62 protein-coding genes, 4 tRNA genes and 1 pseudogene (1 of these 67 running past the window's edge) are annotated in these 57,671 nt (G+C 45.9%); 13 read left to right on the top strand and 54 right to left on the bottom strand.

All coding sequences use genetic code 11. From position 1 onward, the window contains the following. From ACXAH2_RS15690 to ACXAH2_RS15660, 7 genes are all read left to right on the top strand, one after another. A protein-coding gene (locus tag ACXAH2_RS15690) for an ABC transporter permease (protein ID WP_475079789.1) crosses the window boundary here: on the top strand, positions 1 to 598 show its 3' portion. It extends 221 nt beyond the left edge of the window; the window shows 598 of its 819 coding nt (coding positions 222–819); its start codon lies beyond the left edge, outside the window; the stop codon is at positions 596 to 598. Continuing rightward, entirely contained in the window at positions 595 to 1,374 is a 780-nt protein-coding gene (locus ACXAH2_RS15685) for an ABC transporter ATP-binding protein (protein ID WP_475079787.1), read from the top strand. Before ACXAH2_RS15690 ends, ACXAH2_RS15685 begins: the two co-directional genes overlap by 4 nt. 39 nt (positions 1,375 to 1,413) lie before the next feature. Continuing rightward, positions 1,414 to 2,130 (top strand): urea amidolyase associated protein UAAP1, encoded by a 717-nt coding sequence (locus ACXAH2_RS15680; protein WP_475079786.1) that lies wholly within the window; start codon positions 1,414 to 1,416, stop codon positions 2,128 to 2,130. Positions 2,131 to 2,132: 2 nt separating this feature from the next. Next, positions 2,133 to 2,780 (top strand): urea amidolyase associated protein UAAP2, encoded by a 648-nt coding sequence (locus ACXAH2_RS15675; RefSeq protein ID WP_475079784.1) that lies wholly within the window; start codon positions 2,133 to 2,135, stop codon positions 2,778 to 2,780. A gap of 78 nt (positions 2,781 to 2,858) precedes the next feature. After that, positions 2,859 to 6,485 carry an urea carboxylase gene (gene uca, locus ACXAH2_RS15670; protein WP_475079783.1) on the top strand — a complete coding sequence of 1,209 codons (3,627 nt, stop codon included), beginning with the start codon at positions 2,859 to 2,861 and terminating at the stop codon, positions 6,483 to 6,485. Next, positions 6,485 to 8,314 (top strand): allophanate hydrolase, encoded by a 1,830-nt coding sequence (atzF, locus tag ACXAH2_RS15665; protein WP_475079782.1) that lies wholly within the window; start codon positions 6,485 to 6,487, stop codon positions 8,312 to 8,314. Before uca ends, atzF begins: the two co-directional genes overlap by 1 nt. Positions 8,315 to 8,612: 298 nt before the next feature. Continuing rightward, a complete protein-coding gene (locus tag ACXAH2_RS15660) occupies positions 8,613 to 10,595 on the top strand; it encodes a methyl-accepting chemotaxis protein (RefSeq protein WP_475079780.1) in 1,983 nt (660 codons plus the stop codon). Between the two features lie 24 nt (positions 10,596 to 10,619). On the opposite strand, the gene ACXAH2_RS15655 is transcribed toward ACXAH2_RS15660, so the two are convergent. Then, complete coding sequence (locus tag ACXAH2_RS15655) at positions 10,620 to 10,769, bottom strand: hypothetical protein (RefSeq protein ID WP_475079779.1); 150 nt, start codon at positions 10,767 to 10,769, stop codon at positions 10,620 to 10,622. Between ACXAH2_RS15655 and ACXAH2_RS15650 the strand changes: the two genes are divergently transcribed. Next, positions 10,755 to 10,838 (top strand): hypothetical protein, encoded by an 84-nt coding sequence (locus tag ACXAH2_RS15650; RefSeq protein ID WP_475079817.1) that lies wholly within the window; start codon positions 10,755 to 10,757, stop codon positions 10,836 to 10,838. The two genes, ACXAH2_RS15655 and ACXAH2_RS15650, sit on opposite strands and share 15 nt — an antisense overlap. A 92-nt stretch (positions 10,839 to 10,930) precedes the next feature. Here the strand turns inward: ACXAH2_RS15650 and ACXAH2_RS15645 are convergent, their stop codons facing one another. Further along, positions 10,931 to 11,236, bottom strand: coding sequence for a helix-turn-helix domain-containing protein (locus ACXAH2_RS15645; RefSeq protein WP_475079778.1), 306 nt, complete (start codon positions 11,234 to 11,236; stop codon positions 10,931 to 10,933). 584 nt (positions 11,237 to 11,820) lie between these two features. Here ACXAH2_RS15645 and ACXAH2_RS15640 point away from each other — a divergent pair. Together ACXAH2_RS15640 and ACXAH2_RS15635 are read left to right on the top strand one after the other, a co-directional pair. Continuing rightward, complete coding sequence (locus ACXAH2_RS15640) at positions 11,821 to 13,170, top strand: SNIPE associated domain-containing protein (protein ID WP_475079776.1); 1,350 nt, start codon at positions 11,821 to 11,823, stop codon at positions 13,168 to 13,170. 9 nt (positions 13,171 to 13,179) lie between these two features. Beyond that, positions 13,180 to 14,421, top strand: coding sequence for a GIY-YIG nuclease family protein (locus tag ACXAH2_RS15635; RefSeq protein ID WP_475079774.1), 1,242 nt, complete (start codon positions 13,180 to 13,182; stop codon positions 14,419 to 14,421). Between the two features lie 197 nt (positions 14,422 to 14,618). Here the strand turns inward: ACXAH2_RS15635 and ssb are convergent, their stop codons facing one another. Continuing rightward, positions 14,619 to 15,344, bottom strand: a complete 726-nt coding sequence (gene ssb / locus ACXAH2_RS15630; RefSeq protein ID WP_475079772.1) for a single-stranded DNA-binding protein — start codon at positions 15,342 to 15,344, stop codon at positions 14,619 to 14,621. 30 nt (positions 15,345 to 15,374) lie between these two features. Continuing rightward, complete coding sequence (locus tag ACXAH2_RS15625) at positions 15,375 to 16,733, bottom strand: MFS transporter (protein ID WP_475079770.1); 1,359 nt, start codon at positions 16,731 to 16,733, stop codon at positions 15,375 to 15,377. Between the two features lie 155 nt (positions 16,734 to 16,888). Between ACXAH2_RS15625 and uvrA the strand changes: the two genes are divergently transcribed. After that, positions 16,889 to 19,708 carry an excinuclease ABC subunit UvrA gene (gene uvrA / locus ACXAH2_RS15620; protein WP_475079769.1) on the top strand — a complete coding sequence of 940 codons (2,820 nt, stop codon included), beginning with the start codon at positions 16,889 to 16,891 and terminating at the stop codon, positions 19,706 to 19,708. Positions 19,709 to 19,860: 152 nt separating this feature from the next. On the opposite strand, the gene rplQ is transcribed toward uvrA, so the two are convergent. From rplQ to ACXAH2_RS15375, 49 genes are all read right to left on the bottom strand, one after another. Continuing rightward, on the bottom strand, positions 19,861 to 20,238 hold the full coding sequence (gene rplQ / locus ACXAH2_RS15615; RefSeq protein WP_353666897.1) for a 50S ribosomal protein L17: 378 nt from the start codon (positions 20,236 to 20,238) through the stop codon (positions 19,861 to 19,863). 42 nt (positions 20,239 to 20,280) lie between these two features. Next, the gene (locus tag ACXAH2_RS15610; RefSeq protein WP_013797819.1) at positions 20,281 to 21,285 is read right to left on the bottom strand and encodes a DNA-directed RNA polymerase subunit alpha; all 1,005 of its coding nucleotides are present in this window, start codon (positions 21,283 to 21,285) and stop codon (positions 20,281 to 20,283) included. A 33-nt stretch (positions 21,286 to 21,318) separates the two neighbouring features. Beyond that, the gene (gene rpsD / locus ACXAH2_RS15605) at positions 21,319 to 21,939 is read right to left on the bottom strand and encodes a 30S ribosomal protein S4 (protein WP_475079767.1); all 621 of its coding nucleotides are present in this window, start codon (positions 21,937 to 21,939) and stop codon (positions 21,319 to 21,321) included. 16 nt (positions 21,940 to 21,955) lie between these two features. Next, positions 21,956 to 22,348 carry a 30S ribosomal protein S11 gene (rpsK, locus tag ACXAH2_RS15600; RefSeq protein WP_009836290.1) on the bottom strand — a complete coding sequence of 131 codons (393 nt, stop codon included), beginning with the start codon at positions 22,346 to 22,348 and terminating at the stop codon, positions 21,956 to 21,958. A 65-nt stretch (positions 22,349 to 22,413) separates the two neighbouring features. Next, on the bottom strand, positions 22,414 to 22,770 hold the full coding sequence (rpsM, locus tag ACXAH2_RS15595; RefSeq protein ID WP_353666894.1) for a 30S ribosomal protein S13: 357 nt from the start codon (positions 22,768 to 22,770) through the stop codon (positions 22,414 to 22,416). 121 nt (positions 22,771 to 22,891) lie between these two features. After that, entirely contained in the window at positions 22,892 to 23,005 is a 114-nt protein-coding gene (rpmJ, locus tag ACXAH2_RS15590; protein WP_012071915.1) for a 50S ribosomal protein L36, read from the bottom strand. A 19-nt stretch (positions 23,006 to 23,024) separates the two neighbouring features. Next, the gene (gene secY / locus ACXAH2_RS15585) at positions 23,025 to 24,356 is read right to left on the bottom strand and encodes a preprotein translocase subunit SecY (RefSeq protein WP_353666893.1); all 1,332 of its coding nucleotides are present in this window, start codon (positions 24,354 to 24,356) and stop codon (positions 23,025 to 23,027) included. After that, positions 24,357 to 24,791, bottom strand: coding sequence for a 50S ribosomal protein L15 (rplO, locus tag ACXAH2_RS15580; RefSeq protein ID WP_353666892.1), 435 nt, complete (start codon positions 24,789 to 24,791; stop codon positions 24,357 to 24,359). Position 24,792: 1 nt separating this feature from the next. After that, positions 24,793 to 24,978, bottom strand: a complete 186-nt coding sequence (gene rpmD / locus ACXAH2_RS15575; RefSeq protein ID WP_475079765.1) for a 50S ribosomal protein L30 — start codon at positions 24,976 to 24,978, stop codon at positions 24,793 to 24,795. 6 nt (positions 24,979 to 24,984) lie between these two features. Further along, positions 24,985 to 25,485 carry a 30S ribosomal protein S5 gene (rpsE, locus tag ACXAH2_RS15570; RefSeq protein WP_353666891.1) on the bottom strand — a complete coding sequence of 167 codons (501 nt, stop codon included), beginning with the start codon at positions 25,483 to 25,485 and terminating at the stop codon, positions 24,985 to 24,987. Between the two features lie 10 nt (positions 25,486 to 25,495). After that, positions 25,496 to 25,846, bottom strand: a complete 351-nt coding sequence (gene rplR / locus ACXAH2_RS15565) for a 50S ribosomal protein L18 (protein WP_475079764.1) — start codon at positions 25,844 to 25,846, stop codon at positions 25,496 to 25,498. 10 nt (positions 25,847 to 25,856) lie between these two features. Further along, complete coding sequence (gene rplF / locus ACXAH2_RS15560) at positions 25,857 to 26,390, bottom strand: 50S ribosomal protein L6 (protein ID WP_353666889.1); 534 nt, start codon at positions 26,388 to 26,390, stop codon at positions 25,857 to 25,859. Positions 26,391 to 26,398: 8 nt separating this feature from the next. Beyond that, positions 26,399 to 26,791, bottom strand: a complete 393-nt coding sequence (gene rpsH / locus ACXAH2_RS15555) for a 30S ribosomal protein S8 (protein WP_475079762.1) — start codon at positions 26,789 to 26,791, stop codon at positions 26,399 to 26,401. A gap of 130 nt (positions 26,792 to 26,921) precedes the next feature. Beyond that, on the bottom strand, positions 26,922 to 27,227 hold the full coding sequence (gene rpsN, locus ACXAH2_RS15550; RefSeq protein ID WP_353666887.1) for a 30S ribosomal protein S14: 306 nt from the start codon (positions 27,225 to 27,227) through the stop codon (positions 26,922 to 26,924). A 12-nt stretch (positions 27,228 to 27,239) separates the two neighbouring features. After that, positions 27,240 to 27,779: a 50S ribosomal protein L5 gene (gene rplE, locus ACXAH2_RS15545; protein ID WP_475079760.1), complete on the bottom strand. Its 540-nt coding sequence runs from the start codon at positions 27,777 to 27,779 to the stop codon at positions 27,240 to 27,242. 17 nt (positions 27,780 to 27,796) lie between these two features. Next, complete coding sequence (gene rplX / locus ACXAH2_RS15540; protein WP_475079758.1) at positions 27,797 to 28,114, bottom strand: 50S ribosomal protein L24; 318 nt, start codon at positions 28,112 to 28,114, stop codon at positions 27,797 to 27,799. Positions 28,115 to 28,130: 16 nt separating this feature from the next. Continuing rightward, positions 28,131 to 28,499, bottom strand: a complete 369-nt coding sequence (gene rplN / locus ACXAH2_RS15535; protein WP_113875592.1) for a 50S ribosomal protein L14 — start codon at positions 28,497 to 28,499, stop codon at positions 28,131 to 28,133. A gap of 51 nt (positions 28,500 to 28,550) precedes the next feature. Beyond that, the gene (rpsQ, locus tag ACXAH2_RS15530) at positions 28,551 to 28,811 is read right to left on the bottom strand and encodes a 30S ribosomal protein S17 (protein WP_013797833.1); all 261 of its coding nucleotides are present in this window, start codon (positions 28,809 to 28,811) and stop codon (positions 28,551 to 28,553) included. A 1-nt stretch (position 28,812) separates the two neighbouring features. Beyond that, a complete protein-coding gene (gene rpmC / locus ACXAH2_RS15525; RefSeq protein ID WP_110577370.1) occupies positions 28,813 to 29,004 on the bottom strand; it encodes a 50S ribosomal protein L29 in 192 nt (63 codons plus the stop codon). Then, complete coding sequence (gene rplP / locus ACXAH2_RS15520) at positions 29,005 to 29,418, bottom strand: 50S ribosomal protein L16 (protein WP_013797835.1); 414 nt, start codon at positions 29,416 to 29,418, stop codon at positions 29,005 to 29,007. A 10-nt stretch (positions 29,419 to 29,428) separates the two neighbouring features. Continuing rightward, on the bottom strand, positions 29,429 to 30,109 hold the full coding sequence (rpsC, locus tag ACXAH2_RS15515; protein ID WP_353666884.1) for a 30S ribosomal protein S3: 681 nt from the start codon (positions 30,107 to 30,109) through the stop codon (positions 29,429 to 29,431). 14 nt (positions 30,110 to 30,123) lie between these two features. Next, positions 30,124 to 30,456, bottom strand: coding sequence for a 50S ribosomal protein L22 (rplV, locus tag ACXAH2_RS15510; RefSeq protein WP_353666883.1), 333 nt, complete (start codon positions 30,454 to 30,456; stop codon positions 30,124 to 30,126). A 14-nt stretch (positions 30,457 to 30,470) separates the two neighbouring features. Further along, complete coding sequence (gene rpsS, locus ACXAH2_RS15505) at positions 30,471 to 30,746, bottom strand: 30S ribosomal protein S19 (RefSeq protein WP_012071932.1); 276 nt, start codon at positions 30,744 to 30,746, stop codon at positions 30,471 to 30,473. 15 nt (positions 30,747 to 30,761) lie between these two features. Further along, the gene (rplB, locus tag ACXAH2_RS15500; RefSeq protein ID WP_475079755.1) at positions 30,762 to 31,586 is read right to left on the bottom strand and encodes a 50S ribosomal protein L2; all 825 of its coding nucleotides are present in this window, start codon (positions 31,584 to 31,586) and stop codon (positions 30,762 to 30,764) included. Between the two features lie 14 nt (positions 31,587 to 31,600). Further along, positions 31,601 to 31,897, bottom strand: a complete 297-nt coding sequence (gene rplW, locus ACXAH2_RS15495) for a 50S ribosomal protein L23 (RefSeq protein ID WP_353666881.1) — start codon at positions 31,895 to 31,897, stop codon at positions 31,601 to 31,603. Further along, the gene (gene rplD / locus ACXAH2_RS15490) at positions 31,894 to 32,499 is read right to left on the bottom strand and encodes a 50S ribosomal protein L4 (RefSeq protein WP_475079753.1); all 606 of its coding nucleotides are present in this window, start codon (positions 32,497 to 32,499) and stop codon (positions 31,894 to 31,896) included. Before rplD ends, rplW begins: the two co-directional genes overlap by 4 nt. Before the next feature lie 12 nt (positions 32,500 to 32,511). Then, positions 32,512 to 33,150: a 50S ribosomal protein L3 gene (gene rplC / locus ACXAH2_RS15485; protein ID WP_353666879.1), complete on the bottom strand. Its 639-nt coding sequence runs from the start codon at positions 33,148 to 33,150 to the stop codon at positions 32,512 to 32,514. Positions 33,151 to 33,277: 127 nt separating this feature from the next. Next, positions 33,278 to 33,589 carry a 30S ribosomal protein S10 gene (gene rpsJ, locus ACXAH2_RS15480; RefSeq protein ID WP_012071937.1) on the bottom strand — a complete coding sequence of 104 codons (312 nt, stop codon included), beginning with the start codon at positions 33,587 to 33,589 and terminating at the stop codon, positions 33,278 to 33,280. Positions 33,590 to 33,797: 208 nt separating this feature from the next. Next, positions 33,798 to 35,021 carry an elongation factor Tu gene (tuf, locus tag ACXAH2_RS15475; RefSeq protein ID WP_475079751.1) on the bottom strand — a complete coding sequence of 408 codons (1,224 nt, stop codon included), beginning with the start codon at positions 35,019 to 35,021 and terminating at the stop codon, positions 33,798 to 33,800. Between the two features lie 35 nt (positions 35,022 to 35,056). Beyond that, the gene (gene fusA / locus ACXAH2_RS15470; RefSeq protein WP_475079749.1) at positions 35,057 to 37,150 is read right to left on the bottom strand and encodes an elongation factor G; all 2,094 of its coding nucleotides are present in this window, start codon (positions 37,148 to 37,150) and stop codon (positions 35,057 to 35,059) included. A gap of 21 nt (positions 37,151 to 37,171) precedes the next feature. Next, complete coding sequence (gene rpsG, locus ACXAH2_RS15465) at positions 37,172 to 37,645, bottom strand: 30S ribosomal protein S7 (protein ID WP_353666876.1); 474 nt, start codon at positions 37,643 to 37,645, stop codon at positions 37,172 to 37,174. A 94-nt stretch (positions 37,646 to 37,739) separates the two neighbouring features. Continuing rightward, positions 37,740 to 38,111: a 30S ribosomal protein S12 gene (gene rpsL, locus ACXAH2_RS15460; protein ID WP_013659444.1), complete on the bottom strand. Its 372-nt coding sequence runs from the start codon at positions 38,109 to 38,111 to the stop codon at positions 37,740 to 37,742. A 136-nt stretch (positions 38,112 to 38,247) separates the two neighbouring features. Beyond that, complete coding sequence (rpoC, locus tag ACXAH2_RS15455) at positions 38,248 to 42,450, bottom strand: DNA-directed RNA polymerase subunit beta' (protein ID WP_475079747.1); 4,203 nt, start codon at positions 42,448 to 42,450, stop codon at positions 38,248 to 38,250. 65 nt (positions 42,451 to 42,515) lie between these two features. Next, positions 42,516 to 46,616: a DNA-directed RNA polymerase subunit beta gene (gene rpoB / locus ACXAH2_RS15450; protein ID WP_475079745.1), complete on the bottom strand. Its 4,101-nt coding sequence runs from the start codon at positions 46,614 to 46,616 to the stop codon at positions 42,516 to 42,518. Between the two features lie 190 nt (positions 46,617 to 46,806). Further along, complete coding sequence (gene rplL / locus ACXAH2_RS15445) at positions 46,807 to 47,178, bottom strand: 50S ribosomal protein L7/L12 (RefSeq protein WP_353666873.1); 372 nt, start codon at positions 47,176 to 47,178, stop codon at positions 46,807 to 46,809. Positions 47,179 to 47,260: 82 nt separating this feature from the next. Continuing rightward, a complete protein-coding gene (rplJ, locus tag ACXAH2_RS15440) occupies positions 47,261 to 47,761 on the bottom strand; it encodes a 50S ribosomal protein L10 (RefSeq protein WP_475079743.1) in 501 nt (166 codons plus the stop codon). A 226-nt stretch (positions 47,762 to 47,987) separates the two neighbouring features. Beyond that, positions 47,988 to 48,683, bottom strand: coding sequence for a 50S ribosomal protein L1 (gene rplA, locus ACXAH2_RS15435; protein ID WP_475079741.1), 696 nt, complete (start codon positions 48,681 to 48,683; stop codon positions 47,988 to 47,990). After that, complete coding sequence (rplK, locus tag ACXAH2_RS15430; RefSeq protein ID WP_353666870.1) at positions 48,683 to 49,117, bottom strand: 50S ribosomal protein L11; 435 nt, start codon at positions 49,115 to 49,117, stop codon at positions 48,683 to 48,685. The genes rplA and rplK overlap by 1 nt, the downstream gene beginning before the upstream one ends. A gap of 48 nt (positions 49,118 to 49,165) precedes the next feature. Continuing rightward, the gene (nusG, locus tag ACXAH2_RS15425; protein WP_475079739.1) at positions 49,166 to 49,699 is read right to left on the bottom strand and encodes a transcription termination/antitermination protein NusG; all 534 of its coding nucleotides are present in this window, start codon (positions 49,697 to 49,699) and stop codon (positions 49,166 to 49,168) included. Between the two features lie 9 nt (positions 49,700 to 49,708). Further along, on the bottom strand, positions 49,709 to 50,077 hold the full coding sequence (gene secE / locus ACXAH2_RS15420; RefSeq protein WP_475079737.1) for a preprotein translocase subunit SecE: 369 nt from the start codon (positions 50,075 to 50,077) through the stop codon (positions 49,709 to 49,711). Between the two features lie 40 nt (positions 50,078 to 50,117). Beyond that, positions 50,118 to 50,193: transfer RNA gene (locus ACXAH2_RS15415), tRNA-Trp, on the bottom strand. A gap of 115 nt (positions 50,194 to 50,308) precedes the next feature. Continuing rightward, positions 50,309 to 50,384, bottom strand: a tRNA-Thr gene (locus ACXAH2_RS15410). 1 nt (position 50,385) lies between these two features. Then, positions 50,386 to 50,460, bottom strand: a tRNA-Gly gene (locus ACXAH2_RS15405). Between the two features lie 3 nt (positions 50,461 to 50,463). Then, positions 50,464 to 50,547 (bottom strand) — tRNA-Tyr (locus tag ACXAH2_RS15400). Positions 50,548 to 50,622: 75 nt separating this feature from the next. Beyond that, entirely contained in the window at positions 50,623 to 51,330 is a 708-nt protein-coding gene (locus tag ACXAH2_RS15395) for an SPOR domain-containing protein (protein WP_475079736.1), read from the bottom strand. After that, positions 51,331 to 52,059, bottom strand: a complete 729-nt coding sequence (locus tag ACXAH2_RS15390) for a type III pantothenate kinase (protein ID WP_475079734.1) — start codon at positions 52,057 to 52,059, stop codon at positions 51,331 to 51,333. It abuts the gene before it with no gap. After that, positions 52,043 to 52,996, bottom strand: a complete 954-nt coding sequence (locus tag ACXAH2_RS15385) for a biotin--[acetyl-CoA-carboxylase] ligase (protein ID WP_475079732.1) — start codon at positions 52,994 to 52,996, stop codon at positions 52,043 to 52,045. The genes ACXAH2_RS15390 and ACXAH2_RS15385 overlap by 17 nt, the downstream gene beginning before the upstream one ends. A gap of 37 nt (positions 52,997 to 53,033) precedes the next feature. Further along, positions 53,034 to 53,903, bottom strand: coding sequence for a phytanoyl-CoA dioxygenase family protein (locus ACXAH2_RS15380; protein WP_475079730.1), 870 nt, complete (start codon positions 53,901 to 53,903; stop codon positions 53,034 to 53,036). A 42-nt stretch (positions 53,904 to 53,945) separates the two neighbouring features. Next, a complete protein-coding gene (locus tag ACXAH2_RS15375; RefSeq protein WP_475079728.1) occupies positions 53,946 to 55,121 on the bottom strand; it encodes an alpha/beta hydrolase in 1,176 nt (391 codons plus the stop codon). Between the two features lie 90 nt (positions 55,122 to 55,211). Between ACXAH2_RS15375 and ACXAH2_RS15370 the strand changes: the two genes are divergently transcribed. Continuing rightward, positions 55,212 to 55,646 (top strand): GNAT family N-acetyltransferase, encoded by a 435-nt coding sequence (locus ACXAH2_RS15370; RefSeq protein WP_475079726.1) that lies wholly within the window; start codon positions 55,212 to 55,214, stop codon positions 55,644 to 55,646. 124 nt (positions 55,647 to 55,770) lie between these two features. Continuing rightward, positions 55,771 to 57,111 carry a GH1 family beta-glucosidase gene (locus ACXAH2_RS15365; protein ID WP_475079724.1) on the top strand — a complete coding sequence of 447 codons (1,341 nt, stop codon included), beginning with the start codon at positions 55,771 to 55,773 and terminating at the stop codon, positions 57,109 to 57,111. A 121-nt stretch (positions 57,112 to 57,232) separates the two neighbouring features. On the opposite strand, the pseudogene ACXAH2_RS15360 reads toward ACXAH2_RS15365, so the two are convergent. Further along, positions 57,233 to 57,376 (bottom strand): annotated as a pseudogene (locus ACXAH2_RS15360) (IS256 family transposase); the annotation flags it as partial. Positions 57,377 to 57,671 lie beyond the last annotated feature (295 nt).

The raw sequence follows: 57,671 nt of genomic DNA, 5'->3' as shown, positions 1-57,671 counted from the left end.
AGACACCTTAAGCAGTCTAATGCGCTTATTTGCCGGCGTCGCGATTGCTGCCTTATTTGGCTTGAGTGTCGGACTGCTCACTGGAGCATTGCCCGCCATTAATGCCATGTTCGCCCCGCTGCTGACGGTGATTTCTTTGATTCCACCACTGGCCGTGTTGCCCATTTTGTTCATCATCATAGGCTTAGGTGAAGCATCGAAGATCACGCTGATTGCGATTGGCGTGGCGCCTTTCATTGCCCGCGACATACAGAGACGAACACAAGAGATTCCCAGCGAACAACTGGTTAAAGCGCAAACTTTAGGGGCCAGCACAAGTCAGTTATTAATTCGTGTGCTATTACCTCAAGTCATGCCAAAGCTGATTGACTCTGTGCGTTTATCATTGGGCGCAGGCTGGTTATTCTTAATTGCTGCGGAAGCCATTTCCTCCACCGACGGTTTGGGCTATCGCATTTTCTTGGTAAGACGCTATCTGTCGATGGACATCATTCTGCCTTATGTCGCCTGGATTACCTTATTGGCTTTTCTCATTGACTACTTGCTCAGCGCAATCAATAGCCGACTCTACCCTTGGAGTCTGGAGGCAAAATCATGAGTAAACCTTTGATCGAAGCACGCAATTTAGGTAAGGAATACGGTAAAGACGTGATTCTAGAAAGCGTTACGACTCAAGTTTATGAAGGGGAATTCATCACTCTAGTGGGCGCCTCAGGCTGTGGCAAAAGCACTTTTTTAAAAATGATATTGGGGACAGAACAAGCCTCATCTGGGTCATTATTACTGGACGGTTCCGCTATTCCAAACGAACCCGGCCCAGATCGCGGCATCGTGTTTCAACAGTACTCGGTGTTTCCACACATGACGGTGCTGGACAATGTAGTCGCTGCCAAAGGTTTCCAAAAAGCCTCTTTGACTGGCCACTTGTTTGGCAAGGAGAAACAACAAGCTCAGCAAGAAGCCACCGACGTATTACAGCAAGTGGGACTGGGGCACGCTCTAAAACGCTACCCTCATGAATTATCAGGCGGCATGAAGCAACGCTTAGCAATTGCCCAAGCCATCATTTGCAAACCTCGCATTTTGCTTTTAGACGAGCCTTTTGGCGCACTTGATCCCGGCATACGTAGCGATATGCACAAGTTGATTCTAGACCTTTGGAAAACCCATAAGCTAACCATTTTTATGGTTACCCACGACCTTAAAGAAGGCTTTTACTTAGGCACTCGTTTATGGGTATTCGACAAGATTCGTCACGATGCTCAGGCTCCAAATGCCTATGGTGCTTCCATCACTTACGACTTACCCGTTGGCAGCACACAACCTCAGTTGTACGACGAAATTCATCAACAAATGACACACAAAACGGCTTAGGCGTCCCAACATTTGACGCCCCTGTGACAAGGAGAACTCATGAAATATTATGAAACCGTTATTCCATCGGCCAGCCATTGGTCATTAAAAGTGCGCCGTGGCACGCAGATTACCTTTACCGATTTAGAAGGCGGAGCCAACTTAGGCATGGTCTTTTATAACCCAGAAAACCTTCTGGAAGCTTATAACGCACCTGATACCTTAAAAGGCCAGCATACATTTAAACTAACCCAAGGCCATTGCTTATATTCCGATATGGGACGTATTTTTGCGTCCATCATAGAAGATTCCCTTGGCTGGCACGAAACCGTCTGTGGCAACAGTCACGCTTCTCACATTGAAGCTCGCTGGGGCAAGCGGAATTACCAGAAAGATCGTAACGATTGGCAACAAAACGGCCATGACGCCATGCTGGTCGAAATGACCAAATACGGTCTGACGCAAGCCAATCTCGTAGCGAATCTCAACCTGTTCAGCAAAGTCAGCACTGATGACGCTGGCGCTATGTCATTAGTCGGAAACCACAGTCAAGCAGGCGACAAAGTGACTTTGCGCTTTGAAATGGATACCTTGGTCATTCTGCACACTTGCCCACATCCCCTCAGCCAAGCAGCGAGTTATCCACGCAAGCCCGTTGGCCTTTTATTGGAAAAAGCCGCTCCTATAGCGGAAGACGATTTGTGTAAAAACTCGCGCCCAGAGAATCAACGCGGCTTTGCTAACAACGACCTGTATCACTTCGGATTGGAGGCCTAATCATGATCAAAGAAAGTTCACTCAATGCCACACAAGCCAACCAAAGCTTCACCGTTGACGCAGGCGATTATTTCATTCGTCACATTCCAGCTGGGGCAACCTTCCGCTTCGTCGACCTAGAAGGCAACCAAGCGGCTGACACTTTATTTTTCAATGCTCATGACCCATCAGAGCGTTACAGCGCCACCGACACCATTCGTGAGCAAGGCAATGTTTACCTAACAGCAGGATCACAACTGCGTTCCAATGAAAATCAAGTGATGCTGGAAATTGTTGCCGATACTTGTGGCCGACACGACACATTAGGCGGCGCCTGTGCGACCGAAAGTAACACGGTACGTTATGACTTAGAAAAGCGCTGCATGCACGCCTGTCGTGACAGCTGGATGCTGGCCATCGCGGAAAACCCAGAATTTGGCTTAGAAAAATGTGACATCGCCCATAACGTCAATTTCTTTATGAATGTGCCGGTCACCAGCAGTGGCGGCCTTACCTTTGAAGACGGTATTTCGGCACCAGGGAAATACGTGGAGATGCAGGCGCAGATGGATTTGATCGTACTGATTTCCAATTGCCCACAACTCAACAACCCATGTAATGGCTACAATCCAACACCGATTCAAGTATTGGTATGGGAAACAAAAAACTGATTTTTCTCCTAGTTACTCACTTAATGGACGACCATTGAGTTGCTTATTTAACCGGGACGACCCGGAAAAGGTTAAAACATGTTTCACACTGTCTTGATAGCAAACCGTGGAGCAATTGCCGTACGCATTATTCGTACGCTCAAACGCATGAAGATCAAAGCCATTGCGGTGTATGCGGAATCTGACGCAAACAGCCGCCATGTCAAACTGGCTGACGAAGCCTATTCTTTAGGAGAAGGCGCAGCCAGCGAAACCTATCTGAATGTCGATAAAATTCTTGAAATTGCTCAGCAATCCGGTGCTCAAGCCATTCACCCAGGCTACGGCTTTCTTAGTGAAAATGCCGCTTTTGTTCGCCACTGTGAGGCGCAAAACATTGCTTTTATCGGCCCGACTGACGAGCAAATGCTGGCCTTTGGTCTGAAACACCGCGCCCGTGATTTGGCCCTCAAAGCCGAAGTGCCTCTACTACCAGGATCAGACTTATTACAAGACCTCGGCAGCGCACGCATAACGGCCCAACAGATAGGCTACCCTGTGATGCTAAAAAGCACCGCTGGCGGTGGTGGCATCGGCATGCAGCTTTGCCATAATGACGCCGAACTCAGCGCCAGTTTTGACTCCGTCAAACGCCTTGGTGCCAGTAACTTTGCTGACGATGGGGTATTTTTAGAAAAGTTCATCGCCCGTGCTCGACACATAGAAGTGCAAGTATTCGCCGATGGCCAAGGCCAAGCTTTAGCGTTAGGCGAACGAGACTGTTCTAGCCAACGCCGCAATCAAAAAGTCGTTGAAGAATGCCCAGCGCCCAACCTCAGTGACGCCGTGCGCCAACAACTTCACCACACTGCCGAATCCTTACTGGCCTCAGTAAAGTATCGCAACGCAGGCACAGTCGAATTCATTTACGACATGGACACTGAGCAGTTTTACTTCCTTGAAGTAAATACTCGCTTACAAGTTGAGCATGGTGTTACCGAAGAAGTGTATGGCATTGACTTGGTAGAATGGATGGTTCGCCTAGCCGCCGATGAAGTCATGGATTTGGCCTCTTTAGGTAAATCGTTAAGCCCACAAGGTCATGCTATTCAGGTACGACTCTATGCGGAAGACCCTTACAAAGACTTTCAACCAAGCCCTGGATTACTAAGCTATGTTGATCTACCAAGTTCCTACTTTGACACGACTCAAACGGTGAGCGACAACAAGGTTCGTATTGATCACTGGGTAGAAACAGGTCTACAGATTTCGCCTTATTTTGATCCTATGATCGCCAAGGTCATCGTCCACCAACCAAATCGCGAACAAGCCCTTAGCGCCTTACAAGCTACCCTAGACGATTGCATCTTGTATGGTACACAAACCAACCTTGACTACCTTAAACACTTATTGAAAGACGACACCTTAATGCAAGGTCAAGTCAGTACCCGCTATCTAAACGACTTTGTTTACCAACCACAGCGCATTGATGTGCTAAGCGGCGGCACACTCACCACTTTACAGGACTTTCCTGGTCGTCAACATCATTGGAATGTGGGCGTACCGCCCTCTGGCCCATTTGATAGCTATCACAGTCGTTTGGCTAACCGCATACTGGGCAATGATATTGCGTCCGCCACCATGGAAATCACGCTACAAGGCCCGAGTTTGCAATTCAGTTTTGCCACTGAAATTGTCTTGGCTGGCGCACAAATTGACGCGAAATTGGATGGTGACACAGTGGCATTACACCAGCCCATCAAAGTAGAGGCGGGGCAAACTTTGAGTTTAGGTCGCATTCGTGACGCCGGCGCGCGCTGTTATTTGGCGGTAGCTGGCGGCTTTGATTGCCCTGATTATTTAGGCTCCAAATCCACCTTCACCTTAGGACAATTTGGTGGTCACAATGGTCGCGCCTTACAAACTGGCGACGTACTCACCAGTGGCTTGCCGAATGCGAATCAGGTCAGTCAAGCCATTGAACCCAGTATGCTGCCAGACATTGGCCACCAGCATGAGATTCGCGTCATCTACGGTCCACATGGCAGCCCTGACTTTTTTACCCCAGAAGACATCGACACCTTTTTTGCGACCAACTGGGAAATCCACTACAACTCAAGCCGCACTGGTGTGCGCCTAATTGGCCCAAAACCCAAATGGGCACGAGAAAATGGTGGCGAAGCAGGACTTCACCCTTCCAACATCCATGACAACGCCTACGCTTTTGGCAGCATAGACTTTACTGGGGATATGCCCGTTATTCTTGGCCCAGACGGCCCGTCATTAGGCGGTTTTGTTTGTCCTGCCACTGTGATCACAGCGGATTTATGGAAACTAGGACAATTACGTGCGGGCGATAAAGTACGCTTTATTCCCGTCAACATAGAAGATGCGGTGGCCCTTGAGGCGGAACAAATCGCCAGCCTACAGACCTTAAGCCAGCCCAAGCTCAATGTCTCCACTTGTGATCTTGGCTCCCCCATTTTGAAAACCCTCAGTGCCGACGAGTTTGGTGACGACATAGTGTATCGCGCCGCAGGGGATCACTTTTTGCTGGTGGAATATGGCGAGCAGATGTTAGACATTCGTCTGCGCTTTCGCGCCCATGCCCTCATGCAATGGTTAGAGAAGCACCCTTTCACAGGCATGAAAGAACTCACCCCTGGCATTCGTTCCTTGCAAATTCACTACGACAGCCAACAGGTCTCCTGTACTGAATTACTGGCGTTACTCGAAACAGCAGAACGCGATCTGACCGCCACCTTGTCGGAATTGAGTGTGCCTTCGCGCACCGTCTATTTGCCCTTATCTTGGGACGACAGAGCCTGCCAAGAAGCCATCGACAAATACGCCCAATCAGTGCGTTCAAATGCGCCTTGGTGCCCAAGTAATCTTGAGTTCATTCGACGCATCAATGGCTTAGAAAGCATAGATGAGGTCAAAGAGATTGTCTTTAACGCCAGTTATTTGGTCATGGGCTTGGGCGATGTGTACCTAGGCGCCCCCGTTGCCACCCCCATTGACCCGAGACACCGACTGGTGACCACCAAATACAATCCTGCGCGCACTTGGACGGCAGAAAACTCCGTTGGCATTGGTGGCTCTTACCTCTGTGTTTACGGCATGGAAGGCCCAGGTGGCTATCAGTTTATCGGACGCACCTTGCAAATGTGGAATCGCTATCGTCAAACCAGTGCCTTTAGCAAACCTTGGTTATTGCGTTTCTTTGATCAAATTCGCTTCTATCCGGTTAGCCATGAAGAGTTACAGCAAATCCGTGCTGGCTTCCCTCATGACAATTACCCAATTCGCATTGAAGAAAGTCAATTTTCCCTGTCTGAATACGAGGCTTTTGTTGAGGCTAATGCGGCGTCTATCGATGAATTCAAAGCCTCCAGAAATGCCGCTTTTGGCGAAGAACTGGCGCGCTGGCACGCCAATGGTCAATTCCATTTTGATGAGCAAGAAGCCACCAGCCAAGACACAGAAGTCACTTGGAGCGAAGACGCGATCGTCATCGACAGCCCGGTTTCTGGCAGTGTTTGGCAGACCCAAGTAGCGGCTGGCGAATCCGTAAAAGCGGGACAAGTTTTGGTCATTCTTGAATCCATGAAGATGGAAATTCCACTCCATGCCAGCTGTGATGGTGTGGTCTCTGACATGTTATTAAACAACGGTAGTCGCGTTAATGCCGGTCAAGCCGTTGTGGTATTGGAGGAAAAATAATGGGTATTATCGCACCACTTAAAAAGGTTACCGATATGGGCTTTGATGCTCTACGAGCCGCTTATCAATCAGGCGACTTGACCCCAACACAGGTAATGCAAGACATTCGTCGTCGCGCTGCAGAATTCGATGCTCATAACATCTGGATTCACTTACTCAGTGAAGACGAACAAGCCAGCTGGCTAAAAGAACTGCACAATAAAGACATAGAATCACACCCGTTGTGGGGGATTCCCTTTGCCATCAAAGACAACATTGATCTGGCTGGCATTCCCACCACCTCGGCCTGCCCTGAGTTTGCCTACACGCCAACCAGCAGCGCGCAAGTGGTTCAGCAACTGATCGACGCCGGCGCCATTCCCGTCGGCAAAACCAATCTGGATCAATTTGCCACGGGTATCAATGGCACTCGCTCGCCTTACGGTGCAGGGCATAATTCCTTCAACTTTGATTACGTCAGCGGCGGCTCCAGTGCCGGCTCTTCTACCGCGGTTGCCCTAGGTTTAGCCAGCTTCAGCCTGGGCACTGACACCGCAGGTTCAGGGCGCATTCCTGCGGGTTTCAACAACCTTATCGGAGTGAAACCCAGCATAGGTTTGTTGTCTGCCACGGGCATGTTGCCCGCATGTCGTAGTCTCGACTGCATGACCATCTTTGCCTACAACACAGACGACGCCAATGCCGCTTTGGCCATTGCCGAAGGTTATGACATTCGCGATGGCTACAGCCGCCCGAATCCATTTGACAATCATGCAAGACACTATGGATTACGCCAAGGTGAACTGATCGTCGGAGTGATCCCACCCTCTCAGCTGAAATTTTATGGCGATACAGGTTACCAAAAAGCCTACTCAGACACCTTAGCCACACTCAGCGAAGCGGGCTTCCACTTCAAAGAAATCGACTTTTCACCTTTTGATGAAGTGGCAAAACTACTTTATGAAGGCCCTTGGGTTGCCGAACGCTATCTCGCCACCCAACCTTTGATAGACGATAACCCAGACGCCGTCTTCCCCGCTGTGCGAGAAATCATCGCGCCAGGTGGCAAACCACCAGCCACGGCATTATTCAAAGCGCAATATCGTATTAACGATCTAAAACAAATCTGCTTGGCGCAGCTAGCAGGAGTGGATTGCATGCTGACACCAACCGCCGGCACCCACTTCACCATCGAAGAAATGTTGGCGGAACCCATTAAACGCAACAGCGAATTGGGCTACTACACTAACTTCATGAATTTGCTCGATTTTGCTGCGATTGCTGTGCCGGGTGTGATGACAGAAGCGGGCATGCCATTTGGTATTACCTTATTCGGGCCAACCTTCAGTGATCGTAGATTATTGTCCATTGCCAATCGTGTACAGCGCGCTATTCCACTCAAAAAAGGCGCGTTGGACATTTCCGCGGTGCCAACGAATGACACCCCCGTTGGCCAAACGGACACCATAGACGTGATGGTCTGTGGCGCACACTTATCAGGTCAACCACTCAATTGGCAACTTAGCGAGCGTGGCGCACAGCTCAAAGCCCAAACCAGCACAGCGGCCAGCTATCGCATGTACGCATTGGCAGGCGGCCCGCCTTATCGTCCCGGGCTCATCCTGGATGCCGAACAGGGACAAGCCATTGAGGTCGAAGTCTGGTCGGTACCGAGCGCCTATTTTGGTAGCTTCGTGGCGGGCATCCCCGCACCGCTGGGTATTGGCAAGGTACAACTCGCCGATGGCAGCTCAGTGTCAGGTTTCATCTGCGAACCTCATGCCATCGCAGACGCCACCGACATCACCCACTTTGGCGGCTGGCGCAGCTACTTGGCGAGTTTGAAATAACACTTGCTAAATAGGATCAAAAAAGCGAAAAGCCTTCGTATCAATGATACGAAGGCTTTTTTATGTGGCTAAGTTAAAAACCATTGGGCCTGATTAAAGCAGCACATTCGAGCCGTTATATCGTCGACCCAATTTAATAAAACCTACCTCTCACCATAAATGCCTTATCTAGGCAAAAAAATAGAAGACCGAGGTGTCTTTACCTTCCATATGCCTTTGATTAGAAAAGCGCGATATTCTCAAATCCTTCTATAATTAAGCCTTTAACTAATAAAGATATGAAATGGAGCTTGATGACGTGATAAAAACTAGAGCCAACACACCATCCAGTAAAAATCGAAACTATCTTTTCAGTAAAATGGTACTAGCCTGCACTTTATGTTTTGGCTTATCGCTGGCTAGCCTCATAGGTATCACAAATTATGTGGCGACTGAGGACTTTAAAGACGCCACAATGGTTGCCTTGCAAAATTCCGCTGAAGACAAAGCAAGTCAGTTGAACACCACATTCGACAAACAAGAAACCCTGTCGGTTACACTCGCCGCTTCACCCACCCTAGTCGAATACGCTGAAGACTTTCGCTACAACACTAACCGCAATGAGCGCTTAGCCGAGAAGGCTCGGGCTTTTCTTAACAAAGTGCAGCAATACAGTAACGGACTTTATGAAAATACGTTTATAGTAAACTACGATCGAAAAATCGGTGTCGACGGCATTGGTGGCGTTTCAGAAGGGTATTATTTTGAGGATGCCCCAATTCCAAATGCCACCATGGCCATATTAGAAACCGGTAAATATTTAGTCGGTGACTCACTGCTTTCTCCTATTACAGGTCGCCCCGGTATGATGGCATCCACTCCCATTTTGGATGAAAATAAGAAGCCGATCGCCATTCTCAGCACACCGTTAGATTTGCTGACGATTGCCAATAACCTCATCAATACAAAGGGCAGCATATTACACTTTTTGGTGAACACTGATGGACTCGCAGTGGTTGCCCCCACCGCAGAGGACACCTTCAAGCTCGACTTCAGTAAAGAAGCTTCGCTCAGTACATTTTGGCAATCTCTATCGAATCAAAAAACAGGGGGATTTAACTATCGCGGTCAAGAATACATAGCAGCGGCACACCCGTTAAACGTGCAAGGGTTAACCCTCGTCATTGCCGAACCGGAAGAAAACTATCTTGCACGAGTAGAAAACCTACAAACAGACCTCATTTGGGTTGCAATTGGCTGTGCCGTCATCAGCATACCAGCTCTCGTATTGCTGATCTTCTTAATCACTCGCCCCTTGCTTAGCCGCCTAAAACAAGCTATGAAAGCAGCCGAGCGTATTGCCTCAGGAGACTTAAGCCAACCTATTCAGAGTACTGGTAATGATGAAGGCGCGCGCTTACTGTCCGCACTTTATAACATGCAAACAGATTTAAAAGACACCGTATCTGGCATAGTCGAAACCTCAAAAAAACTCGGTTCAACCTCCAATACATTACAGCAACAAACACAACAGGCCAGTGAACGCACCCTCGAACAACAACACGATATTGAATCCTCTGCCGCCTTATTAGATGAGATGGTACATTCAGTTCAAACCATTGCTACCCACGCAGCCACGGCAGCAGACGCCTCCAAACATGGCGAAACGCAATCTGACGCGGGTCAAGCGAGTATGGGTAAAATTGTAAGCGCAATGAATAACTTAGCTTCAGAAAACGACAAAACTCAAGCTCAGGTTATCGATTTAGCAGAAAAATTAACCACTATTGGCAGCGTATTAGGCACCATTCGATCCATTGCTGAACAGACCAATCTACTGGCCTTAAACGCTGCTATTGAAGCTGCCCGTGCTGGTGAAAGTGGACGTGGATTCGCTGTCGTGGCCGATGAAGTTCGCCAATTGGCACAACGGACGGATGCGTCAACACAAGAAATCGATAGCATTTTGAGCCAGTTACAAGAAGGCAGCGAAAAAACCACGGCTCTCATGGCAAAAAGTACACAAAGTGTGGGAGACGTTGTTGAACTCTCGCAGCAAGCACAAAGCGTTTTGCAAAATATTGCGGAAGCCATTCACCAAGTCAACGAAGGGAACACTCGTATTGCAGAGTCGACAGACGATCAATCCATTCGGGCACAAAGTGTTAATAAGCGCTTAACTAATATTCAACAGGGCGCGCAACAAAGCGTCAGCACCAGCCAAGAGTTTTTGCAATCGGCGGAAGATCTAAACCATATGGCCACCACATTGAATAAATTGATTTCTCGCTTTTCACTGTAAAACACGAAAACAACGGAGCATTAGTCACACTGGCTTATCCTCGACTTGATGCAATAAATGTCGCAGCCCAAGACAAGCTTTTAACCCGGTGGCGGGCATTTCTACATCGTCGGGCATTGGCAAGGTAAAACTCGCCGATGGCAACTCAGTGTCAGGTTCATCTGCGAACCTCATGCCATCGCAGACGCCACGGACATCACCCACTTCGGTGGCTGGCGCAGCTGCTTGGCAAGCTCGAAATAACGCTTGATCTATAAGCTTAAAAAAGCGAAAAGCCTACGTATCAAGGATACGAAGGCTTTTCATGTGGCTAAGTTAAAAACTATTGGGCCTGATTACAGCAGCACATCCAAGCCTTTATCAGCGATCAAATTAAGTAACTTCAATGATGGGCCATTCGGCTTCTTCACGCCCTGCTCCCACTTTTGAACGGTCGACTTGCTGGTGTTCAAATAGGCAGCAAAGACACCTTGGCTGGCGCGATTATCAGTACGAATTTTTTTGATTTCAGCGGCTGTAAAGGCTTTTACGGGAGGCAAACACATAGCATCAAACTCACGCAGCGTCGTCTCTTTCATCACGCCAGCATGGTACAACTGCTGAGCGGTATCTTGCACCACGTCTAAGATTGATTTATCCATTATTTTTTTACCTCGATCAATACACCATGTTCAATGGCGATAATGAGTTCGATATCACTGTACTCCAGCAACGCTTTCGCTAACCTTCTGAGCGCTCTCAATTCATCCGCATCATTAGTCCTTAATCTAATTTGAAGTAAAGTGTAGCACTTAGAGCCACACTTTCATTAATTTTTTTGATCAGTGTGAGTGAAATAGGTGTTCTTAAGTTAACATCATTCGCTCTAGTTGCAGGCTTAAAAATCACTGCGAAGCAATAATGGGAAGGAATCACGCAATACCCAAAAATACATCGAGTACATTGATGTGAGATTTGAAGGGAATCCCTAAGACTATGAGCCAGTTTTTCCCCAGCTATCTAGTAATTACTTAATGGGACCCCGAGCCGATTTATTGCAGTTGACCTTAAAAGCTTTATTTCGACAGTTCATCAACTCTTAAGAAAGGCGATAAATACAAAGTACCACCATATACACCATGCTGCCAACCTGCTATCAAAGCTAGTTCGTATCCAGAAAGCTGGTCGATAACTTGAAAAGTGTGCTTAACTCTTTAAATGAGAATATCTGTTTAAAGGAATATCAATGTTTGAAAATGTAGAAATGTTCGACTTTGTATGGGCAGGAATAGCACTGTTAACTTGCATCTTTTTTTCGTTAGCGAGCGTTGCCCATAGGAATCGGAAGAAGCTACTTATAGATATCAATAGAAAGAAACAAGCTCTTGAAGACAACCCTATCGAACAAATAATTCAAGAACTGCAAAGAAAAGCACATGAGATCGAAGATAAAATTAAGCTTGGACAGCCGATTTACTCAAAGCTAAAAAATGAACTAGCACTAAAAAAAGAGCAGCTTAAATACATAGATGTGGGGCTCTTTCCTCCTACCTACAAATTTGATGACAGCCAATCTCTAAAGAACAAAATCTCTGAATGTATCGAGCGTCAGTATCAAGTTATCAGATCTGGGCATGCTACAAGCGCCTATTCAAACTGGGAATGGTTTGGTAATAAGGCTAAAGGAGCTCAGATGATCAGTTCCTATCAAAGCCTTCTCCTAAAAGCCTTTAATGCCGAATTCGATATGATTCGAAAAATGATGCGTCACTCTAGCTATGATACCGCCCTAAACAAACTCAAACGACTAGAACAACAGTTAGAAAAACTAGGGGAAACAGCAAATGTTACGATTTCAAATGAATACTTCAATCTAAAGATAGAGGAGCTGACGATATGGCACCAAGAATTGCTGCATAAAGAGGCAATTAATCAGCAGAAGAAACAGCAACAACAAATACTTCGAGAGCAAGCAAAACAAGCTGGTACTGATACCGACAAGCTCGAAGATGAAATTGATTACAAAAAGTCGGATCTTATAAAAGCTCAAAAAATAGCTAAGGAACTTCATGGGGCAAACGCATTGGATATGGAGCAAAAGATTGCTTTAATGCAAGAAGAGATTCAGCAGCTAGAAAGTAATTTTGAGAGGGCTATTTCCCAAGCTCAAGTCACAAAAGCTGGCTATATATATGTAATTTCTAACATTGGCAGTTTTGGAGATGACGTTGTAAAAATCGGAATGACTCGCAGACTAGAACCAATGGATCGAGTAAATGAACTAGGCGACGCCAGCGTGCCATTTAGGTTCGATGTACACGCCCTAACATTCGTTTCAGACGCACCTAAAATAGAGAGAGAACTCCACCGCAAATTTAATGAAAAACGTGTAAACACTGAAAATAACCGAAAAGAATTTTTTAGAGTAACTCCTCAGGAGGTTGCCGAAGCCATGAAGGAACTCGACATCGAGTGTGACTGGTACTTTGAAGTAGAGGCAAAAGAGTATCGTGAAAGCCATCTAATCAGAGAGACTAGCAAGCTAAATTCTAGAGAAACACTTCCTATTTCCAAGCAACTACCAGAGTCCATTTGAGGAGCCTTTATGTACGTTACCATCGCTTTAAGTGTATTAACATTACTCTCATTAATTTTACTAGCAAAGGCTCGGTCGAAGTTCAAAGAAGCACAAGCAGTAGATGGGGCATTAGAGAAAATTTATGCTCCTGCGACTGAGAAAGAACAAGCACTTTCCGATATTACAAATAACTACCTTGCCTTACAGGAAAATTATAAAGCAGATATGTCGCATCTTAAAGAATGTGAAATACGACTATCTCATTTCCACCTTGGCGTTGGGACAACTGACGTCATCACCTATAACAGCTCATCACAGTCACATGATTTGGAAGACCTTGAGAGTAAACTATCTCAGACCAGACAAGCGATCAAGCAGCTAGTTAGCGATAAGAAAGCGTGCATCTGCTCAATAGGAAATGACGTTGTAGTGAATGGCAAGAAGTCGGAGGCGAAGAAGTTATTCAATCGAGAAATAAAATTAAGACTACGATGCTTAGACAACGAGTTTAAAGCTGCTGCAGCTTTGGTCGACTGGAACAATATCAACCGCCTTATAGAGCGAACAAAGGATACATTTCAGGATATTAACTCTTCCGCTGATTTAGTGAAAACACACCTAACTAAAGAGTATTTGCAGCTGAAAATTATGGAACTAAGGCTAGGTTACGAAATAAACCAACTTAAGCAAGATCTTAAGGAAAAGCAGCGTCAAGAACTTCAAATACAAAGGGAGGCTGAACGTGAAGAGAAGCGCATAAAAGCTGCAGCTCAGAAGGCAGAAAAAGAACGCCTAACTATGGAGCGATTAGTCACTGAAGAGCTTAGTAAACTTGAAGCGAGCACTGAAGAACAAAAGGCCTTATATGAAATTCATAAACAAGAACTTGAAGTGCTACGTGAGAAAGCAAAAAGAGCGATATCTTTAGCTCAACAAACAAGAGCAGGCTATGTATATGTGATCTCTAATAAGCTGTCTTTTGGCGATGGAGTAGTAAAAATAGGAATGACAAGACGTGCTGACCCATATGATCGTGTAAAAGAGTTAGGAGATGCTTCAGTCCCCGAACTTTTTGATGTCCATGCATTTGCATTTACTGAAGATGCACCAACACTTGAACGATTCTTACATAACAGATTTTCAGATCAAAGGGTGAATCTGGTAAATGGAAGGAAGGAGTTCTTTTTCGCTTCGGCTGATGAAGTTATTACAGAAATGAAGCACTATGAAGGTAAGTACGAGCTAAATGAAATAGTAGCCCCTGTTTAGCTTGGTATCGCCGACAGTTAGCTATCCAAAAGATAGGTGCCCATCACAATCAAGCGGGTTAGAGTTACATTAACTATGCTTCCAACATCCATTCTCATTTATAGCAGACAAATCTTAATTTTCCACTCACCAAACAAAAAGCCCCGATATACGGGGCCTTCAGAAACAAACTTTACACTTTTAGTCTCAGGTAAATCCTAGAACGGAATATCGTCATCAAAGTCGTCAAAGTTTGGCGCTTGTTGTGGCTTTTGCTGCTGTGGCGCTTTTTGTTGTGGCGCTTGCTGCGGAGCCTGTTGAGGTTGGTTACCCCAGCTACCAAAAGATTGTGGCTGCGCTTGTTGTTGCGGAGCTTGTTGCTGTGGCGCTTGACCGTAGCCGCCTTGTGCTGGCTGCTGGTTAAAGCCGCCTTGTGGCGCACGCTGTTGCGGTGCTTGTTGTTGTGGTTGCTGTTGCGGTTGTTGCGGCGCTTGGTTAAAGCCACCTTGTGGCATTTGTTGCTGTGGCGCTTGACCGTAGCCACCAGCTTGACCTTGCATGTTGTCGTAACCACCAGCAGAAGGAGCCGCACCATCGTTACGACCGTCTAGTAGTTGCATTTCGCTGGCAATGATTTCTGTGGTGTAACGTTTGATGCCGTCTTTTTCCCACTCACGGGTGCGCAACGACCCTTCAACATAGACTTTTGAGCCTTTCTTGATGAAGTCACCAGCGATTTGACCTAGACGGTAGTTACCACGGTCCATGAAAGACACTCGGTGCCATTCAGTACGCTCTTGCATCTGGCCTGTTTGCTTATCGCGCCAGCTTTCGGTGGTCGCTAGGCTGACGTTTGCCACGGCGCCACCAGATGGCATGAAACGCACTTCGGCATCGTTGCCGGCGTTACCTACAATTATTACTTTGTTTATTCCACGTGCCATGACGTTCTCCAACTGAAATTAGTTCTTTCTTTATACATTAGCTTGTGGCGCAAGTTGCACCAAGGCTGCTTTATCTAGCTGTTTTTTGTCCACTTTAAGATAAGCGGTTTGTTCATCTTCGAATAGTTGCATGCCTTCCACTCCTTGGACGCTTGCAAGTTGTTCGGCCAGCACTGAGATTTCTGTGCTGGTCATCTTGGGTAGGCTAAAGGCTAAGCTGGTCAATTGGCGCGGTGCCGGTTGCACCATACTGACCACAGACCAAGCGATAAAAACCGCGCCTACCACGAAAAAGACGCCTTCATTCACATGATGTTGCAACAGCCAGCCACCGCCTGCGCCGCCAATGAAGGAACCAATAAATTGATGGGTTGAAAAGACCCCCATTGCAGTACCACGATACCCAACAGGCGCTAATTTGCTGACCATTGAAGGCAATACCGCTTCCATAGCATTAAAGCCAATAAAGTACCCCCACAATAACACAGCAAACAGCCAAAACAAGGTGGCGTATTGTAAACCAATTGAGCTGATACCCAACAGGATAAATACACCAATAAGGACTTGTTTCATCTTACCTTTGGCCTCGGCAATGATGACCAAGGGCAACATGCCAACGAAGGCAAAGCCCATGATCGCCAAGTAAAGCCAGCTGTGCTGAGAGAGAGGTAACGCGAACTCATTGATCAGACGCCCAGGCACCACGACAAAAATGGCGGTTAAACTCGCATGCACAAATAACACGCTGACATTTAAATAACGCAAACGAGCGTTCTTCATCACCGCCCCTAAGGCGACTAGGCTCGGTGTGGTATCGCGACGAAAGGTATGTTGCACACTGTTTGGCACAGCAAAAACGATCAACAAAATGCCGACAAAAGATAAGGCAAACGACAAATAGAACAAGCCCGACAAGCCAACCAAGGCAAATAACCAAGGGCCAAACACCAGCGACAACATAAAAGAAGCCCCAATGCTCACCCCAACGCTCGCCATGGCTTTGGTGCGATTCTGCTCACGGGTCACATCACTCAGTAAGGCCATTAAGGTACTGGCAATAGCACCTGCCCCCTGAACCGCACGACCTATGATCAGCGTATTGATGTCGTCGGCGTTAGCACAGATTAAGCTGCCCAGCGCAAACAACAATAAGCCGATGACAATAACGCGTTTGCGGCCAATCTTATCCGACCACATGCCCATGGGGATTTGCAGGCTGGCTTGGGTTAAACCATAGATGCCAATGGCCGTACCAATGAGTGCCGCGTCGGCTCCGCTCAGGCCATCGGCTGCTACGCTAATCACTGGCATGATGAGGAATAAGCCCAACATGCGGAACAAATAAATCAACGCTAAGGCAAGAACTGAACGACGTTCGAGTAGATCCATAAGGAGGTCACAACCACTTAACTTGAGGGTTAAGGAAAAAAGATGCTAATTTTACCGAATTTACCGTTGAAGCTCCATGTTAACTACTGTAAAAATAGACAGTTATTTTATTAAATGCAGAGTGACTTCTGTTGATCCGTTTTCTTTGGAGACCCATGGATACCATTACCATACGCGGGGCCCGCACCCACAACCTGAAAAATGTGGATTTAGACATTCCAAGAGACAAGCTTGTTGTCATCACGGGCTTATCAGGCTCTGGTAAATCCTCTCTCGCTTTTGACACTTTATACGCAGAGGGGCAACGTCGCTATGTAGAGTCTTTGTCTACCTACGCAAGACAGTTTTTGTCTATGATGGAGAAACCCGACATAGACCATATTGAAGGTTTGTCACCCGCCATTTCCATTGAGCAGAAGTCGACTTCTCATAACCCGAGATCGACCGTTGGTACCATTACCGAAATCTACGATTATTTGCGTTTGCTGTTTGCTCGTGCTGGTCAACCACGTTGTCCTGATCACGGTGAACCATTGGAAGCACAAACCATTTCACAAATGGTGGACAAGGTAATCTCTCTTCCCGAAGACACCAAGATGATGCTGTTAGCGCCCATTGTGAAAGATCGCAAAGGTGAGCACTTACACACCATTAATGATTTATTATCCAAAGGCTTTATTCGCGCTCGCATCGACGGCATTGTGGTCGACTTAGACGATGCCCCAGCCTTGGAAAAAAACAAAAAACATACCATTGAAGTGGTTATTGATCGCTTTAAAGTGCGCCCTGACCTGCAGTTGCGTTTGGCTGAATCCTTCGAGACCTGTTTGGAATTGTCGGATGGCATCGCCAAAGCCATCAACATGGACGCACCAGAAGAAGAGTATATTTTCTCCAGTAAATTCGCTTGTCCTGTGTGTGGCTACAGCCTAACGGAACTCGAGCCGCGTTTGTTCTCCTTCAATAATCCAAATGGCGCTTGTCAAACCTGTGACGGTTTGGGCACACACCAGATGTTTGATCCTGAGCGCATCATTCAGGACGACACACTGACCTTAGCAGAAGGTGCCATTCGCGGTTGGGGACGACGCAGCATTTTCTATTATCAGCAGCTTACCGCTCTTGCCAATCACTATGGCTTTGATATCGATACGCCTTATAAGGACATTCCGGACAATTTTAAAAAGCGCATTTTGCATGGTTCAGGCAGCGACAAAATTAGCTTTGTTTACATCAATGAGCGCGGCGATAAGATGACGCGATCTCACGCCTTTGAAGGTGTGATTCCGAATCTACAACGTCGTTATCATGAAACCGAATCGGATAGCGTGCGTGATGACTTGGCTAAGTACATCAGTGTGCAACCTTGTCCTGATTGTCATGGTTCACGTTTGAACCGCTCAGCGCGAAATGTCTTCATTCAAGAACAAACCTTACCTGAGATAGTGACCTACTCTATTTCAGACTGCTTGAACTATTTTGAAAACTTACAGCTAACGGGCGCAAAAGCCGAAATTGCCGCCAAGATTCTGAAAGAAATCCGCGATCGTCTGACTTTCTTGGTCAACGTGGGTCTGGAATATTTAACACTCGACCGCAAAGCTGACTCTCTGTCGGGTGGTGAGGCGCAGCGTATTCGACTGGCAAGCCAAATTGGCGCTGGTTTAGTTGGCGTAATGTACATTTTGGATGAGCCTTCTATTGGCTTACACCAGCGTGACAATGAACGTCTTATCGCCACACTGACTCGTTTAAGAGATTTGGGCAACACCGTTATTGTGGTAGAACACGATGAAGACGCCATCCGCATTGCCGACCACGTTGTGGATATTGGCCCGGGGGCTGGTGTGCACGGTGGACAAGTCATTGCCAGCGGCACACCGCAAGACATTATGGATTGTGAGTCCTCTATTACCGGCAAGTTCCTAACAGGCGAACGCAAAATAGAGGTACCGGCAGTACGTCACCCAGCAAAAGATGGCAAACATCTGAAATTATTAGGTGCCACTGGCAATAACCTGAATAACGTGGATTTGAGCATTCCTTTAGGTGTCATGACGTGTGTGACAGGCGTGTCTGGCTCAGGCAAATCTACTTTGATCAATGGCACCTTGTATCCACTGGCGGCAACGGCGCTTAACGGTGCGACTACTTTAAAGCCTGCGCCACATAGTAAAGTAGAAGGCATGGACGAATTCGACAAATGTGTTGATATTGACCAAAGCCCTATCGGCAGAACACCACGCTCAAACCCGGCCACTTACACTGGCATTTTCACGCCAATGCGTGAACTCTTCTCAGCGACACAAGAAGCGCGCTCCCGTGGTTATAAACCTGGGCGCTTTAGTTTTAACGTCAAAGGCGGCCGCTGTGAAGCTTGTCAGGGTGATGGCGTGATCAAGGTGGAAATGCACTTCTTACCTGATGTGTATGTGCCTTGTGATGTGTGTAAAGGCAAACGCTATAACCGTGAAACCCTAGAGATACATTATAAAGGTAAGAACATTCATGAGTGTTTGGAAATGACCATTGAAGACGCTCGCGAATTCTTTGATCCTGTACCGTCCATTGCTCGTAAGTTACAAACTTTAATCGATGTGGGCTTGGGTTATATTCGCTTGGGCCAAGCCGCCACGACCTTGTCAGGCGGTGAAGCACAGCGTGTTAAGCTGGCAAAAGAATTGTCTAAACGTGATACTGGCAAAACTCTCTACATCCTCGATGAGCCAACCACGGGGTTGCACTTCGCGGACATTGAGCAGCTATTAAAAGTACTGCATCGCTTACGTGACCACGGCAATACCATAGTGGTTATTGAACATAATCTGGACGTGATCAAAACCGCCGATTGGATCGTTGATCTAGGGCCAGAAGGTGGTAGCGGTGGTGGCTACATCATTGCCGAAGGCACACCAGAAGCAGTGGCAGAAGCGGAAGGCTCACACACAGCTCGCTTCCTTAAAACCATGTTGTAATCTGTTAACAAGATACTAAAAACGCCAAACAAGCGATTGTTTGGCGTTTTTTAGTGGAAAAGTTTGTCACTTATCCACTTTTAAAATTTTAAATTTTCTTCAAGCACAAAAAACCGGACTCAAGAGTCCGGTTTTTTTATTACAAACTGATATTACTCAGCGGCTTCCGCTTCTGGTCGATCAACCAATTCCACGTAAGCCATAGGTGCGTTGTCACCTGCACGGAAGCCACATTTAAGAATGCGAACATAACCGCCAGGACGAGCTTGGTAACGAGGACCAAGTTCTGAGAACAATTTACCTACTGCGTCTTTGCTACGAGTACGAGCAAAGGCAAGGCGACGATTCGCTACGGAATCAACTTTCGCCAATGTGATCAAAGGCTCTGCAACACGGCGCAATTCTTTTGCTTTTGGCAAAGTTGTTTTAATAACTTCGTGCTCAAACAAAGAAGCAGCCATATTTTTGAACATCGCTTTGCGATGCGAGCTAGTACGGTTTAAGTGACGTCCACTCTTACGATGACGCATTATACATTCCTTACCAAACTACGGTGGTCAGGGAACAATGACCTAGCGAGCTAGAACTTTGCTATCGTCTTTCAAACTAGCTGGTGGCCAGTTTTCTAGACGCATTCCCAAAGACAAACCACGCTGTGCTAAAACATCTTTGATTTCTGTTAACGACTTTTTACCTAAGTTAGGCGTCTTAAGAAGCTCAACCTCAGTACGTTGAATCAAATCACCGATGTAATAAATGTTCTCTGCTTTCAAACAGTTAGCACTGCGAACGGTCAATTCAAGATCATCAACCGGGCGTAGCAAAATTGGATCAATCTCATCCTCTTCTTCTTCAACAGGCGCTTCGCTTTCGCTTTCTAGCGCAACAAATACTGCGATTTGTTGTTGAAGAATAGTCGCTGCACGACGAATAGCTTCTTCTGGATCGATCGTACCGTTAGATTCGATGTCTAACACCAATTTATCTAGGTCAGTACGTTGCTCAACTCGAGCATTATCGACACTGTAAGCAACACGGCGAACAGGGCTGAATGAGGCATCCAGTTGCAAGCGACCAATTGGACGAGTCTCATCGTCGCCAGCAACACGAGCATCAGCAGGCTCATAACCACGACCACGAGCAACTTTGATCTGCATAGTTAACTCTGCAGTATCATCCAAGTGCGCTATAACGTGATCTGGGTTTGCGATCTCAGCGTCAGCAACCAACTGGATATCACCAGCCGTCACAACACCAGGACCTTTTTTACTTAGAGTAAGAGTTGCTTCATCTTGCCCGTGTAGAGCGATCGCAACTCCTTTCAGGTTAAGAAGAATTTCAATTACATCTTCTTTAACCCCTTCGATTGCGCTGTATTCATGTAATACACCGTCGATTTCGACTTCTACAATTGCACAACCTGGCATCGAAGATAAAAGAATGCGACGTAGCGCATTACCCAAAGTATGACCAAAACCACGTTCTAGTGGTTGTAGCGTAACTTTAGCGCGCGTTTTGCCTAGTTCCTGAACTTCAATGTTTCGTGGGGTTAACAATTCGCTCACTGAACGCTGCATAGATCCACCTATATCTTAATCCCAATCACCGACTTACTTAGAGTAAAGTTCGACGATTAGGTTCTCATTAATTTCAGCTGATAAATCGGCACGTTCTGGAGCAGCTTTGAAAGTTGCTTCCAATTTAGTTGCATCAACTTCGATCCAGTGGATCGGTGCACGATTTTTAGATAGCTCTAGTGCGCTTTGTACACGCAATTGCTTCTTAGCTTTTTCACGGATAGACACAACATCACCAGCTTTCACTTGGTAAGATGGAATGTTAACCGTTTCACCGTTAACTAGAATGCCTTTGTGACCAACTAGCTGACGAGCTTCCGCACGTGTAGAACCAAAACCTGCGCGATAAACAACGTTATCCAAACGAGATTCCAAAAGTTGCAAAAGGTTTTCGCCAGTTGCGCCTTTTAGACGAGCTGCAGATTTGTAGTAATTACGGAATTGTTTTTCTAGTACGCCGTACATACGACGAACTTTTTGTTTCTCACGTAATTGCAAGCCGTAATCAGAAAGACGTCCGCGACGTGCACCATGCACACCAGGAACTGTTTCTGCTTTACATTTAGACTCAAGAGCGCGTGAACCGCTCTTCAATTGCAAGTCGGTACCTTCACGACGAGACAACTTACAAGTTGGACCTATATAACGAGCCATATGTCTGTCTCCTCAATTAAACGCGACGTTTCTTAGGTGGACGGCAACCATTGTGTGGAATTGGCGTCACATCTGTGATGTTGTTGATACGCAAGCCCAATGCATTCAATGCACGAACTGCGGACTCACGACCTGGACCAGGGCCCTTGATCATTACGTCTACGTTTTTAAGGCCGAATTCTTGTGCGACAGCACCGGCACGTTCTGCTGCAACCTGCGCAGCAAATGGTGTACTTTTACGAGAACCGCGAAAACCAGAACCACCTGCAGTCGCCCAAGACAAAGCATTGCCTTGACGGTCGGTGATAGTCACGATCGTGTTGTTAAAAGACGCGTGTACATGAGCAACACCGTCGACAACCGTCTTTTTGACTTTTTTCTTGGTATTGCGCGTAGCTGGCTTAGCCATATTGCACTTTCCTAAATTAATGCTCAGCTCTAGCGTATTTTCAGCTAGAGCGAAACGCGTTTAAATTACTTACGAATTGGCTTACGAGGGCCTTTTCGTGTACGAGCGTTCGTTTTGGTACGTTGACCACGAACAGGTAGGCTGCGGCGGTGACGAATACCGCGATTACAACCTAGGTCCATCAAACGTTTGATAGACATACTGACTTCACGGCGTAAGTCACCCTCTACAGTATACTTAGCAACTTCGCCACGTAATTGGTCAAGAACGTCATCGCTCAAAGAACCAATTTTCGCAGTTTCAGCAACACCTGTAGCAGCACAAATAGCGCGTGAACGAGTGCGACCGATTCCGAAGATGTAAGTCAGAGAAATGACCGCATGTTTATTGTCAGGAATATTGACACCGGCTATACGAGCCATTCACTTTACTCCGTTGTTATTGATGATTAATTCATCACTTTACTTTTATGAGGGCGGCTGATTATGCCTACATTCGTAGAATAAATCAACCACCCATTCCCATCGTCGAGATGACTCGCTGTTAGCCTTGACGCTGTTTGTGGCGAGGCTCAACACAAATCACTCGAACTGAACCGTTACGACGAACGATTTTGCAGTTACGACAGATTTTCTTTACAGATGCACGTACTTTCATGTTCAACTCCAACCTATGCTTATCGCATTAGGCCATTTGGACCATAACCAGTCAAATTAGACTTCTTCATTAATGACTCGTATTGCTGACTCATCAAGTGACTTTGTACTTGCGACATAAAGTCCATGACAACCACTACTACGATCAACATAGAGGTGCCGCCAAAGTAGAACGGAACGTTCCACGCAACAACAAAGAACTGAGGCATCAATGACACTAGCGTGATGTACAAAGCACCAAACAATGTCAAACGCGTCATTACTCCATCAATATATCGAGCAGTATGATCGCCTGGACGAATACCCGGTAAAAAAGCACCGGATTTTTTCAAGTTATCTGCCACATCTTTAGGGTTGAACACTAGGGCTGTATAGAAAAAGCAAAAGAAGACAATTGCAATCGCAAACAACAGCACATAGAGCGGTTGCCCAGGAGCCAGAGCCAAAGAAATATTTTGCAACCACTCCATGCCTTCACCTTGACCGAACCATTGGCCGATCGATGCAGGGAACAATAGAATACTGGATGCAAAAATTGGCGGAATTACACCGGCCATATTTACTTTAAGAGGCAAGTGACTCTTTTGTGCAGCAAACACTTTTTTGCCTTGTTGACGCTTAGCATAGTTAACTGTAATACGACGTTGGCCACGTTCTATGAAGACAACGAAAGCGACCGTCGCAATAGCTAAAATACCAATCAACAACAAGGCCAATATATTAATATCGCCTTGGCGAGCCGACTCAAATGAGCGGCCTAGAGCAGAAGGTAAACCTGCGACGATACCAGCAAAGATCAGAATGGAAATACCATTACCAATGCCTTTTTCTGTCACTTGTTCACCTAACCACATTAAGAAAACAGTACCGGCAACCAATGTCACAACCGCTACAGCATAAAACTGCAAACCTGTGTCAAAAGAAATGCCTTGGCTTGCTAGCCCTACCGCCATCGAAGCAGACTGAACCAGTGCCAATAAAACCGTACCGTATCGAGTGTACTGGGTAATCTTACGACGCCCCGCTTCACCTTCTTTCTTAAGTTGCTCTAACTGCGGACTCACGACCGTCAATAACTGCATAATGATTGAGGCAGAAATATAAGGCAGGATCCCAAGCGCAAATATACTCATACGCTCAAGAGCGCCACCTGAGAATACGTTAAATAAACTCAGTATTGTGCCTTCATTTTGATCAAACAGTGCTGACAATCTATCTGGGTTAATACCAGGAACCGGAATGTGTGCACCAATTCGATATACAATAATTGCCAAGAAAACAAAACGAATGCGAGCCCAAAGCTCGCTTAATCCACTTTGCATTCCGGCAGGTAGTGAGCCACGCTTTGCCATTTATTCCTCGACTTTTCCGCCAGCTGCTTCAATAGCGGCACGAGCACCTTTAGTCACTTTAAGACCGCGAACAGTAACCGCTTTGTCGATAGAACCAGACAAGATTACACGAGCAGTTTTAATCTGATGACCTAGAATGTCGGCGCTTTTAAGAGCAGCCAAATCTACAACTTCAGCATTTACAGCAGCAAGCTCGTTTAGACGAACCTCAGCAACATACTTAGCCTGACGCGAAGTGAAACCAAATTTTGGCAGACGTTTCTGCAAAGGCATTTGACCGCCTTCAAAACCAGGTTTTACTGAGCCACCGGAACGAGACTTAAGGCCTTTATGACCACGTCCACCCGTTTTGCCCAAGCCACTACCAATGCCGCGGCCTACACGTTTAGGAGCATGCTTGCTACCTTCGCCAGGGCGAATAGTATTTAAGAACATGTTACTCTCCTACCACTTTAACCATGTAATAAACTTTATTGACCATGCCACGTACAGAAGGAGTATCTTCCAACTCACGTGTTTGGCCAACTTTACGCAAACCCAAGCCTTTAATAGTTTCACGGTGCTTTGGAAGACGACCGATCGGACTACGGGTTAGTTGAACTGTGATGGTTTTATTCGCCATGACACATTACCCCAAAATTTGATCGACAGACTTACCGCGTTTTGCCGCGATTTGCTCAGGCGCTTTCATATCCTGCAAACCTTTGATCGTAGCGCGAACTACGTTTACTGGGTTTGTAGAACCGTAACATTTCGCCAATACGTTGTGCACACCAGCGATTTCTAGAACCGCACGCATTGCACCACCGGCGATGATACCTGTACCTTGAGAAGCAGGCTGCATGTATACGTTTGACGAACCATGCGTTGCTTTCACAGGATACTGAAGAGTATCGCCATTTAACTTAACAGAAACCATGTTGCGGCGAGCCTGCTCCATTGCTTTCTGAATAGCTTGAGGAACTTCACGTGCTTTACCACGACCGAAGCCTACCTTGCCATTACCGTCACCAACGACTGTCAAAGCTGTGAAAGAGAAGATACGACCACCCTTAACAACTTTTGCAACGCGGTTTACCTGAACTAGCTTCTCTTGGAGGTCGCTAGTTTGTTGTTCATTAACTGCCATTTGCTACCCCTTAGAACTCTAGACCGGCTTCACGCGCAGCATCAGCTAGAGCTTGAACGCGGCCATGGTATTTGAAGCCAGAACGATCGAAAGCGACCGAAGTGACGCCTGCTTCTTTAGCGCGAGTAGCAATCAAAGTACCTACTTGTTTAGCAGCTTCTTTGTTACCCGTCGCGGTAGCACGTAGAGTTTCTTCCACTGTAGAAGCGCTCGCTAGCACTTTGCTACCACATGGAGAAATCACTTGAGCATACATATGACGTGGTGTGCGATGTACAGTAAGACGATTCGCACCTAACTCACGAATATGCAAACGCGCACGACGTGCACGACGAATTCGAGATTGTTTTTTAGTGTTCATGAATGCCTACCTACTTCTTCTTAGCTTCTTTACGACGAATAATTTCGTCAGCATAGCGAACACCTTTACCTTTGTAAGGCTCAGGCGGACGGAAACCGCGAACTTCTGCAGCAACCTGACCAACGGCTTGCTTATCAATACCTTTGATCACGATTTCTGTTTGAGAAGTACATTCAGCTGTTACGCCTTCAGGTAGTTCATAATCTACTGGGTGAGAAAAACCCAAAGACAGGTTAAGTACTTTACCCTTTAGGGCAGCACGATAACCAACACCTTGAAGAATCAATTTTTTCTCGAAACCTTGGCTTACACCAACAACCATGTTGTTAACCAATGCACGAGTAGTACCAGCTAGGGCACGGCTTTGTTTAGCACCATCGCGTGCAGCGAAAGTGATAACGTTATCTTCTTTAGATACTTGTACGCTTGCGTGAACGTTAAACTCTAGAGAACCTTTGCCACCTTTAACTACAAGGTTTTGGCCATTTAGAGTTAAATCTACACCACTAGGAAGCGTCACTGGGCTATTAGCAACTCGAGACATACTAACTCCTAGAATACTGTGCAGATTACTTCGCCGCCGATACCAGCAGCACGAGCTGCACGATCTGTCATCACACCTTTAGAAGTAGAGATGATAGCAACACCAAGACCAGCTTCTACTTTAGGTAGGTCGCCAGAGCCTTTGTATTGACGCAAGCTTGGACGGGAAGCGCGTTTAATTTGTTCGATAACAGGCTTACCTTCGTAGTATTTCAACTCGATAGTAAGTGTTGGCTTAACTGCCTCATCTACAGAGAAGTCACCAACGTAACCTTCTTCACGCAGAACTGCAGCAATCGATGCCTTCATTTTTGACGAAGGCATGCTCACAGATGTTTTTGAAGCCATCTGTGCATTACGGATACGAGTAAACATATCCGCAAGGGTATCTTGCATACTCATTTAAGAGCTCCTAAATAAAAAAACCATTGTGCAGCAAATAGAGCTCGCGCATAGTACACAGCAGCGAGCGGAATGTCCAGCTTTTAGACACCCCACTCACTGCTATGTATTATGATCGCGCTCTACTTGCTTACCAACTAGCTTTCTTCAAGCCTGGTACATCACCACGCATAGCTGCTTCACGCAACTTGATGCGAGACAAACCGAAACGACGGTAAACACCGTGTGGTCGACCTGTCACTTGGCAACGATTACGCTGGCGAGAAGAAGATGAATCGCGAGGAAGCTGTTGCAACTTAAGCGTTGCTTCCCACTTTTCATCGTCCGATGCATTAACGTCGCTAATGATCGCCTTTAGAGCAGCACGCTTTTCAGCGTACTTAGCTACTAATTTGGTGCGTTTTGCTTCGCGTTGAACCATTGAAACTTTTGCCATGATTCCTACCTCTTATTTCTTGAAAGGGAAATTAAAGGCGGCTAACAAAGCACGACCTTCTTCGTCGTTACGAGCGGTAGTTGTGATTGTGATATCAAGACCACGTACACGATCCACTTTATCGTAATCGATTTCAGGGAAGATGATCTGCTCTTTCACACCCATGCTGTAGTTACCACGACCATCGAAAGACTTAGGATTAAGCCCACGGAAGTCACGGATACGCGGGATAGCAACATCAACCAAACGGTCAAAGAAATCCCACATACGCTCACCACGTAGCGTTACTTTACAACCGATCGGGTAACCGTCACGGATTTTAAAGCCTGCTACCGATTTGCGCGCTTTAGTTACTACAACTTTTTGGCCGCTAAGTGCTTGTAGATCATTTACCGCATGCTCAAGAAGTTTCTTGTCTGCGATAGCTTCACCAACACCCATATTTAGTGTGATTTTAGTGATTTTAGGCACTTCCATCACGTTCTTGTAGCTAAACTCTTCTGTCAGTTTTGCTACAACTTGATCTTTATAAACTTGCTTAAGTCTCGCCATGGCTATAATTCTCGCTCTTAGGCGTCGATCGCTTCACTATTTGATTTAAAGATACGTACCTTAGTACCGTCTTCATTCAATTTAAAGCCGACGCGATCCGCTTTACCAGTAGCATTGTTAAAAATGGCTACGTTAGAAACCTGGATAGGTGCTTCTTTTTCAACGATACCGCCAGTCGTACCCTTCATTGGGTTTGGCTTCTCATGTTTCTTGACCATATTTACGCCAGAAACAAGAACACGATTCTCGTCTACTACCTTAACAACTGTACCGCGCTTACCTTTGTCTTTACCGGTAATCACGATTACTTCGTCGTCACGTTTGATCTTACGCATAAATGTCCCCTCCCTCTTACAGCACTTCAGGTGCAAGAGAAACAATTTTCATGAATTGCTCAGTACGCAACTCACGTGTTACAGGGCCAAAGATACGAGTACCAATAGGCTGTCCAGAAGCGTTCAGTAGAACCGCAGAATTTACATCAAAACGGATTACAGAACCATCAGGACGACGAACACCTTTCTTAGTTCTAACGACAACAGCGTTTAGAACCTGCCCTTTCTTAACACGACCGCGAGGGATCGCTTCTTTAACTGTGACCTTAATAATGTCACCGATAGCAGCATAACGACGATGTGAGCCACCCAGTACTTTAATACACTGAACACGCTTAGCGCCGCTGTTATCTGCTACATCAAGCATCGATTCCGTTTGAATCATTACTGCTCTCCAATCAAATTAGATAACAAGTCTCACGAAGGAAGGAGCAGCTTAAACAGCTGCCGCTTTCTCAACAACTTGAACCAGATTCCAAGTCTTAGACTTAGAGTAAGGACGTGTTTCTACGACCTTAACGGTATCACCGATCTGACACTCATTGTTTTCATCATGAGCGTGTAATTTTGTCGAACGACGTACGAACTTACCGTATAGAGGATGTTTTTCTGTACGTTCAACCAGTACTGTGATGGTTTTATCCATCTTATCGCTTACTACTTTACCAGTAGCTGTGCGCGCTTTTGTTTCTGCCATCTTAGTTACCTGCCTTATCATTTAGCACGGTCTTAACACGTGCGATATTGCGGCGAACTTGCGAGAGCAAATGAGTTTGCGCTAACTGACCAGTGGCTTTCTGCATGCGCAGAGTAAATTGCTCACGTAGCAGTTCGATCAAGGTCGCTTGTAGCTCAGCTACAGACTTTTCTTGCAGTTCTTTTGCTTTCATCTACATCACCGTACGCGTTACGAAAGTTGTGGACAGAGGAAGCTTAGCCGCAGCCAATGCAAATGCTTCACGAGCTAGCTGCTCTGAAACACCCTCAACTTCATAAAGCATCTTGCCAGGTTGAATTTGAGCAACCCAGTATTCTACGCTACCCTTACCTTTACCCTGACGAACCTCAAGAGGCTTCTGAGTAATAGGCTTATCAGGGAATACACGAATCCAAATCTTACCACCACGCTTGATGTGACGAGTCATTGCACGACGCGCCGCTTCAATTTGACGAGCAGTAATACGACCACGCTCGGTCGATTTCAATCCGAATTCACCAAAGCTAACTTGGTTACCGCGAAGCGCTAGACCGCGGTTACGGCCCTTCTGCATCTTACGGAACTTAGTACGTTTCGGCTGTAACATGACTTACCCCCTACTTAGACTTCTTCTTTTGTGCGCCTTTATCAGCACGCACTTGCTCAATACCGCCCAAGATTTCGCCTTTGAAGATCCACACTTTAACGCCAATGATGCCGTATGTAGTGCTTGCTTCATAAGTAGCGTAGTCAATGTCTGCGCGTAGAGTGTGAAGAGGTACGCGACCTTCACGGTACCACTCAGCACGTGCAATCTCTGCACCGCCTAAACGACCACTTACCTGAACCTTGATACCTTTCGCGCCTGCACGCATAGCGTTTTGTACTGCACGCTTCATTGCACGGCGGAACATAACACGACGCTCAAGTTGGCTAGCGATGTTTTGCGCTACCAATTTCGCATCCATTTCAGGCTTACGAATTTCTTCGATGTTGATATGAACTGGTACACCCATCATTTCTGACACAGCGTTACGTAGTTTCTCAACATCTTCACCTTTCTTACCAATCACAATGCCCGGACGAGCTGTGTGAATCGTAATACGAGCTGTTTGAGCAGGACGCTGAATCTCAATACGAGAAACAGATGCCTGAACTAATTTTTTCTCCAAATACTCACGTACCTGAAGATCATTTAAAAGCAGCTTAGAGTAGTTTTGATTATTCGCATACCAAGTAGAAGTATGATCTTTAACTATCCCTAGGCGTATACCAGTTGGATGAACCTTCTGACCCATTGGGTTTCTCCTAATTAGTCAGCGACTTTAACTGTAATATGGCAACCGCGCTTTAAAATACGGTCAGCACGGCCTTTGGCACGTGGCATAATACGCTTGAGAGTCATCGCCTCATCAACGTACGCCGTAGATACACGCAAGTCATCGATATCAGCACCTTCGTTATGCTCTGCATTCGCAATAGCAGACTCCAGTACTTTCTTGACAATTGCTGCCGCCTTTTTAGGACTGAACGATAAGATGTTCAGTGCTTCGCTAACAGATTTGCCACGGATTTGATCTACAACCAAACGGGCCTTCTGCGCTGAGAGGCGAGCACCCTTTAATGAAGCGCTTACTTCACTCATGTTAATACCCCTTTTTACCGTTTGGCTTTCTTGTCCGCAGCATGACCGCGATATGTTCGGGTCGGAGCGAACTCACCCAATTTATGACCGACCATGTCTTCAGTTACTAGAACTGGAACATGTTGGCGACCATTATGGACAGCGATAGTCAACCCTACGAAGTCAGGGAAGATAGTAGAACGGCGCGACCAAGTTTTAATTGGACGACGATCGTTTTTCTCTACCGCAGCCTCTACCTTTTTCAACAAATGAAGGTCGATAAAAGGACCTTTTTTTAGTGAACGTGGCACAGTCGTTTCCTCTTATTACTTAGTACGACGACGTACAATAAGTTTATCAGTACGCTTGTTACTGCGCGTTTTGTAGCCTTTAGTTGGGACACCCCAAGGTGTAACTGGGTGACGACCACCTTTACTACGACCTTCACCACCACCATGCGGGTGATCTACAGGGTTCATCGCCGCACCGCGAACGGTAGGACGAACACCACGCCAACGCGTAGCACCAGCTTTACCAAGAACTCGCAAGCTATGCTCAGAGTTTGATACTTCACCTAAAGTAGCACGACATTCAGTCAATACTTTACGCATTTCGCCAGAACGTAGACGAAGAGTAACGTAACGACCTTCACGAGCTACCAATTGAGCTGAAGCACCTGCAGAACGTGCGATTTGCGCACCTTTACCTGGCTTAAGCTCAACACAGTGAACAGTACTACCAACAGGAATATTTTGCAGAGGCAAAGTATTACCCGCCTTGATTGGCGCATCAGCACCACTAAAGACAACATTGCCTGCCGTCATACCTTTGGAAGCGATAATGTAACGACGCTCACCATCAGCATATTTAATCAATGCAATGTTTGCAGAACGGTTTGGATCATATTCCAAACGCTCAACTACCGCTGGGATACCATCTTTATTACGACGGAAATCAACCATACGATAATGCTGCTTATGACCACCACCTACGTGACGCGTAGTGATGCGTCCGTTATTGTTACGACCACCTGATTTGCTTTTCTTGTCTAGCAAAGGTGCATAAGGTGCGCCTTTGTGCAAATCACTGTTAGTAACTTTAACAACGTGACGACGGCCTGCAGACGTTGGCTTACTTTTTACAACAGCCATTGACCTATCTCCCCTTATTCAGCGACCATGAAATCAATTTCTTGGCCTTCAACCAAACGTACGTACGCTTTTTTCACGTCGCTACGCTTGCCTAGACCACGAATTGTGCGCTTAGTTTTACCTTTTTGGTTCAACGTGCGTACAGATTCTACTTTGACTTCGAAAAGTGCTTCGATAGCTTGTTTGATTTCAGGTTTTGTTGCATCACCAGCTACACGAAAAACGTACTGACCATTACCTTCGGCAACGATAGTCGCTTTCTCAGAGATGTGTGGACCCAACAGAACTTTATAAATACGTTCGCCGATCATGCTAGTGCCTCCTCAACTTGTTTCAGAGCACCAACTGTCACCAACACTTTGTCGTATGCAATCAAGCTAACAGGATCAATAGACGCTGCATCACGTACATCCACGTTCGGGATATTACGAGCTGCTAAAAACAGATTATCATCTAACTCATGAGAGACAACTAAAACGTTTTCAACATTCAATTCTGCCATTTTTGCTGTGAAGAGCTTAGTTTTTGGCGCTTCCAACTTCAGTTCTTCAACGACAACAAGACGGTCTTGACGTACTAATTCAGACCAGATGGTGCGCATTGCTGCACGGTACATCTTCTTGTTCACTTTCTGAGAGTGGTCTTGCGGCTTAGCAGCGAAAGTCACACCACCAGAGCGCCATAGAGGGCTTCGGATAGTACCTGCGCGTGCACGACCAGAACCTTTTTGTTTCCAAGGTTTACGACCGCCACCTGCTACTTCAGAACGTGTTTTCTGAGCGCGAGAACCTTGACGAGCACCTGCCAAGTAAGATGTTACTACTTGGTGAACTAGTGCTTCGTTATATTCACGAGCAAAGGCTACATCAGAAACTTCAACCGTTCCCTTAGCACCTGTAAGATTCAAGTTCATTGTCTACCCCTCTTAGCGAGCTTTAACAGCTGATTGAAGAATAACATCACCGTTTACTGCACCAGGAACCGCACCTTTCACAAGGATTAGATTACGTTCAGCATCAACACGAACCACTTCTAGAGATTGTGTTGTTACTTGAGCAGCGCCCATGTGGCCAGCCATTTTCTTGCCTTTCCAAACACGACCAGGTGTTTGACATTGGCCAATGGAACCAGGAGCACGGTGAGACAATGAGTTACCGTGAGTAGCGTCTTGCGTACGGAAGTTATGACGCTTAACGGCACCTTGAAACCCTTTACCCTTTGATTGACCAGTAACGTCAACCAATTGGATAGATTCGAAATCAGCAACCGTTAGCTCATCGCCAACGTTGATTTCTTTTTCGTCACCAGACAGGCGGAACTCCCACAAACCACGACCCGCTTCAACGTTCGCTTTTGCAAAATGACCTGCAGCAGCTTTATTTACGCGGTTAGAACGGCGAGCACCCACAGTAACTTGAACAGCTTGATAGCCATCCGTTTCTGCAGTTTTCACCTGTGTAACGCGGTTCGGTTCAACCTCGATGACGGTTACTGGCACGGATACACCATCTTCATTGAAGACACGTGTCATTCCGGCTTTACGTCCGACTAATTGAATAGCCATTTTTTACCTCATTTGCCAGTTGTGTATGGGGCTATCACCCGCTACGGCTGACCATTCCAGATCATTCCACTAATGTGCATAAGCCGACTGATAACCAGCCGGTTCTCGCACCCCAAACTTTGGACTATTAACCCAAAGAAATTTGTACTTCCACGCCTGCCGCAAGGTCTAGCTTCATTAGAGCGTCAACAGTTTTTTCTGTTGGCTCAACGATATCTAGAACGCGTTTGTGTGTACGGATTTCATATTGATCACGCGCATCTTTGTTTACGTGTGGAGAAATCAATACTGTGTAACGCTCTTTACGAGTAGGAAGTGGAATCGGTCCACGCACTTGCGCACCTGTACGTTTCGCTGTATCCACAATTTCTTGTGTTGAAGCATCAATCAGACGATGATCGAAAGCTTTCAGACGAATACGGATTTTTTGGCTTTGCATTTCCAACTCCAAATACAATGTTGTAATGACTTAACTGTACATTTATTAAGCCACAATCCTTTTTTAAGGACGGCGAATATTAGCCACTCAAAAACTGGTTGTCAAGTAACCAATTTCAAAGTCAGCAAATAAACCACAAAATAAAAAGGCTGCCTGCAATCAGACAGCCTTTTTGAGAAAGTTAAACAGTTAAATAATTAACTATTTATTACTTTAGGATTTTAGCTACAACACCTGCACCTACTGTACGACCACCTTCACGGATCGCGAAACGTAGACCTTCGTCCATCGCGATTGGGTGAATTAGCTCAACAGTCATTTGGATGTTGTCACCAGGCATAACCATTTCTACACCTTCAGGTAGAGAACAAGCACCAGTTACATCAGTTGTACGGAAGTAGAACTGTGGACGGTAACCTTTGAAGAATGGAGTGTGACGACCACCTTCATCTTTGCTTAGTACGTATACTTCAGCTTCGAACTCAGTGTGAGGAGTGATAGAACCAGGTTGAGCCAAAACTTGACCACGCTGAACATCTTCACGCTTAGTACCACGAAGAAGGATACCACAGTTCTCACCAGCACGACCTTCGTCAAGAAGTTTACGGAACATCTCAACACCAGTACAAGTCGTCTTAGTGGTCTCAACGATACCAACAATTTCAACTTCTTCTTGAACCTTGATAATACCGCGCTCTACACGACCTGTTACTACTGTACCACGACCTTGGATAGAGAATACGTCCTCGATAGGCATGATGAATGCACCGTCGATTGCACGCTCTGGCTCTGGGATGTAAGAGTCTAGAGTTTCAACTAGAGTCTTAACAGCAGTTGTACCCATTTCGTTGTCATCTTCACCGTTCAATGCCATCAAAGCAGAACCTGGGATGATTGGAGTATCATCACCTGGGAAGTCGTACTCAGATAGAAGGTCACGCAATTCCATTTCTACCAACTCTAGCATTTCAGCGTATTCTTCAGAATCCGCACCACCACAGTCTTCAGCAAGAAGGTCAGCTTTGTTTAGGAAAACAACGATGTATGGTACACCCACCTGACGAGAAAGAAGGATGTGCTCACGAGTCTGAGGCATTGGACCATCAGTCGCACCACATACTAGAATAGCGCCGTCCATTTGAGCCGCACCAGTGATCATGTTTTTAACATAGTCAGCGTGCCCTGGGCAGTCTACGTGTGCATAGTGACGAGTTGGAGAATCATACTCAACGTGAGAAGTTGAGATGGTGATACCACGCTCACGCTCTTCTGGAGCGTTGTCGATACCCTCGAAAGCAACGGCTTCACCGCCGAATACTTCTGCACATACGCGAGTTAGTGCTGCTGTTAGAGTAGTTTTACCGTGGTCAACGTGACCGATAGTACCAACGTTAACGTGTGGTTTACTACGTTCGAACTTTTCTTTTGCCATGATACATACACCTTAAGTATTAGTAAGTATGATGATTAATCTTCATTTTTGATGATCGCGTCTGCCACACTAGCTGGTGCTTCAGCGTATTTCTCAAACTCCATTGCATAACTTGCACGACCTTGCGACAAGCTACGCACGTCAGTTGCATATCCGAACATTTCCCCGAGAGGAACTTCAGCACGAATAATCTTCCCTGACGGGGAATCGTCCATCCCCTGAACAATACCACGACGACGATTCAGGTCTCCCATCACATCCCCCATGTACTCTTCAGGAGTTACAACTTCCACTTTCATCACAGGCTCAAGAACACAAGGATCAGCATCAACCGCTCCTTTTCTCAAACCTTGAGAAGCTGCAATTTTAAAGGCCATTTCGTTAGAGTCAACATCATGGAAAGATCCATCGAACAATACCACTTTCAAACCCAATAATGGGTAGCCAGCGATTACACCGTTCTTCATTTGCTCTGAAACACCCTTTTCTACTGCAGGGATGTATTCTTTAGGAATAACACCACCAACAATCTCGTTAACGAACTCAAGTCCATCCTCATCAGACGGAATCAACTTCATTACGACGTGACCGTATTGACCACGACCACCAGACTGACGCACAAATTTGTGGTTAACTTCCACCTCTTTGCGAATTTTTTCTCGATAAGACACTTGTGGCTTACCGATATTAGCTTCCACTTTAAACTCGCGTTTCATTCGATCCACAAGAATATCTAAGTGAAGCTCGCCCATTCCGGAAATAATGGTTTGCCCTGTCTCTTCATGTGTTTCCACACGGAAAGATGGGTCTTCTTGCGCTAACTTACCCAAAGCAACAGACATTTTCTCTTGATCTGCTTGAGACTTAGGCTCAACTGCAACAGAAATAACTGGCTCAGGAAACTCCATTCGCTCAAGAACAACAACATCGCCCATATCACAAAGAGTGTCACCGGTAGTGACGTACTTCATACCAACGGCGGCCGCAATGTCGCCCGCCAACACTTCTTTGATCTCTTCACGATTATTGGCATGCATCTGCACCATACGACCAATGCGCTCACGTTTCTGCTTAACAGAGTTGTAAACCGCATCACCCGATTTAAGGGTGCCTGAATACACACGAATAAATGTCAGTGTCCCAACAAACGGGTCAGTAGCGATTTTAAACGCCAACGCAGAAAATGGCGCTTCGTCATCCGCAGTACGAGTAACGACGGTTTCACCATCTTCTAGCGTTCCTTCTATCGCTTTAACTTCAAGCGGTGAAGGCATGTATTCAATAACGGCATCCAGCACAGCTTGAACGCCTTTATTTTTAAAAGCAGAACCACAAGTCACCAGCACGACCTCATTATTTAGAGTACGAGCACGTAGACCTGCTTTTATATCCTCAATAGACAAATCGCCTTCTTCAAGGTATTTATCCATCAATTCTTCATTTGCTTCTGCTGCTGCCTCGAGCATTTGCTCGCGCCATTCAGCGGCAACGTCTTCTAGATCAGCAGGTATATCTTCCAAACGGTAAGTCATACCTTGATCTTCTTCGTTCCACATAATGGCTTTCATCAATACCAAATCAACAACGCCTTTGAAATCTTCTTCAGCGCCAATGTTGATTTGAATTGGGACAGCATTTGCACCCAAACGAGTTTTAAGCTGTTGAACCACCGAGAAATAGTCAGCACCGGTACGGTCCATCTTATTGACGAACACCATACGCGGTACTTCATATTTATTCGCTTGACGCCAAACAGTCTCAGTTTGAGGCTGAACGCCAGAAGAACCACAAAGCACAACGACCGCACCATCCAGTACACGCAATGAACGTTCCACTTCAATCGTGAAATCTACGTGTCCAGGCGTATCAATAATATTGATACGGTGCTGATCAAACTGTTGACTCATCCCACTCCAGAAGCAAGTTGTTGCTGCCGAGGTGATAGTAATACCGCGTTCTTGCTCCTGCTCCATCCAATCCATGGTAGCTGCACCATCGTGCACCTCACCAATCTTATGAGATAGACCAGTATAGAAAAGAACACGTTCAGTCGTCGTCGTTTTACCTGCATCAACGTGCGCACAGATACCGATATTACGGTAGCGGTTGATAGGGGTTTTACGTGCCACTGTGTATACTTCTCCGGACGATTAGAAACGGTAGTGAGAGAATGCTTTGTTAGCTTCTGCCATACGGTGAACGTCTTCACGTTTCTTAACTGCAGAACCTTTGTTCTCAGCAGCATCAAGGATCTCGCCAGCAAGACGTAGAGCCATTGATTTTTCACCACGCTTACGAGAAGACTCTACCAACCAACGCATAGACAAAGCTGCACGACGAGCTGGACGAACCTCTACAGGCACTTGGTAGGTAGCACCACCAACACGGCGAGACTTAACCTCAACCATTGGTTGGATAGCTTCTAACGCTTTTTCGAAGATAGCCATTGGCTCTTCTGTTTTAGCGCGCTCTGCAACAGTGTCTAGGGCACTGTATACAATGTGCTCAGCTACAGATTTTTTACCACTAACCATTACGTGGTTAATGAACTTAGCAAGCAATTGACTTCCATGCTTAGGATCTGGAAGTACTTCACGCTTAGCGACGACGCGTCTTCTAGGCATTTCTATATCCTCTTCAGGTTAGCCCGAGACAATAAAATACTGCTCGGCCTTACTGTATTAAAAAATTGTGTCTAAACGATGAACTAAGTAATGCTTACTTAGGACGTTTAGTACCGTACTTAGAACGGCCTTGCTTACGGTTTTGTACGCCTGAAGTATCCAAGCTACCACGAACTGTGTGATAACGAACACCTGGAAGGTCTTTTACACGACCGCCACGAATCAGCACTACACTGTGTTCTTGTAGGTTGTGACCTTCACCACCGATGTAGGAAGTTACTTCGAAGCCGTTAGTCAAGCGAACACGACATACTTTACGCAAAGCTGAGTTAGGCTTTTTAGGCGTAGTTGTATATACGCGAGTGCAGACACCGCGGCGTTGCGGACAAGCTTGTAACGCAGGAACGTCACTCTTTGCCACTTTACGTTTACGTGGTTTACGAACCAACTGGTTAACGGTTGCCATTAGACAAGCTCCAAAAATCCAATTCTCATGGCGGAAATCGCCAAAATTAAGGAGGCGCAAGTTTAATTTGCGCCTATAAAACAGTCAATAGGGAGGCGACTAAAAAATCACCTCCCTTTCGATTTAAAGCAAATAATTAGTCTTTTAGTGCGGCACTCAATGCTTCTTCAACATCAGATGCACTTACTGTAGGACTAACTTCATTTGCCAATTGCGCAGAATCTTTCTTCTTCTTACGCTCATTGTGGTATGCCAAACCGGTACCCGCTGGAATCAGACGACCTACTACAACGTTTTCTTTCAAGCCACGCAAGTGGTCTTTCTTACCTGTCACAGCACCTTCGGTCAAGACACGAGTAGTCTCTTGGAAAGATGCAGCAGAGATGAAGGACTCAGTTGCCAAAGAAGCTTTGGTGATACCTAGAAGCACACGCTCAAACTTAGCAGGGAATTTACCTTCTGCTTCCGCTTTCTCGTTTGCATCCAATAGTTGAGTCAACTCAACTTGGTCACCTTGGATCAGATCTGTATCACCAGACTCACCTACTTCTACTTTACGTAGCATTTGACGCACGATAACTTCGATGTGCTTATCGTTAATCACAACACCTTGTAAGCGATATACTTCTTGCACTTCGTTTGTAATGTAGTCAGCCAGTGCTTCTACACCTTGAAGACGCAAGATATCGTGAGGGCTTAGAGGACCGTCGGCAATGATTTCACCTTTAGCCACTTCTTCACCGTCGAAGATGTTGATTTGACGCCATTTCGGAATCAAAGTCTCGATTGGATCGCTACCATCTTGTGGTGTGATAACCAAACGGATTTTGCCCTTAGTTTCTTTACCGAAGCTCACCACACCAGAAGCCTCTGCCATAACAGCAGGATCTTTAGGACGACGTGCTTCGAATAGGTCAGCCACTCGTGGCAGACCACCGGTGATATCCTTGTTACCTTGCGATTCTTGAGGAATACGCGCTAGTACTTCACCAGACTTAACAGTTGCACCATGATCCAAGCTCAAAAGTGCTTTTTCAGGCAACAGGTACTGTACTGGAGAGTCTGTACCAGGGATATGCACTGGATTACCATCCGCATCAACAACCGAGATCATTGGACGCAAGTCTTTACCTGCAGATGGGCGATCTTTCATTTCCAACACTTCGATGGTAGTCAAACCTGTCATTTCATCGGATTGACGGCGAATGGTTACATTCTCCTCCATACCGCTGAATTCTAGGCGACCTTCCATCTCAGATACGATTGGGTGGGTGTGTGGATCCCAGTTAGCGACCACTTGGCCAGCTTCTACTGTGTCCCCTTCACGCACGCTCAATACCGCACCGTAAGGAAGTTTGTAACGCTCTTTCTCACGACCTGCTTCATCAGCAATTGCCAACTCAGAAGAACGAGATGCCACAACCAAATGACCCGTATCACGCTCGATACTCTTCATTTTGTGGAAACGTACTGTACCGGCACTCTTCACTTGAACACTGTCTACTGCAGACGCTCGAGAAGCCGCACCACCGATGTGGAAAGTACGCATGGTCAACTGAGTACCAGGCTCACCGATAGACTGTGCCGCAACAACACCAATCGCTTCACCAATATTCACTTCATGACCACGAGCCAAATCACGACCGTAACACTTAGCACACACACCGTGGCGTGTTTCACAAGTGATAACAGAACGGATTAACATTTCGTCTACACCAGCCGCTTCAATCGTGCGCACATCGTGCTCATCGATCAAGGTGCCCGCTGGCAACACTAGGTTACCTTTGGCGTCGTTTACGTCTTGTGCTACCACACGACCCAACACACGCTGACCTAGTGGAACTACTACGTCACCACCTTCGATCATGGCATTTACCACGATACCATTGGTCGCGCCACAGTCTGTTTCTGTGATTACCAAGTCTTGCGCAACGTCTACTAGACGACGCGTCAAATAACCGGAGTTCGCTGTTTTCAATGCGGTATCGGCAAGACCCTTACGAGCACCGTGAGTGGAGGTAAAGTACTGAAGTACTGATAGACCTTCACGGAAGTTCGCAGTGATTGGCGTTTCGATGATGGAACCATCTGGTTTCGCCATCAAACCACGCATACCACCCAACTGACGCATCTGAGCCACACTACCACGGGCACCAGAGTCGGCCATCATGTAAACCGAGTTGAAGGATTGTTGCTCAACCTCTTCACCTTCTTTGTTTACTGTGGTTTCTTTCGCCAAGTTGTTCATCATGGCTTCAGTAACGGCTTCGTTAGTACGAGACCACAAGTCAATTACCTTGTTGTATTTCTCGCCCTGCGTTACCAAACCATCAGCGTACTGATATTCGATTTCTTTAACTTCTTCTTCCGCTTTAGCAATGATTTCTGCTTTCTCTGGCGGAATAACGAAGTCATCTACACCAACTGAAGAACCAGATGCTGTTGCGTACGCGAAACCTGTGTACATCAACTGGTCAGCAAAGATACAGCTCTCTTTCAAGCCCACTTTACGGTAACACTCATTGATCAGGTTAGAGATTGCCTTTTTCTTCATTGGTTGGTTAACCACAGAGAAAGGAAGGCCATCTGGCACGATATCAAACAACAAGGCACGACCAACGGTGGTATCTGCAATGAAAGTAGAAGCGACTTTTTCGCCTTCTAGGGTCGTATCCACTTGGTTAATACGCACTTTTACTTTGGCATGCAAATCAACTTGTTTCGCACCATAAGCACGGTGTACTTCTTTGATGTCAGAGAACGCCATGCCTTCACCTTTGGCATTGATTTTCTCACGCGTCATGTAGTACAAGCCCAATACCACATCCTGAGAAGGCACGATAATCGGCTCACCGTTTGCTGGTGATAGAATGTTGTTCGTTGACATCATCAAAGCACGGGCTTCAAGCTGAGCTTCGATTGTCAAAGGAACGTGAACCGCCATTTGGTCACCGTCAAAGTCAGCGTTGTACGCCGCACAAACTAACGGGTGCAATTGGATCGCTTTACCTTCAATCAACATAGGTTCAAACGCTTGGATACCCAAACGGTGAAGTGTTGGTGCACGGTTAAGCATTACTGGATGTTCGCGGATAACTTCATCAAGAATATCCCACACCTCAGGTGTTTCACGCTCTACCATTTTCTTAGCCGCTTTGATGGTTGTCGCCATACCGCGCAACTCAAGCTTAGAGAAGATAAATGGTTTGAACAGTTCCAATGCCATCTTCTTAGGAAGACCACACTGGTGTAGACGCAAAGATGGACCCACTGTGATTACAGAACGGCCAGAGTAGTCTACACGCTTACCAAGCAGGTTCTGACGGAAACGACCTTGCTTACCTTTGATCATGTCTGCCAAAGATTTCAATGGACGCTTGTTAGAACCCGTGATGGCACGACCGCGACGACCGTTATCAAGCAAAGCATCAACAGATTCTTGCAACATACGTTTTTCGTTACGTACGATGATGTCTGGAGCCGATAGCTCTAGTAGACGCTTCAAACGGTTGTTACGGTTGATGACTCGACGGTACAAATCGTTCAAGTCAGATGTCGCGAAACGACCACCCTCTAGCGGCACCAATGGGCGTAGATCTGGTGGTAGAACTGGCAATACATCAAGCACCATCCACTCTGGGTTGTTACCAGAATGATAGAAAGCTTCAACCAATTTCAGACGCTTAGACAGCTTTTTGATACGAGTTTCAGAATTCGTGCTATTTAGCTCTTCACGCATTCTGTTGATTTCTTCTGGCATGTCCAAATCGCGTAGTAGCATTTGAACCGCTTCCGCACCCATACGGGCATCAAACTCGTCACCAAACTCTTCCAGTGCTTCAAAGTACTGTTCGTCGTTTAGCAATTGGCCTTTTTCAAGCGTCGTCATACCTGGATCGATCACGATGAAAGATTCGAAGTAAAGAACACGCTCGATATCACGCAAGGTCATATCCATGATAAGACCGATACGAGATGGCAAAGATTTCAAGAACCAGATGTGAGCCACTGGCGAAGCAAGCTCAATATGCCCCATGCGCTCACGACGCACTTTAGACAGAGCTACTTCAACGCCACACTTCTCACAAATAACACCACGGTGTTTCAAACGCTTATATTTACCACACAAGCATTCGTAGTCCTTGATAGGACCAAAGATTTTGGCACAGAACAAACCGTCACGCTCAGGCTTGAACGTACGGTAGTTGATGGTCTCAGGCTTTTTAACTTCACCGTAAGACCATGAACGAATCATATCTGGTGATGCCAAGCCAATGCGGATCGCATCAAACTCGTCAGATTGTCCTTGTGATTTTAGAAGACCTAATAAGTCTTTCATGGATATTCGCCCCACTCATAAGGCTGGGGAAGTGTCTTCCCCAGCAGGTCAAATGTGATTCGTGCTTATTCGTTTTCCAACTCGATGTCGATACCAAGAGAACGGATCTCTTTGACCAACACGTTGAAAGACTCAGGCATGCCCGGTTCCATACGATGATCGCCATCAACGATGTTTTTATACATCTTAGTACGACCATTCACATCATCCGACTTAACAGTCAACATTTCTTGTAGAGTATAAGCAGCACCGTATGCTTCAAGTGCCCACACCTCCATCTCACCGAAACGCTGACCACCGAATTGCGCTTTACCACCCAGCGGCTGCTGAGTAACCAAGCTGTAAGAACCAGTAGAACGCGCGTGCATCTTGTCATCAACCAAGTGGTTCAATTTCAACATGTACATGTAACCAACCGTTACCGGACGCTCAAAAGCATCACCAGTACGACCGTTGTACAAAGTCACCTGACCACTTTCGTTTAGACCAGCAAGACGCAACATACGCTTGATCTCAGCTTCTTTCGCACCATCAAAAGCACCCGACGCCATTGGCACACCACCAGTAAGGTTAGATGCCAAGGTTAGGATCTCTTCGTCGGTGAAACTGTCTAGATCTTCCGTACGCGCACAACGCAAGTCGCCTTCGTAACCATTGTAGATTTCACCAAGGAATCCACGCAGTTCTTTCACGGCTTCTGCTTTTTCACGCTCTACTGCAAGCATTTCATTGATCTTACGACCTAAGCCTTTAGACGCAGCACCCAAGTGAGTTTCCAATACCTGACCCACGTTCATACGAGAAGGAACACCTAGTGGGTTCAAGACGATGTCCACCGGATCACCGTTCTCATCGTATGGCATGTCTTCTACCGGCATGATTTTAGAGATTACACCCTTGTTACCATGACGGCCGGCCATTTTATCACCCGGCTGAATGCGACGCTTTATCGCCACGTAAACTTTAACGATCTTAAGAACGCCAGGCGCCAAATCGTCACCTGTTTGTAGCTTACGCTTCTTATCTTCGAATTTCGCATCTAGCTCTTTACGACGTTCGATCAAAGCCGCTTGCGCTTTTTCAAGCTGCTCGCTTGCTTCTTCGTTTGCTACGCGAATTTTGAACCACTCTGAATGATCAAGATTCGCTAGGTAATCCTCAGTGATGACCGCATTACGCGCCAAGCCTGGACCACCTTCTGCTTGCTGACCCACTAGGGCTTCAGCCAAACGCTCGAAAGTCGCTTTTTCTACGATACGGAACTCTTCGTTCAAGTCTTTACGCACTTGATCCAATTGAGATTTCTCAATCGATTTCGCACGTTCATCTTTCTCGATACCATCACGAGTGAAGACTTGTACGTCGATTACTGTACCGCGAGTACCTGTTTTAACACGCTGAGACGTGTCTTTAACATCAGATGCTTTTTCACCGAAGATAGCACGCAACAGCTTTTCTTCAGGCGTTAGTTGAGTTTCACCCTTTGGCGTTACCTTACCAACAAGAATATCACCTGGCTCTACTTCAGCACCGATATAAACGATACCGGAAGAATCCAGTTTAGATAGTGCACCTTCACCAACGTTTGGAATATCCGCTGTGATTTCTTCAGGCCCAAGCTTAGTATCACGAGCCACACAGGTTAGCTCCTGAATGTGAATAGAAGTGAAACGATCTTCTTCTACAACACGCTCAGATACAAGGATGGAATCCTCGAAGTTAAAGCCGTTCCAAGGCATGAAAGCGATACGCATGTTTTGACCAAGCGCCAAATCACCCATATCGACAGAAGGACCGTCTGCCATGATATCGCCAGCAGCAACCTTCTCACCTTTCATTACCAATGTACGCTGGTTAATGCAGGTATTTTGGTTAGAACGAACGTATTTGGTTAGGTTATAGATATCTACACCCGCCTCACCTGCAACCGTTTCTTCAGAGTTCACACGAACAACGATACGGCTAGCATCAACGGATTCAATTTCACCACCACGACGAGCAACGATACAAACGCCAGAGTCTTTCGCGACGTTTTTCTCCATACCAGTACCAACCACAGGCTTATCGGCCTTCAGTGTCGGTACGGCTTGACGTTGCATGTTCGATCCCATCAAGGCACGGTTTGCGTCATCGTGCTCAAGGAACGGAATCAAAGATGCCGCAACAGATACAACCTGACGTGGCGATACGTCCATCAAGTTTACTTTTTCTTTTGGTATCAAAGTGGTTTCGTGCATGTGACGAACTTGCACCAAGTCATCAACCAAACGACCCTCTTGATCCACGCTTGCAGATGCTTGGGCAACGACGTATTTCGCTTCGTCAATTGCTGAAACATAAACCGTTTCATCAGTGATCTTGCCATCTACTACCTTGCGGTAAGGCGTCTCCAAGAAACCATAGCTGTTAGTGCGAGCATAGGTTGACAAAGAGTTAATCAAACCGATGTTTGGACCTTCCGGTGTTTCGATAGGACAAACACGACCATAGTGAGTAGCGTGCACGTCACGTACCTCAAAGCCAGCACGTTCACGTGTCAGACCACCAGGCCCCAATGCAGAAACACGACGCTTATGCGTTACTTCTGACAACGGGTTGTTTTGGTCCATGAACTGTGACAGTTGGCTAGAACCGAAGAATTCTTTGATCGCTGCCGCAACTGGCTTAGCATTCAATAGATCCTGAGGCATTAGGCCGTCAGCTTCTGCCATAGACAGACGCTCTTTAACCGCACGCTCAACACGTACCAAACCAACACGGAATTGGTTTTCAGCCATTTCACCAACCGAACGAACGCGACGGTTACCAAGGTGATCGATGTCATCAACCATGCCGTTACCGTTACGGATATCCAGCAAGGTTTTTAGTACAGCAACGATATCTTCGTTATCTAGAACGCCAGAACCTGTGTCTTCATCGCGACCTAGGCGACGGTTGAACTTCATACGACCAACAGAAGACAAGTCGTAACGATCTTCAGAGAAGAACAAGCCTTGGAATAGACCTTCAGCAGACTCTTTGGTTGGTGGCTCGCCTGGACGCATCATGCGATAGATCTCAACCAACGCCTCTAACTGATTGCTGGTCGGATCAATGCGTAATGTATCAGAAATGAATGGACCGTTATCCAAGTCATTTGTATACAGGGTTTCCACTTCAGTGATACCTGAAGCAACCAAAGCTTCCAGCAGATCAACAGACAATTCAGTGTTGGCTTCTGCAATCAACTCACCGGTTGTTGGGTGAACTAGGTTCTTCGCAGTCACTTTACCAAGCATGTATTCTAGTGGCACAGCAAGACGTTCAAGACCTGCTTTTTCCATAATACGAATGTGCTTAGCTGTGATACGACGACCTTCTTCTACAATCACTTCACCGTTTGCATCAGCAATATCAAATAACGCAGTATCACCACGTAGACGGTTAGCAATTAGCTCCATTTCGAAGCCATCACGACTCATGAAGAAGCGTGTTGTTTCAAAGAAAGTCTCAAGTATTTGCTCAGTACCGTAACCCAAAGCGCGCAGCAAGATAGTTGCTGGCAACTTACGACGACGGTCAATACGAACAAATACACAATCTTTTGGATCAAACTCGAAATCCAACCATGAACCACGGTAAGGAATTACGCGAGCTGAGTGTAGCAATTTACCTGAAGAGTGAGTCTTACCACGATCGTGGTCGAAGAACACACCAGGTGAACGGTGCAATTGAGATACAATTACACGCTCAGTTCCGTTGATAACAAAAGTACCATTGTCTGTCATAAGCGGAATTTCGCCCATGTAGACTTCTTGCTCGCGGATGTCTTTGATGGCCTTGTTGGACGACTCTTTATCATAAATGATGAGTCGTACACGAACACGTAAAGGTGCCGCGTAGGTGACACCACGCAACTGACACTCTTTAACATCAAATACTGGCTTGCCTAAACGGTAATCGACGTATTCTAGCGCCGCATTGCCGGAAAAGCTGACCATTGGAAAGACAGATTTAAAGGCCCCATGCAGACCTAATTCCCCACGCTCTGCAATCGCTTTACCTTCTTGCAGAAAATTGCGATAGGATTCAAGCTGAATTGCCAGCAAGTATGGCACATCCAAAACGGGCGGCAGTTTACCGAAATCCTTACGGATACGTTTTTTCTCAGTGTATGAGTAAGCCATCAGCATTCCCCAGCTTGTGCACATTGACGCAAAAGGCCCAAATCAGGCCTTACCATTGATGGGAGAATTTCTCTCCCATTTAAAAAAATTCTGTAGATTTTATTTGAGTTTCTGAAACCCAAAAAGGCCGGTGACATAAATGTCACCAGCCATTTCGACTAGCGGTCGAAATCGGGAAATACAAGTAGCATTACTTGATTTCGACAGATGCACCAGCTTCTTCAAGAGCCGCTTTAAGTGCATCAGCGTCTTCTTTAGAAGCGCCTTCTTTAACAGTTGCTGGAGCGCCGTCAACCATTGCTTTAGCTTCTTTCAAGCCAAGACCAGTTGCTGCACGAACAGCTTTGATTACGTTAACTTTCTTATCGCCTGCAGCAGTAAGAACAACGTCGAATTCAGTTTGTGCTTCAGCAGCACCGCCAGCTTCAGCAGCTGGGCCAGCAGCAACAGCAGCTGCCGCAGTTACACCGAATTTTTCTTCCATTGCAGAAATTAGTTCAACAACGTCCATTACAGACATTTCTGCTACTGCATTGATGATATCTTCTTTACTTAGAGCCATGACTCAGATTCCTAGCATTCTTTAACATCACCCAAGGGTGACAAAACAAAATATTTATCAAGAAGGGATACGAAATATCGTCTTAAGCCGCTTCTTGCTCTTTTTGATCGCGTACTGCCGCAAGAGTACGTACAAACTTGCTGGTTGCGCCCTGCATAACACTCATCAGTTTCGCAATTGCTTCGTCGTACGTTGGCAAAGATGCCAAACGATCAATGTCGCCAGCTGGGATCAACTCACCGTTGAACGCCAACGCTTTCACTTCAAACTCGTCGTTTTCTTTTGCAAATGTTTTCAACAAACGGGCCGCAGCACCTGGGTGTTCGTTTGAGAAAGCAATCAAAGTTGGACCAACAAAGCTCTCAGTTAAGCACTCGAAGTCAGTACCTTCAACTGCACGGCGAGCCAAAGTGTTACGCACTACACGTACGAATACACCCGCTTCACGCGCTTCTTTACGAAGTGCTGTCATGCTGCTCACGGTAACACCGCGAGAATCAGCAACGACTGCAGACAACGCAGTTTTAGCTACTTCACTAACTTCGGCGACAATGGCTTTTTTGTCTTCTAGACCTAATGCCACTGGTTTTCTCCTGGATTAGCAGGGAACGTATTCCCCTATTTTTACCAACTCCCCGATCAATCGGAGTACTTGCTGGTGAGTTAGATCCAGTACATCTGAATCGGGCCACACCATCTGCGCAGGACAAATATTTTTCAACATTTGATTAAACCTAAAGGTTCCTACGGTCTTTGACGGCCTGCCAGGTAGCCAAGAAGCCACTAAGACAGACCCCAAAGCGCATGATTTAGAAGCTTAGCGCACCTAAATCAATTTGTAGACCTGGTCCCATTGTAGAAGACAAGGTTACTTTTTTCATGTAGACACCTTTCGCAGAAGCTGGCTTAGCACGACGCAGGTCAGCCAATAGAGCTTCAAGGTTGCCTTTGATCGACTCTGCTGTGAACTCAATAGAGCCAACACCAGTATGAACGATACCATTTTTATCTGTACGGTAACGCGCTTGACCTGCTTTTGCATTTTTAACAGCAGTAGCAACGTCTGGCGTTACAGTGCCAACTTTCGGGTTAGGCATAAGACCACGTGGACCAAGCACCTGACCTAGTTGACCAACGATGCGCATTGCGTCTGGAGAAGCAATAACCACATCAAAATCTAGAGCGCCGCCTTTTACTTGCTCAGCCAAGTCTTCAAAACCCACAACATCAGCACCCGCTTCTTTTGCAGCTTCAGCGTTTGCACCTTGAGCAAATACAGCAACACGTACGTCTTTACCCGCACCGTGCGGCAATACAGTAGAACCACGAACAACCTGATCAGATTTACGCGGATCAACACCTAAATTGATAGAGACATCAACTGACTCTTTGAATTTAACCGTAGACAACTCAGAAAGAAGAGCAACCGCCTCTTCTACAGAGTACAACTTAGTAGCATCTACTTTTTCTGCGATCAAGCGAGCGCGTTTAGTTAGCTTAGCCATTAGTTCACACCCTCAACTTCTAGACCCATAGCGCGTGCACTACCAGCAATAGTACGAACCGCCGCATCCATATCAGAAGCAGTCAAATCAGCCTGCTTAGCATTAACAATCTCTTCAAGCTGTGCACGAGTAACCGTACCCACTTTTTGAGTGTTAGGACGTGGAGAACCACTCTTGATACCAGCTGCTTTCTTAAGAAGCACTGCAGCAGGAGTAGATTTAGTTTCGAAAGTAAAACTACGGTCGTTGTAAACAGTGATGATTACAGGTGTTGGAAGACCTGGCTCAACATTTTGCGTTTTCGCGTTAAATGCTTTACAGAATTCCATGATGTTCACACCGTGCTGACCCAAAGCTGGACCAACTGGTGGACTTGGGTTCGCTTGACCCGCTTTAACTTGTAGCTTGATATAAGCTTCGACTTTTTTAGCCATTTTATAACTCCAGATGGGTCACTGCCCGAAGGCTACCCGTTTAAAAAATCAGGCTTTCTCAACCTGACTAAATTCCAAATCAACCGGTGTAGAGCGCCCAAAAATAAGCACCGCCACCTTGATTCGACTTTTATCGTAATCCACCTCTTCGACAACACCATTAAAGTCAGCAAATGGACCTTCGTTAACACGAACCACTTCACCCACTTCAAATAATGTTTTCGGACGAGGCTTATCAACACCATCGTTAACGCGCTGCAAAATAGCATCGGCTTCACGATCAGTGATTGGCGATGGCTTATCAGCTGTACCACCGATAAAACCAAGTACGCGTGACGTACCTTTCACCAAATGCCAAGAGTCATCATTCATATCCATTTGCACCAATACATAGCCTGGATAGAATTTACGCTCACTCTTGCGTTTTTTACCATCACGGATCTCAACCACTTCTTCGGTTGGCACCAAGATGTCACCAAAATTCTCTTCTTGCCCCATAACCTGCACTCGCTCAATTAGCGAACGCATTACGTGCTTTTCGTACCCTGAGTACGCTTGTACTACATACCATCGTTTGGTCACGAGTAGCTCCTAACTAATTACCGAGGACACAATCCAACTAAGAAGTGAGTCCACTCCCCACAGCACGAGAGACATAAAAACAACTACCGCCAACACTATAAGAGTTGTTTGCACTGTTTCTTGTCTAGTTGGCCACACTACTCTACGTATTTCAGTTTTTGCTTCTTTTGCCAAAGTAAAAAAAGCCTTACCTTTCGCAGTCTGCAGCGCAACAAAACCAGCCACAACAGCCAACACCAAAATAGCAATTAAGCGATACAACAATGATTCGGTCGCGTAATAATTATTACCAACTACACCAGCCGCAACCAATAAAACAACAATCGCCCATTTTAACACGTCCCCACGAGACGCTTGAGCTTCAGCACTCGAACTCATACTTTAGGTGATCCCTAACAAAGAAATAGGATACGATAAATGGCAGGCCAAGAGGGACTCGAACCCCCAACAGCCGGTTTTGGAAACCGGTGCTCTACCAATTGAACTATTGGCCTACATTCGTATGGGCGGAGGATGATACCGAAACATGCCTAGATTAGCAAGGGTATCTGCCCAAAAAACAGACAATAAAAAAGGCGGCCAAACCACCTATCTTTTGCTTAGACAAACTGGAGCTCATGAGCAGACTTGAACTGCCGACCTCACCCTTACCAAGGGTGTGCTCTACCAACTGAGCTACATGAGCTTGGAGCGGGTAGCGGGAATCGAACCCGCCTCTTCAGCTTGGAAGGCTGAGGTAATAGCCACTATACCATACCCGCAAATGGTGGAGGGAGGTGGATTCGAACCACCGAAACTTTCGTGGCAGATTTACAATCTGCTCCCTTTGGCCACTCGGGAACCCCTCCACTAACTCAAATGTTGCAATGCAACACCCCAAAAGGTGGGAGCCATTATATGAATCACTTTACTAATTGCAAGCACTAACAAGGATTTTTTTCTATTTTTATCATCATCTTGCTAAGATCAAAGCCTGATACAAAAGCTTCCCAGTCTGCCACCGTAACGGGATCTTTTATATCCACCTCAAATAGCGGCACATTTCGCATATGCTCATAGATATCAACAGGATAACCTGACACCTTTTCAATGCGCTGTTTTGCTTGCTCTGCTCTATCTTGAGATGAATACAAACCCAACGAAATACGGTTTTTCATCTCCGCTCGATTGATCACAAAACTGTCGATTTTCTTACTGGCCAAGTCTTTTACTATAACGGTCGCTTTTTGTGGAGTTTCAGGCGCAGGAATGTATAACCAGAATTTAGGTCGCTTTCCCGTTACTTCTTGCTCATCAAAAGGCCAGCCAACCTTCTGCAACTCCGCCTTAACCGCAGCGCGGGAAGATTGATTATCTGCCACAATACGAGGACATAACAGGTTCTCGGGTGATGGCGCAGATTGTCTCTCCACCACCTTATTTAAAGCATTAACCAAATCATCGTTCGACATCACGCCCGCGTTATAATCCTCCTCACTCACCGCAGCATCTTCAGAGAGCAAATGAATTTTCTCACTAACAGGCGGACCATAAATATTTTCTTTATTTTGAATAGCAGAGTCCTTTGCTAGGTTATGCCAACTCAAAAAAGCAGCGTTTAATAACACCACAAGAAGAAAAAGCCACTTCATTTACTGCCTCTTTAATAACTCATCACCAACTCGCTTAGCCCCCATGGCGACCAAATGCGGTTGATAATCCATTGTTATGTTTAATGATTCAAGCAAGGCTTTGGCGTCCCCACCTGTTGCCACCCATTGAAACGTAGGATGCTGTGCCTTAACTCGCTCAATAAAAGCCAATGCCATTTCATGCACACCCTCAACCACCGCTCTGGCCGTAGAATTTGGCAAAGTGTCAGCCAATTTAACTTCATCCGGCAAATAACGAATACGTGCCGTATTCGCTAATAATGAAGACTCCATCATTTTTAAACCAGGCGTAATATAACCACCCAAATGCAAACCCCGCTGATTAACAAAATCCAGCTTTATCGCAGTGCCAGCATCTAACACAATCTTATCGCCACCTAAGTGATAGGCAGCAACAACACCCAACCAACGATCTACACCCAACCGTTCCGGCTCAAAGTAGGCATTGGTGACACCGCAGGCTTGAGCTGTACTGCTCAAGTGAGACCAATCAGCATTTGGAAAAACCGCTTGTATATCCACATGAAGCAAAGCACTTTGCTCCTGAGAACGCACACTGGCAAAATAAATACGCTCCGGCATAAAACCCACTTTGCTAGGCGGTTCTTCTCCTCGCTCCACCCACAACACTTGCTCGCCACGAAAAGCCGTATATTTGATACTGGTATTGCCAGCATCAACAACCAATACCTCAGACGCGTCGGACACTCACTTCCCCTCCGTGCAAAGTCACCAGCTCACCATTCTCTTCCAGCAATAAAGCACCTTTCTCGTCGATTCCCTTGGCTATCCCTTGACGCTGCTGAGAAACTGACATCACCCGAATAGGCTGATTGAACAATACGTCATAAGCTTGCCAATGGGATTGAAAATGCTTCATACCATTACCATCTTCAAACCACCCACACACCTCAATCAGCTCTTTCGTCAATTCAGCTAGAAGAAAGTTACGACTTGGACGCGACGACAAACGTGATACCAAATCCGTCCAAGGCTGATCCACATTCGCCATCACACCTTCTTCCATTTCCACATTTAGACCAATACCGATAATGACGTCACACACGTCCTGATCCGCCACCATTTCGAGCAATATTCCACAAATCTTTTGACCGTCAATTTGCGCATCATTTGGCCACTTTAACCCCGGGTTAGGAATGCCTACCTTTTTTAGCACACGAGCAACCGCAACGCCCGCAGCCAAACTCAATCCTTCCACGACACTTGGGCCATTTTCAAAACGCCATACGAAAGAAAAAGTTAAATTCTTTGCTACCCCGGACTCCCATTGACGACCACGTCGACCACGACCATTGGTTTGTCTCTCAACAGAAAACAGCGCAGGCAATTGACCACCCTGCGCAATATAGTGCTTGGCATCACCATTAGTGGATTCAGTTTCAAAATCCAACTTAACAACCATCTCATCAGGCACGCCAAACTCTCTAAGAGAAGATTCTGACAACAACTCCAACGGCATCGGCAAACGATAGCCACGCCCCTTCACCGAATGCACTCGAACACCAATCGCTTCAAGCTTCTTTAATTTTTTCCACACCGCAGCGCGAGTAACGCCTAGCGCTTCTCCCAACTCCTCTCCTGAATGAAACTGATTGTCACTCAGTAAAGCCAGAACTGCTCGCATTTATCATGCCTCTACCATCATTATTGTTTTTAGGTATTTACCTAAATGCTGGAAAGACATTTCCAGCATTTGGTTGCAACCAGTTAACTTCTGGATAATCACATTTTTGATCAACAGCGTGCACCGCATAAGCATGGCGAGATTGCTTAGAACGATTCGCATAACTTAAATGCGGAAACTCACCATTTAACAAGACCAGCGAACCTTTAGGCACAGGCAAAGCCACCAATTCGCTGTCTTGCCATTGATGCTCTTTGATGGCCACCATTTTGGTTTCAATGGCTCGTGGTGCCAAACGTTCAAAGCGTTTAAGCAAGCCCACATTATGACCTTTTGGCACTCCCCAAAGACAACCGTTATCCAACGTCGCATCCTCAATCGCAAACCACAAACCAATCACGCTCATAGGATCTGTGTATAAAAAAGTGCTGTCTTGATGACAATTCACTTCGCCACCAATGCCTGGCTGTTTAAAAATATACATGGATTGTGCAGCTCTTGGCTCTTGCATACCCAATTGTTTCAACATACTGCCCCAAACACTAGATAAAGAAAAATCACGGAATAGGGCGTCTTGAGTATGTAAACCATGACCTACTTTATTAATAGAGTGTTCAAGAGCTTGCTTTAACTCACCCTGCTCATCGAACGCCTCTTCCTCAAAAAAAAATGAGATCTTATTCGCTGAATCGATAAAATATTGATCCGTATGGCGTGATTGCTCATTGGTGGTGAAAATAGAACGATATGCACTCGCATCAAACCCTGAAATTAAGGTCGCCATTCTTTCTTTGAGGGCATCACATACTGGCTCAGGAACCAATGACTCTATTACTAAATACCCATCATTATGATACTGCGCAACTTGTTTCTCCGTTAATACAACCGAAGGCAATTTAATTAACATAGTTTCCACCTCTACAACGAGCAAACAACAGACACAGTAGAACTAATTCGCATTCGCTTGCATAAAAAACGACACTTCCTTCATAAGAGAGGTAAAATCTGGATTCCAAGATAATCGAGCTGCATGAGCACTTTTGGCACTCAATTCATCCGACTTTTCACCAAACCAGTTTGCCTTATCAGAGCGGCATTGCTCGTATGCCTCTGGGTCATCAAAATACCAACCACACACTCGATATTCACCTTCCGAACCATAATAAGGGTTTTGTGGATTACCATGAACCGCCATATGTGACATACCTATAATACGCTGCTCAGGCCAACGGCTATTGTAAATCTTTAGACGATCCGAAACGCCACTCAATTTATCCAGACTGTACATCACCATCTGACTTTTAGAGCTAATAATGGCTTTATTAAAGACTTCCAGCGTCACTTTAGAATCTACCGTTTGATCTTGTTCAGACATGGCAATAAAGACGGGAATGTCCCGTGGCTTCTTCATCACCTTGTTACGCACTTCCTTTGCTAACTTATATGCTTCAGCCATCGCAGGAATTGGAATCGAAGCGTACTTAGCAAAGTCATCACTAGGATAATTATCGAGCCAATCTTTAACAGTGGCTAATAAAGGTAACAGCCAATCGATGGCGCTATTTACTTTTAATAACGGCGAAAATAAAACGACACCAGAAACCTTATCTGGATGTATCCAAGCGTACTCTATTGCCAACGCACCACCAGTGGAAAAACCACCAACGTACATTACATCCACCTCTTGTTCAAAAACCTCCGCGGCATGACGAAAGCTGTCACGCCAAGCCTGTCTAGGTGTTTCTAATAAATCGGCAGATTGCGTACCGTGACCCGGCAGCAAAATGACGCGCACTTGATAACAAGCTTGTTGCATCGCCAGCGCTGGATCTCGCATTGAAAATGGCGAATCGGATAATCCATGCGATAACAACAAGCCAATGCTTGGCTGTCCTGCACATTGCCTTGGATCTGGTTTCAACTCAAACGGCATCACAGCCGATAATTCTCGTGCTTGCTGCTGCTCGTCAACCCATACCTTATTTTGTTTTAAATACGCTTCACTACGAGCCATAAAATCATCAAATGATTCTCCTTGGCCATACTCTAACAGTGAATTTGCGGCACTTACCGAGATTGGCCAAAACCAAGCAAGCAATCCAAATACAAACAATTTACGCCACATGTCCTATCCCTCAATGTTACCTTCATTAAACTAGAATACAGTATGTTATAATGCTGTCTTCATATCATCCAAAGCCATACAACATTCAATATGACTTGCCCTTTTCCCAACGCCGAATTAGTCCCAGCACTCTGGTTCCCATTGGTAAAAAAGTTTTACCGAGCCTATTATCCAAGTGGAACCCCCAATAAAGCCGATCCGATTTGGGCTATTAAGCAAAAAGGCATAATCCTCACTGCCGTACGACTAAAGCAATTTGATGATTGTCAGCTTTTAACCGCGATGGTGACTCATCCGGATCATCGCAACCAAGGCCTTGGACATCACCTTCTTAAAAATCTACAAGCTATCTTAAACCAAAAAGCCTGTTACTGCTTCGCCCTTAATCATTTAACTGATTTTTATATATCAAACTACTTTCAGCCAATCCCACCAGAGCAACTTCCTAACGAATTAGAAAAACGATTTAGAAGCTATCAATCACAAGGGCGAAAAATCACATCTATGCATTATATTGCCCCTTAAATTATGCTTAAATAATCTTAAATCACTAAATACTATTAACTAATATTGACCTTTTTCCATACCCTCTATTACCTTTGTCGCACACTAAAACGACTCAATCACAAGATATGAATTTGAGGTATACATGACCATTAGCTTACCGAAACAATCTAAAATGCTGACTAAAGATTTTACCTTTGGTGTTGCTACTGCTGCTTTTCAAATTGAAGGGGCAAATACCACTGATGGTCGCCTACCCTCCATCTGGGATACTTTTTGCGCCACACCAGGTAAAGTGGTTAATGGTGATGACGGTTCATTAGCTTGCGACCACTACTATTTATGGGAAGAGGACATCGAACTCATCAGCAACCTTGGCGTTGATGCTTATCGTTTATCCATTGCTTGGCCAAGAATAATGGACAAACAAGGCCGGCCTAACGAGAAAGGCATTCATTTTTATCGTGAACTGCTCAGATCGCTGAAAATTAAAGGCATCAAAACCTTTGTCACACTTTACCACTGGGATTTACCTCAACACCTTGAAGACAATGGTGGCTGGGTGAATCGTGACACAGCTTACCGCTTTGTCGATTATGTAAATCTTGCCACACTGGAACTTGGCAAATGGGTGGATGCTTGGACTACCTTCAATGAACCATTTTGTTCTGCCATTCTTGGTTACGAATATGGCATTCACGCCCCTGGCTTGGCTTCTCCAAAATTTGGGCGACAAGCAGCTCATCACATATTATTAGCACATGGTTTAGCTCTGCCTATCATCCAACAAAACAGCCCTCAAAGTCAGGTCGGTATCGTATTGAATATGAATCGTACCTACGCGGCATCCGCGAAAAGTGAAGATCAGTTTGCGGCACTAGTACGAGAAACCTTAGATAATCAATTCTTCATTGAACCCTTACTCAATGGACAATATCCCAAGCTTTTAGAAAAACTCTTGCCAGAATATCTACCTACCGTACTGCCTGGCGACATGGAGATTATTTCACGTCCTATCGACTTTTTGGGCATGAACTTTTACACCTGCAACCACAATGAATACGACGAAAAGTCCTTATTCAAAGACGTTAAAAATCAGCAGGAAGTAGAATACACAGACATCGGTTGGGAGATTGCTCCTCATGCTTTCAGTGAGTTACTGATCAACCTAAACAAACAATATAATTTACCACCTATGTTTATTACCGAAAATGGTGCTGCTTGTGCAGATGAGATAATCAATGGCGAAGTAGATGACGATCAACGTGTACGCTATCTTAACAGCCACATTAATGCCGTTAACGATGCTATCGAAGCTGGAGTAGACATTCGAGGCTACTTTGCTTGGAGTCTAATGGATAACTTCGAATGGGCAGAAGGTTATAGTAAACGCTTTGGTTTGTGTTACGTCGATTATAAAACGCAAAAGCGAACCATTAAGCGAAGTGGGCATGCCTATAAGACATTGCTAGAAAGCCGAAACTAGATTCGGAATAAAAATTAAGCCCACTGACCAATACTCGATTTTGATGTTGATCAGCGGGCTTTTTTGTCTCTAAATAGAAGCTAGAAGTACTTTAAATTCCATTATGAGACCGTAGGGATTAAGCAGCTTCAAGATAAGTTGCTCGCTCAGCCTTCATTAGACTGTTAAGAGCCATCTCCATAAGCTTGTTTACACCTTCTGGTTGAGTGGTAAGTTGGTCTATCGCTACTTGAATTTGCTTAGCGTTTAGCTTTAAAGTATTCATAGTCTCTCTTTTGTTATTTAGTTTGTTTTTTGATCGGAACAAAATAAATTTAACGAAAGAGAGACGCTTATTAAAGCGCCGAGATACACTTTTGGGGACGGTATGGTTCACTTTTCAAAATCGTAGGTTTGATAAGGGAGGCACGACCTCTAGGGACGGTGTGTAGTTTGACTTTCCTACAGACGTAAAAAAGCCCTGACAGGATGTCCTATCAGGGCTTCTTATGTTTAAAGCTTGACGACGACCTACTCTCACATGGGATCTCCCACACTACCATCGGCGATGGCGCTTTTCA

The organism is Marinomonas sp. ABL3_031, assembly GCF_056161265.1.
The sequence above is the reverse complement of the archived record's forward strand: the minus strand, read 5'-3'. Positions and strand labels throughout refer to the sequence as shown.

Coding starts and splice junctions, on each gene's coding strand:
- rpsK (WP_009836290.1), bottom strand. CDS start 22,348: ATGGCTAAGCCAGCTACGCGCAATACCAAGAAAAAAGTCAAAAAGACG.
- rpsD (WP_475079767.1), bottom strand. CDS start 21,939: ATGGCTCGTTATATAGGTCCAACTTGTAAGTTGTCTCGTCGTGAAGGT.
- rplC (WP_353666879.1), bottom strand. CDS start 33,150: ATGGCTATTCAATTAGTCGGACGTAAAGCCGGAATGACACGTGTCTTC.
- rpsG (WP_353666876.1), bottom strand. CDS start 37,645: ATGCCTAGAAGACGCGTCGTCGCTAAGCGTGAAGTACTTCCAGATCCT.
- rplX (WP_475079758.1), bottom strand. CDS start 28,114: ATGCGTAAGATCAAACGTGACGACGAAGTAATCGTGATTACCGGTAAA.
- ACXAH2_RS15370 (WP_475079726.1), top strand. CDS start 55,212: ATGACTTGCCCTTTTCCCAACGCCGAATTAGTCCCAGCACTCTGGTTC.
- rplL (WP_353666873.1), bottom strand. CDS start 47,178: ATGGCTCTAAGTAAAGAAGATATCATCAATGCAGTAGCAGAAATGTCT.
- rplK (WP_353666870.1), bottom strand. CDS start 49,117: ATGGCTAAAAAAGTCGAAGCTTATATCAAGCTACAAGTTAAAGCGGGT.
- rpmJ (WP_012071915.1), bottom strand. CDS start 23,005: ATGAAAGTACGTGCATCTGTAAAGAAAATCTGTCGTAACTGCAAAATC.
- uca (WP_475079783.1), top strand. CDS start 2,859: ATGTTTCACACTGTCTTGATAGCAAACCGTGGAGCAATTGCCGTACGC.
- rplV (WP_353666883.1), bottom strand. CDS start 30,456: ATGAGTGAAGTAAGCGCTTCATTAAAGGGTGCTCGCCTCTCAGCGCAG.
- rplN (WP_113875592.1), bottom strand. CDS start 28,499: ATGATTCAAACGGAATCGATGCTTGATGTAGCAGATAACAGCGGCGCT.
- ACXAH2_RS15640 (WP_475079776.1), top strand. CDS start 11,821: ATGTTTGAAAATGTAGAAATGTTCGACTTTGTATGGGCAGGAATAGCA.
- ACXAH2_RS15625 (WP_475079770.1), bottom strand. CDS start 16,733: ATGGATCTACTCGAACGTCGTTCAGTTCTTGCCTTAGCGTTGATTTAT.
- rplD (WP_475079753.1), bottom strand. CDS start 32,499: ATGAACTTGAATCTTACAGGTGCTAAGGGAACGGTTGAAGTTTCTGAT.
- tuf (WP_475079751.1), bottom strand. CDS start 35,021: ATGGCAAAAGAAAAGTTCGAACGTAGTAAACCACACGTTAACGTTGGT.
- secY (WP_353666893.1), bottom strand. CDS start 24,356: ATGGCAAAGCGTGGCTCACTACCTGCCGGAATGCAAAGTGGATTAAGC.
- rpsM (WP_353666894.1), bottom strand. CDS start 22,770: ATGGCTCGTATAGCCGGTGTCAATATTCCTGACAATAAACATGCGGTC.
- rpsH (WP_475079762.1), bottom strand. CDS start 26,791: ATGAGTATGCAAGATACCCTTGCGGATATGTTTACTCGTATCCGTAAT.
- rpmC (WP_110577370.1), bottom strand. CDS start 29,004: ATGAAAGCAAAAGAACTGCAAGAAAAGTCTGTAGCTGAGCTACAAGCG.
- rplQ (WP_353666897.1), bottom strand. CDS start 20,238: ATGCGTCATCGTAAGAGTGGACGTCACTTAAACCGTACTAGCTCGCAT.
- rplA (WP_475079741.1), bottom strand. CDS start 48,683: ATGGCTAAGCTAACTAAACGCGCTCGCTTGATCGCAGAAAAAGTAGAT.
- rplP (WP_013797835.1), bottom strand. CDS start 29,418: ATGTTACAGCCGAAACGTACTAAGTTCCGTAAGATGCAGAAGGGCCGT.
- ACXAH2_RS15675 (WP_475079784.1), top strand. CDS start 2,133: ATGATCAAAGAAAGTTCACTCAATGCCACACAAGCCAACCAAAGCTTC.
- rplW (WP_353666881.1), bottom strand. CDS start 31,897: ATGATCGGCGAACGTATTTATAAAGTTCTGTTGGGTCCACACATCTCT.
- rplO (WP_353666892.1), bottom strand. CDS start 24,791: ATGTTCTTAAATACTATTCGCCCTGGCGAAGGTAGCAAGCATGCTCCT.
- ssb (WP_475079772.1), bottom strand. CDS start 15,344: ATGGCACGTGGAATAAACAAAGTAATAATTGTAGGTAACGCCGGCAAC.
- ACXAH2_RS15655 (WP_475079779.1), bottom strand. CDS start 10,769: ATGAGGTTCGCAGATGAACCTGACACTGAGTTGCCATCGGCGAGTTTT.
- rpoB (WP_475079745.1), bottom strand. CDS start 46,616: ATGGCTTACTCATACACTGAGAAAAAACGTATCCGTAAGGATTTCGGT.
- rplR (WP_475079764.1), bottom strand. CDS start 25,846: ATGAACACTAAAAAACAATCTCGAATTCGTCGTGCACGTCGTGCGCGT.
- rpsE (WP_353666891.1), bottom strand. CDS start 25,485: ATGGCAGTTAATGAACAACAAACTAGCGACCTCCAAGAGAAGCTAGTT.
- ACXAH2_RS15680 (WP_475079786.1), top strand. CDS start 1,414: ATGAAATATTATGAAACCGTTATTCCATCGGCCAGCCATTGGTCATTA.
- ACXAH2_RS15645 (WP_475079778.1), bottom strand. CDS start 11,236: ATGGATAAATCAATCTTAGACGTGGTGCAAGATACCGCTCAGCAGTTG.
- ACXAH2_RS15685 (WP_475079787.1), top strand. CDS start 595: ATGAGTAAACCTTTGATCGAAGCACGCAATTTAGGTAAGGAATACGGT.
- rpsQ (WP_013797833.1), bottom strand. CDS start 28,811: ATGGCAGAAACAAAAGCGCGCACAGCTACTGGTAAAGTAGTAAGCGAT.
- ACXAH2_RS15375 (WP_475079728.1), bottom strand. CDS start 55,121: ATGTGGCGTAAATTGTTTGTATTTGGATTGCTTGCTTGGTTTTGGCCA.
- rpsC (WP_353666884.1), bottom strand. CDS start 30,109: ATGGGTCAGAAGGTTCATCCAACTGGTATACGCCTAGGGATAGTTAAA.
- ACXAH2_RS15635 (WP_475079774.1), top strand. CDS start 13,180: ATGTACGTTACCATCGCTTTAAGTGTATTAACATTACTCTCATTAATT.
- rplB (WP_475079755.1), bottom strand. CDS start 31,586: ATGGCTGTTGTAAAAAGTAAGCCAACGTCTGCAGGCCGTCGTCACGTT.
- rplE (WP_475079760.1), bottom strand. CDS start 27,779: ATGGCGAGACTTAAGCAAGTTTATAAAGATCAAGTTGTAGCAAAACTG.
- ACXAH2_RS15380 (WP_475079730.1), bottom strand. CDS start 53,903: ATGTTAATTAAATTGCCTTCGGTTGTATTAACGGAGAAACAAGTTGCG.
- secE (WP_475079737.1), bottom strand. CDS start 50,077: ATGAGTTCGAGTGCTGAAGCTCAAGCGTCTCGTGGGGACGTGTTAAAA.
- rpsJ (WP_012071937.1), bottom strand. CDS start 33,589: ATGCAAAGCCAAAAAATCCGTATTCGTCTGAAAGCTTTCGATCATCGT.
- rpsL (WP_013659444.1), bottom strand. CDS start 38,111: ATGGCAACCGTTAACCAGTTGGTTCGTAAACCACGTAAACGTAAAGTG.
- rpsN (WP_353666887.1), bottom strand. CDS start 27,227: ATGGCAAAAGTTTCAATGGTTCAACGCGAAGCAAAACGCACCAAATTA.
- rplF (WP_353666889.1), bottom strand. CDS start 26,390: ATGTCTCGAGTTGCTAATAGCCCAGTGACGCTTCCTAGTGGTGTAGAT.
- rpmD (WP_475079765.1), bottom strand. CDS start 24,978: ATGGCGAATAAAACCATCACAGTTCAACTAACCCGTAGTCCGATCGGT.
- ACXAH2_RS15365 (WP_475079724.1), top strand. CDS start 55,771: ATGACCATTAGCTTACCGAAACAATCTAAAATGCTGACTAAAGATTTT.
- atzF (WP_475079782.1), top strand. CDS start 6,485: ATGGGTATTATCGCACCACTTAAAAAGGTTACCGATATGGGCTTTGAT.
- ACXAH2_RS15385 (WP_475079732.1), bottom strand. CDS start 52,996: ATGCGAGCAGTTCTGGCTTTACTGAGTGACAATCAGTTTCATTCAGGA.
- ACXAH2_RS15395 (WP_475079736.1), bottom strand. CDS start 51,330: ATGAAGTGGCTTTTTCTTCTTGTGGTGTTATTAAACGCTGCTTTTTTG.
- ACXAH2_RS15610 (WP_013797819.1), bottom strand. CDS start 21,285: ATGCAGCGTTCAGTGAGCGAATTGTTAACCCCACGAAACATTGAAGTT.
- rpoC (WP_475079747.1), bottom strand. CDS start 42,450: ATGAAAGACTTATTAGGTCTTCTAAAATCACAAGGACAATCTGACGAG.
- uvrA (WP_475079769.1), top strand. CDS start 16,889: ATGGATACCATTACCATACGCGGGGCCCGCACCCACAACCTGAAAAAT.